Source organism: Pantoea sp. GM_Pan_3 (genome assembly GCF_026541045.1).
GTDB classification, from domain to species: Bacteria; Pseudomonadota; Gammaproteobacteria; order Enterobacterales; family Enterobacteriaceae; genus Pantoea; species Pantoea anthophila.
On sequence record NZ_JALNVA010000006.1, the window covers coordinates 114,961 to 171,555 of the forward strand.

55 protein-coding genes (2 of these 55 cut by a window edge) are annotated in these 56,595 nt (G+C 59.1%); 33 read left to right on the top strand and 22 right to left on the bottom strand.

The window, feature by feature from the left end; genetic code table 11:
• Window positions 1-133, bottom strand: the start of a protein-coding gene (locus OXR04_RS17090; RefSeq protein ID WP_111207859.1) for a 7-cyano-7-deazaguanine/7-aminomethyl-7-deazaguanine transporter. 533 nt of this gene lie to the left of the window's left edge; the window shows 133 of its 666 coding nt (coding positions 1-133); the start codon lies at window positions 131-133; its stop codon lies beyond the left edge, outside the window.
• 204 nt (window positions 134-337) lie between these two features.
• Here OXR04_RS17090 and tusA point away from each other — a divergent pair, with 204 nt between their 5' ends.
• Window positions 338-589: a sulfurtransferase TusA gene (tusA, locus tag OXR04_RS17095; protein WP_009087811.1), complete on the top strand. Its 252-nt coding sequence runs from the start codon at window positions 338-340 to the stop codon at window positions 587-589.
• 54 nt (window positions 590-643) lie between these two features.
• Here tusA and OXR04_RS17100 read toward each other — a convergent pair whose 3' ends face one another.
• Both OXR04_RS17100 and OXR04_RS17105 read right to left on the bottom strand, forming a co-directional pair.
• Complete coding sequence (locus tag OXR04_RS17100) at window positions 644-2,932, bottom strand: zinc/cadmium/mercury/lead-transporting ATPase (protein WP_267372163.1); 2,289 nt, start codon at window positions 2,930-2,932, stop codon at window positions 644-646.
• A 93-nt stretch (window positions 2,933-3,025) separates the two neighbouring features.
• On the bottom strand, window positions 3,026-3,655 hold the full coding sequence (locus OXR04_RS17105) for a lysoplasmalogenase (protein ID WP_009087807.1): 630 nt from the start codon (window positions 3,653-3,655) through the stop codon (window positions 3,026-3,028).
• A 145-nt stretch (window positions 3,656-3,800) separates the two neighbouring features.
• Here OXR04_RS17105 and OXR04_RS17110 point away from each other — a divergent pair, with 145 nt between their 5' ends.
• Window positions 3,801-4,157 (top strand): DUF2500 domain-containing protein, encoded by a 357-nt coding sequence (locus OXR04_RS17110; protein ID WP_058956962.1) that lies wholly within the window; start codon window positions 3,801-3,803, stop codon window positions 4,155-4,157.
• Window positions 4,158-4,183: 26 nt separating this feature from the next.
• On the opposite strand, the gene OXR04_RS17115 is transcribed toward OXR04_RS17110, so the two are convergent.
• Both OXR04_RS17115 and rsmD read right to left on the bottom strand, forming a co-directional pair.
• The gene (locus tag OXR04_RS17115) at window positions 4,184-4,456 is read right to left on the bottom strand and encodes a DUF1145 family protein (RefSeq protein WP_009087803.1); all 273 of its coding nucleotides are present in this window, start codon (window positions 4,454-4,456) and stop codon (window positions 4,184-4,186) included.
• Window positions 4,446-5,045 carry a 16S rRNA (guanine(966)-N(2))-methyltransferase gene (rsmD, locus tag OXR04_RS17120; protein WP_009087801.1) on the bottom strand — a complete coding sequence of 200 codons (600 nt, stop codon included), beginning with the start codon at window positions 5,043-5,045 and terminating at the stop codon, window positions 4,446-4,448. The genes OXR04_RS17115 and rsmD overlap by 11 nt, the downstream gene beginning before the upstream one ends.
• Window positions 5,046-5,277: 232 nt before the next feature.
• Between rsmD and ftsY the strand changes: the two genes are divergently transcribed.
• From ftsY to rpoH, 4 genes are all read left to right on the top strand, one after another.
• Window positions 5,278-6,978 (top strand): signal recognition particle-docking protein FtsY, encoded by a 1,701-nt coding sequence (gene ftsY, locus OXR04_RS17125; RefSeq protein ID WP_267372167.1) that lies wholly within the window; start codon window positions 5,278-5,280, stop codon window positions 6,976-6,978.
• Between the two features lie 5 nt (window positions 6,979-6,983).
• Complete coding sequence (ftsE, locus tag OXR04_RS17130) at window positions 6,984-7,652, top strand: cell division ATP-binding protein FtsE (RefSeq protein ID WP_009087798.1); 669 nt, start codon at window positions 6,984-6,986, stop codon at window positions 7,650-7,652.
• Entirely contained in the window at window positions 7,642-8,625 is a 984-nt protein-coding gene (gene ftsX / locus OXR04_RS17135; RefSeq protein ID WP_009087796.1) for a permease-like cell division protein FtsX, read from the top strand. The genes ftsE and ftsX overlap by 11 nt, the downstream gene beginning before the upstream one ends.
• A 241-nt stretch (window positions 8,626-8,866) precedes the next feature.
• Window positions 8,867-9,724, top strand: coding sequence for an RNA polymerase sigma factor RpoH (gene rpoH, locus OXR04_RS17140; protein ID WP_009087795.1), 858 nt, complete (start codon window positions 8,867-8,869; stop codon window positions 9,722-9,724).
• Between the two features lie 54 nt (window positions 9,725-9,778).
• Here the strand turns inward: rpoH and panM are convergent, their stop codons facing one another.
• Window positions 9,779-10,201: an aspartate 1-decarboxylase autocleavage activator PanM gene (gene panM / locus OXR04_RS17145; RefSeq protein ID WP_009087793.1), complete on the bottom strand. Its 423-nt coding sequence runs from the start codon at window positions 10,199-10,201 to the stop codon at window positions 9,779-9,781.
• 395 nt (window positions 10,202-10,596) lie between these two features.
• On the opposite strand from panM, the gene OXR04_RS17150 reads away from it, so the two are divergent.
• The 10 genes from OXR04_RS17150 (at window position 10,597) to ugpQ (ending at window position 21,014) form a co-directional block, all read left to right on the top strand.
• Complete coding sequence (locus OXR04_RS17150) at window positions 10,597-11,709, top strand: branched-chain amino acid ABC transporter substrate-binding protein (protein WP_009087791.1); 1,113 nt, start codon at window positions 10,597-10,599, stop codon at window positions 11,707-11,709.
• 134 nt (window positions 11,710-11,843) lie between these two features.
• Window positions 11,844-12,770 carry a high-affinity branched-chain amino acid ABC transporter permease LivH gene (gene livH / locus OXR04_RS17155; RefSeq protein WP_009087789.1) on the top strand — a complete coding sequence of 309 codons (927 nt, stop codon included), beginning with the start codon at window positions 11,844-11,846 and terminating at the stop codon, window positions 12,768-12,770.
• Window positions 12,767-14,038 carry a high-affinity branched-chain amino acid ABC transporter permease LivM gene (locus tag OXR04_RS17160; RefSeq protein WP_267372175.1) on the top strand — a complete coding sequence of 424 codons (1,272 nt, stop codon included), beginning with the start codon at window positions 12,767-12,769 and terminating at the stop codon, window positions 14,036-14,038. The genes livH and OXR04_RS17160 overlap by 4 nt, the downstream gene beginning before the upstream one ends.
• Window positions 14,035-14,802: a high-affinity branched-chain amino acid ABC transporter ATP-binding protein LivG gene (gene livG, locus OXR04_RS17165; RefSeq protein ID WP_009087785.1), complete on the top strand. Its 768-nt coding sequence runs from the start codon at window positions 14,035-14,037 to the stop codon at window positions 14,800-14,802. The genes OXR04_RS17160 and livG overlap by 4 nt, the downstream gene beginning before the upstream one ends.
• 1 nt (window position 14,803) lies before the next feature.
• A complete protein-coding gene (livF, locus tag OXR04_RS17170; RefSeq protein ID WP_033736083.1) occupies window positions 14,804-15,517 on the top strand; it encodes a high-affinity branched-chain amino acid ABC transporter ATP-binding protein LivF in 714 nt (237 codons plus the stop codon).
• Window positions 15,518-16,095: 578 nt separating this feature from the next.
• A complete protein-coding gene (gene ugpB / locus OXR04_RS17175) occupies window positions 16,096-17,412 on the top strand; it encodes a sn-glycerol-3-phosphate ABC transporter substrate-binding protein UgpB (RefSeq protein ID WP_009087781.1) in 1,317 nt (438 codons plus the stop codon).
• A 57-nt stretch (window positions 17,413-17,469) separates the two neighbouring features.
• Complete coding sequence (ugpA, locus tag OXR04_RS17180) at window positions 17,470-18,357, top strand: sn-glycerol-3-phosphate ABC transporter permease UgpA (RefSeq protein ID WP_154929100.1); 888 nt, start codon at window positions 17,470-17,472, stop codon at window positions 18,355-18,357.
• A complete protein-coding gene (gene ugpE, locus OXR04_RS17185) occupies window positions 18,354-19,199 on the top strand; it encodes a sn-glycerol-3-phosphate ABC transporter permease UgpE (protein ID WP_046100748.1) in 846 nt (281 codons plus the stop codon). The genes ugpA and ugpE overlap by 4 nt, the downstream gene beginning before the upstream one ends.
• Before the next feature lies 1 nt (window position 19,200).
• Window positions 19,201-20,274: a sn-glycerol-3-phosphate import ATP-binding protein UgpC gene (locus OXR04_RS17190; protein WP_267372180.1), complete on the top strand. Its 1,074-nt coding sequence runs from the start codon at window positions 19,201-19,203 to the stop codon at window positions 20,272-20,274.
• Entirely contained in the window at window positions 20,271-21,014 is a 744-nt protein-coding gene (gene ugpQ / locus OXR04_RS17195) for a glycerophosphodiester phosphodiesterase (protein ID WP_267372182.1), read from the top strand. Before OXR04_RS17190 ends, ugpQ begins: the two co-directional genes overlap by 4 nt.
• Here ugpQ and OXR04_RS17200 read toward each other — a convergent pair.
• Window positions 21,011-21,298: a DUF2756 domain-containing protein gene (locus OXR04_RS17200; RefSeq protein ID WP_009087771.1), complete on the bottom strand. Its 288-nt coding sequence runs from the start codon at window positions 21,296-21,298 to the stop codon at window positions 21,011-21,013. The two genes, ugpQ and OXR04_RS17200, sit on opposite strands and share 4 nt — an antisense overlap.
• 206 nt (window positions 21,299-21,504) lie before the next feature.
• On the opposite strand from OXR04_RS17200, the gene ggt reads away from it, so the two are divergent.
• Window positions 21,505-23,256 (top strand): gamma-glutamyltransferase, encoded by a 1,752-nt coding sequence (gene ggt, locus OXR04_RS17205; RefSeq protein WP_033736081.1) that lies wholly within the window; start codon window positions 21,505-21,507, stop codon window positions 23,254-23,256.
• A gap of 252 nt (window positions 23,257-23,508) precedes the next feature.
• On the opposite strand, the gene OXR04_RS17210 is transcribed toward ggt, so the two are convergent.
• On the bottom strand, window positions 23,509-24,003 hold the full coding sequence (locus tag OXR04_RS17210; RefSeq protein WP_009087767.1) for a GNAT family N-acetyltransferase: 495 nt from the start codon (window positions 24,001-24,003) through the stop codon (window positions 23,509-23,511).
• Between the two features lie 350 nt (window positions 24,004-24,353).
• On the opposite strand from OXR04_RS17210, the gene OXR04_RS17215 reads away from it, so the two are divergent.
• From OXR04_RS17215 to gntU, 4 genes are all read left to right on the top strand, one after another.
• Window positions 24,354-25,049, top strand: a complete 696-nt coding sequence (locus tag OXR04_RS17215; RefSeq protein WP_009087765.1) for a pirin family protein — start codon at window positions 24,354-24,356, stop codon at window positions 25,047-25,049.
• 103 nt (window positions 25,050-25,152) lie between these two features.
• A complete protein-coding gene (gene gntR / locus OXR04_RS17220) occupies window positions 25,153-26,148 on the top strand; it encodes a gluconate operon transcriptional repressor GntR (RefSeq protein WP_267372187.1) in 996 nt (331 codons plus the stop codon).
• 140 nt (window positions 26,149-26,288) lie between these two features.
• Window positions 26,289-26,825 carry a gluconokinase gene (gene gntK, locus OXR04_RS17225; protein ID WP_009087761.1) on the top strand — a complete coding sequence of 179 codons (537 nt, stop codon included), beginning with the start codon at window positions 26,289-26,291 and terminating at the stop codon, window positions 26,823-26,825.
• 2 nt (window positions 26,826-26,827) lie between these two features.
• A complete protein-coding gene (gntU, locus tag OXR04_RS17230; RefSeq protein ID WP_058956969.1) occupies window positions 26,828-28,168 on the top strand; it encodes a gluconate transporter in 1,341 nt (446 codons plus the stop codon).
• 24 nt (window positions 28,169-28,192) lie between these two features.
• On the opposite strand, the gene OXR04_RS17235 is transcribed toward gntU, so the two are convergent.
• The 4 genes from OXR04_RS17235 to OXR04_RS17250 form a co-directional block, all read right to left on the bottom strand.
• Window positions 28,193-28,510, bottom strand: a complete 318-nt coding sequence (locus OXR04_RS17235) for a DUF805 domain-containing protein (protein ID WP_267372188.1) — start codon at window positions 28,508-28,510, stop codon at window positions 28,193-28,195.
• Window positions 28,507-28,932 (bottom strand): hypothetical protein, encoded by a 426-nt coding sequence (locus tag OXR04_RS17240; RefSeq protein ID WP_267372189.1) that lies wholly within the window; start codon window positions 28,930-28,932, stop codon window positions 28,507-28,509. Before OXR04_RS17240 ends, OXR04_RS17235 begins: the two co-directional genes overlap by 4 nt.
• A complete protein-coding gene (locus OXR04_RS17245) occupies window positions 28,929-29,510 on the bottom strand; it encodes a hypothetical protein (RefSeq protein ID WP_058956972.1) in 582 nt (193 codons plus the stop codon). Before OXR04_RS17245 ends, OXR04_RS17240 begins: the two co-directional genes overlap by 4 nt.
• A gap of 127 nt (window positions 29,511-29,637) precedes the next feature.
• Window positions 29,638-30,231: a YhgN family NAAT transporter gene (locus tag OXR04_RS17250; protein ID WP_009087757.1), complete on the bottom strand. Its 594-nt coding sequence runs from the start codon at window positions 30,229-30,231 to the stop codon at window positions 29,638-29,640.
• A 217-nt stretch (window positions 30,232-30,448) separates the two neighbouring features.
• Here OXR04_RS17250 and asd point away from each other — a divergent pair, with 217 nt between their 5' ends.
• Entirely contained in the window at window positions 30,449-31,558 is a 1,110-nt protein-coding gene (gene asd, locus OXR04_RS17255) for an aspartate-semialdehyde dehydrogenase (RefSeq protein WP_267372190.1), read from the top strand.
• Between the two features lie 80 nt (window positions 31,559-31,638).
• Here the strand turns inward: asd and OXR04_RS17260 are convergent, their stop codons facing one another.
• Window positions 31,639-31,800, bottom strand: a complete 162-nt coding sequence (locus OXR04_RS17260; protein WP_158000247.1) for a hypothetical protein — start codon at window positions 31,798-31,800, stop codon at window positions 31,639-31,641.
• Window positions 31,801-31,918: 118 nt separating this feature from the next.
• Between OXR04_RS17260 and glgB the strand changes: the two genes are divergently transcribed.
• From glgB to OXR04_RS17290, 6 genes are all read left to right on the top strand, one after another.
• On the top strand, window positions 31,919-34,102 hold the full coding sequence (gene glgB / locus OXR04_RS17265; protein ID WP_009087753.1) for a 1,4-alpha-glucan branching enzyme: 2,184 nt from the start codon (window positions 31,919-31,921) through the stop codon (window positions 34,100-34,102).
• Window positions 34,099-36,081 carry a glycogen debranching protein GlgX gene (glgX, locus tag OXR04_RS17270; protein WP_267372191.1) on the top strand — a complete coding sequence of 661 codons (1,983 nt, stop codon included), beginning with the start codon at window positions 34,099-34,101 and terminating at the stop codon, window positions 36,079-36,081. Before glgB ends, glgX begins: the two co-directional genes overlap by 4 nt.
• A gap of 10 nt (window positions 36,082-36,091) precedes the next feature.
• A complete protein-coding gene (gene glgC / locus OXR04_RS17275; RefSeq protein ID WP_009087751.1) occupies window positions 36,092-37,384 on the top strand; it encodes a glucose-1-phosphate adenylyltransferase in 1,293 nt (430 codons plus the stop codon).
• 63 nt (window positions 37,385-37,447) lie between these two features.
• A complete protein-coding gene (gene glgA, locus OXR04_RS17280) occupies window positions 37,448-38,881 on the top strand; it encodes a glycogen synthase GlgA (RefSeq protein WP_009087749.1) in 1,434 nt (477 codons plus the stop codon).
• A 19-nt stretch (window positions 38,882-38,900) separates the two neighbouring features.
• Window positions 38,901-41,348, top strand: coding sequence for a glycogen phosphorylase (gene glgP, locus OXR04_RS17285; protein WP_009087747.1), 2,448 nt, complete (start codon window positions 38,901-38,903; stop codon window positions 41,346-41,348).
• A gap of 199 nt (window positions 41,349-41,547) precedes the next feature.
• On the top strand, window positions 41,548-42,483 hold the full coding sequence (locus OXR04_RS17290) for a LysR family transcriptional regulator (RefSeq protein ID WP_009087744.1): 936 nt from the start codon (window positions 41,548-41,550) through the stop codon (window positions 42,481-42,483).
• Here the strand turns inward: OXR04_RS17290 and mdcH are convergent.
• The 9 genes from mdcH to glpD all read right to left on the bottom strand — a co-directional run bounded on the left by mdcH (window position 42,464) and on the right by glpD (window position 51,331).
• Window positions 42,464-43,366, bottom strand: a complete 903-nt coding sequence (gene mdcH / locus OXR04_RS17295) for a malonate decarboxylase subunit epsilon (protein ID WP_009087742.1) — start codon at window positions 43,364-43,366, stop codon at window positions 42,464-42,466. The genes OXR04_RS17290 and mdcH overlap by 20 nt on opposite strands.
• A complete protein-coding gene (locus tag OXR04_RS17300) occupies window positions 43,363-43,980 on the bottom strand; it encodes a malonate decarboxylase holo-ACP synthase (RefSeq protein WP_009087740.1) in 618 nt (205 codons plus the stop codon). Before OXR04_RS17300 ends, mdcH begins: the two co-directional genes overlap by 4 nt.
• Before the next feature lies 1 nt (window position 43,981).
• The gene (locus OXR04_RS17305) at window positions 43,982-44,941 is read right to left on the bottom strand and encodes an AEC family transporter (protein WP_111207871.1); all 960 of its coding nucleotides are present in this window, start codon (window positions 44,939-44,941) and stop codon (window positions 43,982-43,984) included.
• Between the two features lie 131 nt (window positions 44,942-45,072).
• Window positions 45,073-45,873: a biotin-independent malonate decarboxylase subunit gamma gene (gene mdcE, locus OXR04_RS17310; RefSeq protein ID WP_267372194.1), complete on the bottom strand. Its 801-nt coding sequence runs from the start codon at window positions 45,871-45,873 to the stop codon at window positions 45,073-45,075.
• Entirely contained in the window at window positions 45,873-46,706 is an 834-nt protein-coding gene (locus OXR04_RS17315) for a biotin-independent malonate decarboxylase subunit beta (protein ID WP_009087736.1), read from the bottom strand. The genes mdcE and OXR04_RS17315 overlap by 1 nt, the downstream gene beginning before the upstream one ends.
• A complete protein-coding gene (mdcC, locus tag OXR04_RS17320) occupies window positions 46,699-46,998 on the bottom strand; it encodes a malonate decarboxylase acyl carrier protein (RefSeq protein ID WP_009087734.1) in 300 nt (99 codons plus the stop codon). The genes OXR04_RS17315 and mdcC overlap by 8 nt, the downstream gene beginning before the upstream one ends.
• Before the next feature lie 8 nt (window positions 46,999-47,006).
• The gene (locus tag OXR04_RS17325) at window positions 47,007-47,867 is read right to left on the bottom strand and encodes a triphosphoribosyl-dephospho-CoA synthase (RefSeq protein WP_267372198.1); all 861 of its coding nucleotides are present in this window, start codon (window positions 47,865-47,867) and stop codon (window positions 47,007-47,009) included.
• A complete protein-coding gene (gene mdcA / locus OXR04_RS17330) occupies window positions 47,868-49,523 on the bottom strand; it encodes a malonate decarboxylase subunit alpha (protein ID WP_267372199.1) in 1,656 nt (551 codons plus the stop codon). It abuts the gene before it with no gap.
• Between the two features lie 302 nt (window positions 49,524-49,825).
• Complete coding sequence (glpD, locus tag OXR04_RS17335; protein ID WP_267372201.1) at window positions 49,826-51,331, bottom strand: glycerol-3-phosphate dehydrogenase; 1,506 nt, start codon at window positions 51,329-51,331, stop codon at window positions 49,826-49,828.
• 225 nt (window positions 51,332-51,556) lie between these two features.
• On the opposite strand from glpD, the gene glpE reads away from it, so the two are divergent.
• The 5 genes from glpE to malQ all read left to right on the top strand — a co-directional run.
• Window positions 51,557-51,883, top strand: a complete 327-nt coding sequence (gene glpE, locus OXR04_RS17340) for a thiosulfate sulfurtransferase GlpE (RefSeq protein WP_009087726.1) — start codon at window positions 51,557-51,559, stop codon at window positions 51,881-51,883.
• A 29-nt stretch (window positions 51,884-51,912) separates the two neighbouring features.
• Entirely contained in the window at window positions 51,913-52,734 is an 822-nt protein-coding gene (gene glpG, locus OXR04_RS17345; protein ID WP_009087724.1) for a rhomboid family intramembrane serine protease GlpG, read from the top strand.
• A gap of 30 nt (window positions 52,735-52,764) precedes the next feature.
• Window positions 52,765-53,523 (top strand): DeoR/GlpR family transcriptional regulator, encoded by a 759-nt coding sequence (locus OXR04_RS17350; RefSeq protein WP_009087722.1) that lies wholly within the window; start codon window positions 52,765-52,767, stop codon window positions 53,521-53,523.
• A gap of 154 nt (window positions 53,524-53,677) precedes the next feature.
• Complete coding sequence (malP, locus tag OXR04_RS17355; RefSeq protein ID WP_267372203.1) at window positions 53,678-56,083, top strand: maltodextrin phosphorylase; 2,406 nt, start codon at window positions 53,678-53,680, stop codon at window positions 56,081-56,083.
• A gap of 9 nt (window positions 56,084-56,092) precedes the next feature.
• Window positions 56,093-56,595, top strand: the start of a protein-coding gene (malQ, locus tag OXR04_RS17360; protein WP_267372205.1) for a 4-alpha-glucanotransferase. 1,579 nt of this gene lie beyond the right edge of the window; 503 of the gene's 2,082 nt are visible here — the first part of the coding sequence; it begins with the start codon at window positions 56,093-56,095; its stop codon lies off the right edge, out of view.

Consider the following 56,595-nt stretch of genomic DNA (forward strand, 5'->3'; position numbering starts at 1 on the left):
CCCACGTGGTGTGGAAGCCAAAGACAGAAACAGGCAGCTGAACCAGGTAGTTGCTCGATGTGATCACCAGCAGGTGAAACAGCGACAACCAGAAAAGCGCATGCATGCGCTGACGCGAAGAAAATGCGAGCATAGTCAACCTTTTTAATGTTGGGGTGAGGGAACCCATTGCGGGACACCGTTCGGGCGGTGCCAGGCAGTTTTATGAGCAAAAAGCGGCGGCATATTACCGCGTTGTGCTTTTTATGCAATGGTTAATTTTAGCGCAATCGTTATCGCCTTGCGTCACGGTCAGCACGCGCTAGAATGAGCGCCCCTGACCTGAAGCGAGTTGAATATGAGCGATCTTTTTTCCTCTGCCGACCATCAGCTGGATGCCCGCGGCCTGCGTTGCCCGGAGCCGGTAATGATGGTGCGCAAAACCGTACGTGGCCTGCAGGAGGGTGAGACCTTACTGATCATCGCCGACGATCCCGCCACAACCCGCGATATTCCCGGCTTTTGCCGCTTTATGGAACATGGTCTGCTGGCGCAGCAGACGGAGACGCTGCCCTATCAGTTTCTGATCCGCAAAGGGATGGCGGGATAACCCCAGCCGCACCGGCCGCTGTTATCCCCCGCCCTTCAGGCTGGCGCCGCGCGCTCAGTCGCGGTGGCGCAGCAGGCGCAGCGCGTTGGCCGTCACCAGCGCGGTCGCACCGGAATCCGCCAGCACCGCCAGCCAGAGTCCGGTCAGGCCCAGCAGGGTCGTGACCAGAAAAATCGCCTTCAGGCCCAGCGCAATGCCGATATTCTGACGGATAATGCGGCGTGTCCGGCGCGCCAGCGCAATCATCGGGGCCAGCTGCGTGAGCTGATTCCGCGTCAGCGCCGCATCGGCCGCCTCCAGTGCCACATCGGTGCCGCTGCCCATGGCAATGCCCAGCGTTGCTGCTTTCATTGCCGGTGCATCATTGATGCCATCCCCGACCATCGCCAGCGGCTGCTGCTGACTCAGCTCACGGATAGCGGCCACTTTATCGGCGGGCAGCAGGCTGGCGCGATAATCGATCCCCAGCTCGCGGGCGAGCGTCGCGGCGGCGCGCGGGTTATCGCCGGTCAGCATCAGGCTCTCAATGCCGAGCCGGTTCAGCCCCTGAATGGCCGCCACTGCATCGCTGCGCAGCCGATCGCGCAATGCCAGCGCACCCAGCGCCTCACCGTCGCGCATCAGCACCACCAGGGTGTTACCTTCCTCCTCCTGCTGTGAAATCTGCCTGCGCTGCTGTGCGGTCAGCCCTGGCGCATGAGCGGGCGTCAGCAGTTCAATCTGCTGATCTGCTACCCGGGCCCGGATGCCGCGTCCGGCCAGAACCTGCTGATCCCGTGCATCCGGCATCGGCAGATGACGCGCCTGGGCGGCCGCCACAATGGCGCTGGCCAGCGGATGGGTCGCTCCCTGTTCGGCTGCGGCGCTCAGCGCCAGCATCTCCGCTTCACTGGTCGTGCCAAACCGCAGGATCTGCGTCAGCTGCGGTTTGCCCGGCGTCAGGGTGCCGGTTTTATCAAACGCGACTCTGCGCAGCGAACTCAGCCGCTCCAGCGCCGCGCCGCCTTTGATCAGCGCACCCTGCCGTGCTGCTGCCGCCAGCCCGGAGGTAATGGCCGCAGGGGTGGAGATCACCAGCGCACAGGGACAGCCGATCAGCAGCAGGGTCAGGCCTTTGTAGATCCACGGCTGCCAGTCGCCTGCGCCGAGCAGGGGCGGCCCCACCATCACCAGCAGCGACAGCAGCATCACCAGCGGCGTGTAGAAACGACTGAACTGGTCGATAAAGCGCTCGACCGGGGCACGGTGTGTCTCCGCCTCTTCAATCAGCTGCAGGATACGGTCAATAGCGCTTTCACCCGGTTCCGACACCACTTCCAGCTCTACCTGGCGATCCACGCTGGTGGCACCGGCGGGAATCGTTTCGCCGCTGGCTCGCGTGACCGGCAGTGACTCACCGGTCAGCGCGCTCTCATCGAAGCTGGCGAGCGGGCTGATTAACCGGCCGTCGACCGGCAGTCGGCTGCCCGCCGCCACTTCAATCCGATCGCCGGGGCGCAGCGCCGCGAGGGGAACTTCCGTGCGCTGACCCTGTTGCAGGCGGATCGCAGATTCAGGCCGTAACGCCATCAGGCGGGTCACCCCACTGCGCGCTCTGGCGGCGGCATAGCCTTCCAGCTGTTCACCCAGCTGAAACAGCAGCAGCACCATCGCCGCTTCGGCGTGGGCGCCAATGATCAGCGCGCCCGCCGACGCCAGCGTCATTAATGTTTCGATGGTAAACGGCGAACCGCTGCGCAGGCGCTGCCATGCGCCGCGTGCCACCGGCGCCAGCCCGATGAGCGTGGTCAGCACAAACAGCCGATCGCCCCAGGCCGGCGCGAACTGGCCGAGAACGCTGCTGAGCAGCACCAGCAGCGCCAGTAAAAGCAGCATCCGGTTTTGCTGCCAGCCCGGACGGGCGGCGGGAGTGACTGAGGAGGCTGATGAGGCCGTCAGCTCAAATCCGGCTTTTCTGACCGCCTGTTCAACGGCGTTCCGGACATCCTGGCTGGCGCTGACGACGAGCTTCTCACTGCTGAACAGGACGCGGGCGTCGGTGACGCCGCTTATCTGGCGCACGGCCGTCTCAATGGTGCGGGCGCAGCCGGGGCAATCCATCCCGCTGACCTGCCAGCTAAAGGGGTAACCGGCGTCTCGCCGGTCGCTTTCCTCTGCGGCGTCGGCCTCCGTGCCAGGGCTGCTGTTGCTTTCACAGCAGCAGCCTGCCGTATCAGCCGTTACGGGTGTCGCAGCATGAACAGAAAGGGAGAGGGGACGGGCCTGGCGAACCTGGCACAGCGGTTTTGCTGCAGCGTGACTGGCACGGGGTTTGCCACAGCCACAGGCGTGATGTTGGTGCATATGACCTCCGGAGCGTAAGAAGAGCGGGATGAGCCATGCAGCTCATCCCTTACCCTACACTCTGGAGTGGACTCCAGAGTCAAGCCGCTTTTATCACACCACCCACAAGGAGCGCACGATCATAAAGTGACCGGCAAAATAGCAGGCGGCGACGATGGCGCTGTCGGCGGTGAAGCGACGACGGTAGTGAGAGACAAACCAGATGATGTTTGCCAGCAGCAGCAGCGCTGAACCCACCATGATGGAGAAGCTGTAATCCGTCGGACGGAAGAAGTACTGCTCGGTGGCGATCCAGGTCATGACCAGGGTCATGCCGATGAAGGTGCAGACGGGCCAGCGCAGATCTTCCAGTCGGCTCCACAGCACGCCAATCAGGGCGACACCGATGATCAGCAGCGTCAGCGGGATCGGCCAGAAGAAGGTCATGGTCATGCTGGCGGCGAAGCAGAGCGTATAGAGCAGATGCGACAGGAAAAAGGCCCCTACGGCGTAGAGCATCTGCTGACGCGGCAGCAGCGTTAACGCATCACCGATCAGGGTTGCGATCAGCCCCGCCAGAATCAGGTAGTCCGTGGTCTGCAGCACCGGTGCCTGCCAGGCCAGACCCACCAGCAGCAGCAGGGTGACCGGTTTAAACAGCCAGCGTTGCCACTGCGGGCCGCGATAGGTGGCATCAACATAGAGCCAGCCGGAGAAAAGGACAGCGAGGAAAGACCAGAGCATTGTTTCTCCCTTTTTTATTCAGAATGATGAAAGATCCCAAAATATCCCTTCCAGTTTAGGTTACGCCTCAGAGATGTGACAATCAGGCAACTCTGGTTGTATCCTTTGCTCCCTGTTTCATCTTCTCCTCAGGCACAGATTCACCATGAGTAAACCCCCTCTGATTTTTATTATCGTCCTGGCGGTTATCGCCGTGCTGGCCACGCGTCAGTTCATCAAGCAACGCCGTGAAGGCGCGGTCAATGACGCGTCACCGGTGCGGGCGTTGCAGGCTGAAGTCAGAACCAAACGGGAATTTCCGGCGCCCAATCGCCGTTCACGGCAGCGGGAAGTGATCGCCGGCGAAGAGATGCGGTATGAAGCCCTGTTTCATCCGCTGAACGGGGCCAGCGATATTAAGGTGCAGATTAAAGAGGCGGAGTACCATCAGCTGGATAAAGGGGCGAAGGGCGAACTGAAGATGCAGGGCACGCGCTTTATCAGCTTCACGCCCGTGCAGTAACTGGCGGGCGTGACGCCCGCCCGGCACTATTTTTTGCGCGGGAAATGTTTCTTCTGCCAGGCGACCAGCTCGAAAACCCCGAACAGAAAAACTTTGATCTGGGTGACGCGATCGATAGGCGGCGCGTCTTTAGTCTGCGTGGCGCGCAGCAATACCAGCTGCAGACCGTGCATCATGATCATGAAGAACAGCGCCACGTTGATAAAGTAAGTCAGCGGTTTCGGGTAGGGATGCACCACGTTAGCCAGTAAAAATCCCCACACGCAAAGCATCAACAGACGCCCCAAATTAAGTAACATCCTGCGTCTCCTGTTGACGTTGATACAAACGATAAGCCACCTGTCCGGCTATTTTCTCGCGATAAAGATCCCACGCTGGCGGCACCGGCGGTGCGCCATTTTCCACTTCGCTCTCGACATAAATCAGCGCCTGATCGGCCAGCCAGTGATTCTGCTCCAGCAACTGCAGCGTCTGGGCCAGCAATCCCTGACGAAACGGTGGGTCGATAAACACCACATCGAAGGGTTCGCCCGGCTGCGCCAGCCAGTTTAGCGTATTGGTCTGGATGACGGTGCCGTTACTGGCGCGCAGGGTCTGCAGATTTTTTGTCAGCTGCTGCGCCACCGGACGTTCCAGCTCCAGCAGGGTCGCCGATCCTGCATAGCGCGACAGCGCTTCCAGGCCTAATGCGCCGCTTCCGGCAAAGCAGTCGAGGCAGCGCGCCTCGGGCAGCACCGGGGCCAGCCAGTTAAACAGCGTCTCTCGCACCCGGTCGGTGGTGGGGCGCAGTCCGGCACTGTCCGGCACCGGCAATTTACGTCCGCGCCACTGGCCGCCAATGATGCGGATCTGCCCGGTTCCGCCTGTACTGCGGGGGTTTTTATTCATCTTGCTCACAACTCGTCATAATTTGTTGCGTAGTTTAACGGGCGAATCGGTGAGAAGAAACGTTAAAAAAGGGTGCTGTGGTGAGCTGGCTGGAAAGTGTTAGACTACTGAGTTGCTGAAGTCATGCATTATTCTGCGGTTTACGCCGGTCTGGCGATGACCAACTTTCATTGATTTACCCCTGGAAACCCTGCGCGACCGGGACAAAGCCATCGAGGAGTGTAGTCACACAATGGCAAAAGAGAAAAAACGTGGCTTTTTTTCCTGGCTGGGATTTGGCAAAGAGGAAGAGAAACAACCTGCAGCGGAAGAGCAGACACAACAGGTCGCAGAACCCGCTCAGCAGCAGCCAGAACAGGAAGCCCCGGCTTTAAGTCAGGCAGAAGCACAGGCGGAAGAGACGGTTGCCATTACCGAAACGGTAGCCAGCGAGCAGCATGAGGCGGACGTAACCGCGGCCGCGCCATCTGAAGCGGCACCGGCGGCGCTGGATGACGCTGAATCTGTCGTTACCGAATCTGACGCTATTACTGAATCTGCTGCACCTGAACATGACGACGCGCCGGTTATTGACGCTGACGCCGTGGTCATGCCGGTTGAGGATGCCGTCTCCTCAGACGCACCGTTAAGCGAAGAGGAGCTGACGGCGCTGGCACTGGGCGATGCCGCCGTCGTTGAAACGACACCGGATGACGCCGTGGCTCCGCTGAGCGAAGCGGAGCTGACCGCGCTGGCGCTGGGTGACGCAGAAATTATCGACACGCCGCACAGCGACGCGGATGCCCCGCACAGCGAGCAGGATTCTGCCGCACGGGCAGAGGACGATGCGGATATGGAAACCCTGCCCGGCGAGGCCGACGCGCCGCTGAGCGAGGAAGAGCTGACCGCGCTGGCGCTGGCCGACGCGGAGGTGATCGCTGAGGAACCGGCGGACGAGAGCGCCTCTGATACCGTCAGCGATCTGCCGCTGGCTGCTGCGCCATTTATCGCCCAGGAGCAGGAGCGTCCCGCCAAAGAGGGCTTCTTTGCCCGCCTGAAACGCAGCCTGGTGAAAACCCGTCAGAACCTCGGTTCCGGTTTTATCAGCCTGTTCCGGGGCAAAAAGATTGATGACGATCTGTTTGATGAGCTGGAAGAGCAGCTGCTGATTGCGGATGTGGGCGTGGATACCACGCGCCGCATCATTACGCATCTGACCCAGCAGGCAAACCGCAAGCAGCTGCGCGACGCGGAAGCGCTCTATGGCCTGCTGAAGGCGGAGATGGCGTCGATTCTCGCCAAAGTCGACGCGCCGCTGGACGTTTCAGGCAAAACACCGTTTGTGATCCTGATGGTGGGCGTCAATGGTGTGGGGAAAACCACTACCATCGGTAAGCTGGCGCGCCAGTATCAGGCCGAAGGCAAATCCGTGATGTTAGCGGCGGGCGATACCTTCCGTGCGGCGGCGGTTGAGCAGCTGCAGGTGTGGGGCCAGCGCAACAACATTCCGGTGATTGCCCAGCACACCGGCGCAGATTCCGCCTCGGTGATCTTCGATGCGATTCAGGCGGCGAAATCGCGTGGCGTGGATGTGCTGATTGCCGACACCGCCGGGCGTCTGCAGAACAAATCGCACCTGATGGAAGAGCTGAAAAAAATCACCCGCGTGATGAAAAAGCTGGATGAGTCCGCGCCTCACGAAGTGATGCTGACGCTGGACGCCAGCACCGGACAGAATGCGGTCAGCCAGGCCCGGCTGTTTAACGAAGCGGTCGGCCTGACCGGTATTGCGCTCACCAAACTGGATGGCACCGCTAAAGGCGGCGTGATCTTCTCGGTGGCCGATCAGTTCGGTATTCCGATTCGCTACATTGGTGTCGGTGAAGGCATTGAAGATTTACGACCGTTTAAGGCGGACGATTTTATTGAGGCACTGTTTGCCCGAGAGGACTAATTAGGATGATTCGCTTTGAAGAGGTCAGTAAGGCATATCTCGGCGGACGTCAGGCGCTGCAGGGGGTAGATTTCCATCTGCGCCCCGGCGAAATGGCGTTTCTCACCGGCCACTCCGGTGCCGGTAAGAGTACCCTGCTGAAGCTGATTTGTGGCATTGAGCGCCCGAGTGCCGGAAAAATCTGGTTCAGTGGCCATGACATTTCCCGTCTGCGGAACAGTGAAGTGCCGTTTCTGCGTCGTCAGATCGGCATGATCTTCCAGGACCACCACCTGCTGATGGATCGCTCGGTCTATGACAACGTGGCGATCCCGCTGATTATCTCGGGCGCCAGTGGCGAAGATATCCGTCGTCGCGTGTCGGCCGCGCTGGATAAAGTGGGTCTGCTCGACAAAGCGAAAAGTTATCCGATTCAGCTTTCTGGTGGTGAACAGCAGCGTGTTGGCATCGCCCGTGCGGTAGTGAACAAACCGTCGGTGCTGCTGGCGGATGAACCGACCGGTAACCTCGACGACGCGCTGTCAGAAGATATCCTGCGCCTGTTCGAAGAGTTCAACCGCGTCGGCGTCACCGTCCTGATGGCAACGCATGACAGCGGCCTGATCGCCCGACGCAACTACCGGATGATGACGCTGAATCAGGGACGCCTGCACGGAGGCCACGATGGTCAATAAACGCATTAAACGTCCGGCGGCACCGAAAGCAAAGCAGCCGTCGAAGAGTAAAGCGCTGAAGGGTGGCTGGCAGGAGCAGTGGCGTTATGCGCTGCGCGGCACCCTCTCTGATATGTGGCGTCAGCCGCTGGCTACGCTGCTGACGGTGATGGTGATCGCCATCTCCCTGACGCTGCCCAGCGTCTGCTACATGGTGTGGAAAAACGTCAGCCAGGCGGCGACCCAGTGGTATCCGGCACCGCAGTTAACCGTCTATCTCTCCAAGACCCTGGATGACAGCGCGGCCGAGAATGTAGTGGCGCAGCTCAAGCAGGTGGAAGGGGTGGATAACGTCAACTACCTGACGCGCGAAGAGGCGCTGAACGAGTTCCGTAACTGGTCAGGCTTTGGCGGCGCGATGGATATGCTGGAGCAGAATCCGCTGCCCGCCGTCGCGATCATTACGCCGAAGCTCAATTTCCAGAACTCCGACACCATGCAAAGCCTGCGCGACCGCGTGACGAAAGTGCAGGGCGTCGATGAAGTCCGGATGGATGACAGCTGGTTTGCACGACTGGCCGCGCTGACCGGGCTGGTGGGACAGATCGCGTCGATGATTGGCGTACTGATGATCGTGGCGGTGTTCCTGGTGATCGGCAACAGCGTCCGGCTCAGCATCTTCGCCCGGCGTGACACCATTAACGTTCAGAAGCTGATTGGCGCGACGGATGGCTTCATCCTGCGGCCTTTCCTCTATGGCGGGGCGCTGCTGGGCTTCAGCGGCGCAGTGCTGTCGCTGCTGCTGTCGGAAGTGCTGGTGCTGCGCCTGCAGTCGGTGGTTGCCAGCGTGGCGACCGTCTTCGGCACCACCTTCTCGCTGGAAGGCTTCTCCTGGGATGAAGCGCTGCTGCTGCTGCTGATTGCGGCGATCATCGGCTGGGTGGCTGCCTGGCTGGCCACGGTACAACATTTACGCCGATTTACGCCGCAGTAAACGCCTGCAACATTTTTTTGTTATAATGGTCCTCTGCTACCGACAGTGTATGCAGAGGACCTTTTCCCCTCTTCCCTTCCTGTCATCTGTGTGTAAAATATTCACTGCTATAATTGAACTTGTGGATAACTTTCACACTCTAAGTAGCACAGATTGCTTTCGGATTTCGCGCGACGTTGACTTACTGTATCGTCTGCGCAGGGAAATGTGCGGCAATTCCATTGAATTTGTGAGGGTTTGAATGACCAAAGAAATGCAAACTTTAGCTATTGCTTCTCCGGGTACCCTGGATTCTTACGTCCGGGCTGCCAACACCTGGCCGATGCTGTCGGCAGAAGAGGAAAAAGCGTTAGCTGAACGGCTGCATTACCAGGGCGATCTGGATGCAGCTAAGACGCTGATCCTGTCACACCTACGCTTTGTAGTTCATATCGCTCGTAATTACTCCGGTTACGGCTTGCCACAGGCTGACCTGGTTCAGGAAGGTAATATCGGCCTGATGAAAGCGGTGCGCCGCTTCAACCCGGAAGTTGGCGTGCGCCTGGTTTCATTCGCCGTGCACTGGATTAAAGCCGAGATTCACGAGTACGTGCTGCGTAACTGGCGTATCGTGAAAGTCGCGACCACCAAAGCACAGCGTAAGCTGTTCTTTAACCTGCGTAAAACCAAGCAGCGTCTGGGCTGGTTCAATCAGGACGAAGTTGAGATGGTTGCGCGTGAGCTGGGCGTAAGCAGCAAAGACGTACGTGAAATGGAATCGCGTATGGCTGCGCAGGATATGACCTTTGATATGTCTGCCGACGATGAGAGCAGTGAAGGCCGCTCAATGGCCCCGGTGCTCTATCTCCAGGATAAGACCTCTGACTTTGCTGATGGCATTGAAGAGGATAACTGGGACGCACACGCCGCTGACAAGCTGAGCTATGCGATGGAAGGCCTGGATGAGCGCAGTCAGCACATCATCCGCGCCCGCTGGCTGGACGAAGATAACAAAACCACGCTGCAGGAGCTGGCCGATCAGTATGGCGTCTCAGCTGAACGAGTCCGGCAGCTGGAGAAGAACGCCATGAAAAAACTGCGTATGGCGATCGAAGCGTAATACCCACAGGGGCGACAGCATGTCGCCCCTGTTGCTTTCTGTCGCCCCGGACTGTCACGCCTCTTCCGCCATCCCCTCTGCGTCATCTGTTGCCCGTATCCAGCCGTCACTCTGCGCCCGAAAACCGCACGCCTGCATAAATGCCGCCCGCACCTGCTGATCGTCACTGCCATCATCGGCAATCCACCAGTCCGCTATCGATCCGTTCTGCGCAATCGTCTCTTCCAGCAGATAGTGGCCCACACCGCGTCGCCGCGTCACGTCACGCACCGCCAGCCGGTGGATCTTGCCGTGCGTACCGGAGATTTCCAGCTGTAACCCCGCCAGCAGCCGATCGTTGAAGCGCGCCGCATAGAGACGATGGCGCTCATCCAGCCGCTGTTCCAGTTCCTGAATGTTCAGATCGGGCCAGACCTTGCCCAGATCGATGTGGTCCTGCGGCGTCAGCGTGGTTAAACGCTGGATAGTCAGCTTCATAACAAAAACCTCTAAAAAAGGGGAAAGTGCAGCGAAAGTATACAACCAGAGCGCCACCACATTTTCATCAATAAAACAGGTCAAAAGATGGCCTGGGTGCCAGGATAATAGGTGTAAACAGGTTAAGCCTGCGATCAAACCAGCATAATGCGCTGGCAAAGTGGTGAAAAACCGGCCATTGCCTCCAGTGTATTATGCTGTTTCACTCAGTCAATTCTGAATATGTCAGTTGATTTACAGAAGAAACATCCTGTTTAATAACCTGAAAAATAAAGCCTTATTACTAAAAAATGCCAGAAAAGTACGCTAACTCCTTCATGATCAATCAGTTTTCGACTTTATCTGGCAATGCACGCACTCACAACATACACGACAAAACAGATGGGGTAGTCAGGATGAAAATGAAAGGTCGCGCATTACTGGCGGGATGTGTAGCACTGGCGATGAGCCATGCGGCGCTGGCTGAAGATATTAAAGTGGCGATTGTTGGCGCAATGTCAGGTCCGGTGGCGCAGTACGGCGACATGCAGTTCGCGGGCGCTACTCAGGCGATTGAAGATATCAACGCCAAAGGCGGCGTTAACGGCAACAAACTGGTTGCGGTGAAATATGATGACGCCTGTGACCCGAAACAGGCCGTTGCGGTCGCGAACAAGGTGATTAACGACGGTATCCGTTATGTTATCGGCCATCTCTGCTCCTCCTCAACCCAGCCTGCGTCTGACATCTATGAAGATGAAGGCGTGCTGATGATTACCCCGGCGGCGACCGCACCTGACCTGACTTCCCGCGGCTATAAACTGATCATGCGCACCACCGGTCTGGACTCTGACCAGGGGCCGACCGCAGCCAAATACATTATGAGCGAGCTGAAGCCGCAGCGTATCGCCGTGGTACACGACAAACAGCAATATGGTGAAGGCCTGGCGCGTTCCGTACAGGAGAGCCTGAAAAAGCAGGGCGCGAACATCGTCATGTTTGAAGGGATCACCGCAGGCGACAAAGATTTCTCTACGCTGGTGGCGCGCTTTAAGAAAGAGAACGTCGATTTCGTCTATTTCGGCGGCTACTACCCGGAGATGGGCCAGATCCTGCGTCAGGCGCGGGCGGCCGGTCTGAAGACGCAGTTTATGGGACCAGAAGGGGTGGGCAACGCCTCCCTGTCGAACATTGCCGGTGCGGCGTCTGAGGGCATGCTGGTCACGCTGCCGAAACGCTACGATCAGGTTGAAACCAACAAACCGATCGTTGACGCGCTGAAGGCGAAGAAACTTGATCCGACCGGTCCGTTCGTCTGGACCACCTATGCCGCGCTGCAATCGCTGACCACCGGCATGGAACGTAGCAAGAGCGAAGAGCCGGACGCTATCGTGAAGAACCTCAAAGAAGGGGCTGCGGTGCCAACCGTCATGGGCAACCTGAACTGGGATGAAAAGGGCGATCTCAAGGGCTTTGAATTCGGCATCTTCAAATGGCATGCCGATGGTACCTCGACCGCAGTGAAGTAAACCAGGCGGTTTTCTGGTGAGCCGGAGGCCAGCTAAGCGGTCTCCACTGACCGGCGACACGAACGCCTGGCACGCCGCTGCCAGGCGTTTTTTGTACCCCGATCGCCTGCGATCGGATAAGTAAGGGTTAAGGTATGTCCGAGCAGTTCCTCTATTTTATTCAGCAGATGTTTAACGGTGTCACCCTCGGGAGCACCTATGCGCTGATCGCCATCGGTTACACCATGGTTTACGGCATTATCGGCATGATCAACTTCGCCCATGGCGAGGTGTACATGATCGGTAGCTATGTCTCCTTTATCGTGATTGCCGCCCTGATGATGATGGGCATCGACACCACCTGGCTGATGATTGCGGCTGGCTTTGTGATGGCAGTCATTATCTCCAGCGCCTACGGCTGGAGCATTGAACGCGTGGCCTACCGGCCCGTACGTTCCTCTAAGCGCCTGATTGCGCTCATCTCCGCCATCGGGATGTCGATCTTCCTGCAAAACTACGTCAGCCTGACCCAGGGCTCACGCGACCTGGCGCTGCCGAGCCTGATCACCGGACAGTGGACGGTGGGGGAGAGCAACGGGTTTGCCGCCACCATCTCAACCATGCAGATTGTTATCTGGGTGGTGACCTTCCTGGCGATGCTGGCGCTGACCACCTTTATCCGCTACTCCCGCATGGGCCGCGCCTGTCGCGCCTGCGCTGAAGATCTGAAAATGGCCAGCCTGCTGGGCATTAACACCGACCGCGTGATCTCGCTGACCTTCGTGATCGGGGCCGCGATGGCCGCAGTAGCAGGCGTGCTGCTGGGCCAGTTCTACGGCTCGATCAACCCCTTCATCGGCTTTATGGCGGGGATGAAAGCGTTCACCGCCGCCGTGCTGGGCGGGATCGGCAGTATTCCGGGCGCAATGATTGGCGGACTGGTGCTGGGTATCGCTGAAGCGCTGACGTCAGCCTATCTCAGCACGGAATATAAAGATGTGGTTTCGTTTGCCCTGCTGATTGTGGTGCTGCTGGTGATGCCGACCGGGATTCTGGGTCGTCCGGAGGTTGAGAAAGTATGAAGACCTCGTTTATCAACGCCCTGATCGCCTCGGTAATGCTGCTGGTGCTGGCCACCTTCTTTATGGGACTGCGCCTGACGCTGGATGGCACAAATCTGGTGGTGCAGAACGCGGGCAGCGTGCGCTGGAACTGGATCGCCGCAGGCTGTGCGGTGGTGTTTCTGTTCCAGCTGCTGCGTCCGGTCTGGCAGAGCAGCCTGAAGAAAGTCTCCGGTCCGTCGCTGGTGTTGCCGGGCTTTGATGGCTCAACGCCGAAGCAGAAGCTGGTGATGGCGGTGCTGATTATCGCCGCCGTCGCCTGGCCTTTCCTGGTGTCACGCGGCACCGTGGATATCGCCACGATGACGCTGATCTACGTGATGCTCGGCCTGGGCCTGAACGTGGTGGTCGGACTGTCGGGCCTGCTGGTGCTGGGCTACGGTGGCTTCTACGCCATCGGTGCCTACACCTTTGCGCTGCTGAACCACTACTACGGCCTTGGCTTCTGGCAGTGTCTGCCGCTCTCCGGCATCGTGGCTGCGCTGTTTGGTCTGCTGCTGGGCTTCCCGGTGCTGCGACTGCGCGGCGATTATCTGGCCATTGTGACGCTGGGCTTCGGTGAGATTGTGCGTATCCTGCTGCTGAACAATACCGCGCTGACCGGCGGACCTAACGGCATCAGCCAGATCCCTAAACCGACCCTGTTTGGCCTGGAGTTCGGGCGTACCCCGCGCGAAGGCGGCTGGGATACCTTCCACAACTTCTTTGGCCTGAAGTACGATCCCAGCGACCGTATCATCTTCCTCTATCTGGTGGCGCTGCTGCTGGTGGTGGTGACGCTGTTCGTGATCAACCGGCTGCTGCGGATGCCGCTGGGCCGCGCCTGGGAAGCCCTGCGTGAAGATGAGATCGCCTGTCGCTCTCTGGGCCTCAGCCCGACCCGCATTAAGCTGACCGCCTTTACTATCAGTGCCGCCTTTGCCGGATTCGCCGGCAGCCTGTTCGCGGCGCGCCAGGGCTTTGTCAGCCCGGAATCCTTTACCTTTGTCGAGTCCGCCTTTGTGCTGGCGATTGTGGTACTGGGTGGCATGGGATCGCAGTTCGCGGTGATTCTGGCTGCCATTCTGCTGGTGGTTTCCCGCGAGCTGATGCGCGATCTCAATGAGTACAGCATGCTGGTGCTGGGTGGCCTGATGGTGCTGATGATGATCTGGCGTCCGCAGGGCCTGCTGCCGATGAAGCGTCCGCATCTGAAGCTCAGAACCGGTAAACAAGGAGAAAAGGCATGAGTCAGCCTTTATTAGCCGTTGAAGGCCTGATGATGCGCTTCGGCGGTCTGTTAGCCGTAAACAATGTGGCGCTGGAGCTGCGTCCGCAGGAAATCGTTTCGCTGATTGGCCCTAACGGTGCCGGGAAAACCACGGTGTTCAACTGCCTGACTGGCTTTTACAAGCCAACCGGCGGCAGCATCACATTGCGTGACCAGCATCTGGAAGGCCTGCCGGGTCAGAAGATTGCGCGCATGGGCATTGTGCGAACCTTCCAGCACGTACGCCTGTTCCGTGAGATGACGGTGATTGAGAACCTGCTGGTGGCACAGCATCAGCACCTGAAGAGCGGCCTGTTTTCCGGCCTGCTGAAAACGCCCGCGTTTCGCCGCAGTGAGAGCGAAGCGCTGGATCGCGCGGCGACCTGGCTGGAGCGGGTCGGCTTACTCGACCTGGCTAACCGTCAGGCGGGCAATCTGGCCTATGGTCAGCAGCGCCGGCTGGAGATCGCGCGCTGCATGGTGACGCGCCCGGAGATCCTGATGCTGGATGAGCCGGCAGCGGGCCTCAACCCCAAAGAGACCCACGAGCTGGATGCGCTGATTGCGGAACTGCGTGGCGAACACAAGGTTTCGGTGCTGCTGATCGAACATGATATGAAGCTGGTGATGGGCATCTCTGACCGCATTTACGTGGTCAATCAGGGAACGCCGCTGGCTAACGGAACGCCGGAAGAGATTCGTAATAACCCGGATGTCATTCGCGCCTATTTAGGAGAGGCCTGAGATGGCAAATGCGATGTTAACCATTGAGAACGTCAGTGCGCATTACGGCAAAATTCAGGCGCTGCACAACGTCAGTCTTTACATCAATCAGGGCGAAATCGTCACCCTGATTGGTGCCAACGGCGCCGGGAAAACCACGCTGCTCGGCACGCTGTGCGGCGAACCGCGCGCGACCCAGGGCACCATTACCTTTGATGGCAAAACCATCACTGACTGGCAGACGGCGCGCATCATGCGTGAAGCGATTGCCATCGTGCCAGAGGGGCGGCGGGTCTTTTCGCGCATGACGGTGGAGGAGAATCTGGCGATGGGCGGCTTTTTTGCCAGCCGTCCGGACTACCTGTCGCGGATCAAGCGCGTGTATGAACTCTTCCCGCGTCTGGCGGAGCGTAAAATCCAGCGCGCCGGCACCATGTCCGGCGGTGAGCAGCAGATGCTGGCCATTGGCCGTGCGCTGATGAGCCAGCCGCGCCTGCTGCTGCTGGATGAGCCGTCGCTGGGACTGGCACCGATCATTATTCAGCAGATTTTCGACACCATTGAGCAGCTGCGCAGCGAGGGGATGACCATCTTCCTGGTGGAGCAGAATGCCAATCAGGCGCTGAAGCTGGCGGACCGGGGCTATGTGCTGGAGAACGGGCATGTGGTGCTGGAAGACACTGGTGCAGCCCTTCTCTCCAACGAAGCCGTCCGCAGCGCTTATCTGGGTGCCTGATGGGGCACGGCCTGGCTTGCTTGCCAGGTTCCGGTTGGGCAGTGCTCGCCATCCTCACGTACTACGTGTACGCTCCGGTGGCTGCGCGCTGTCCGCCCGCAACCTGCCTGCGCCGCCGACGGCCTGGAGCACTGGTGTGAAGGGTAGTTCCGATGGCCTTTGCCAGAGGCCGTTGCAGCTTATGGTAATCAATCCGACGTAGTAATGATGTTATAGCTGCTCAGACTGCTGACAAACCCAAATCAGTGTGAATCTGGCCGCAACAAATATACTCAACGCGCAGGGAACATGGTCAGAAGAGGAAAGCGTCCCGCGCCATGGACGGCGCGGGCCGAGCGTGTCATGGATGACAGATTTAGCGTCTTTCCGATCTGACCTTGTTCCTTGTGCATGCTCAGTCTTACAGCAACCTGGCCAGATTGTGTCAACAAAGTCGTTAGCTGCTCCGCCTTTCTTCCCTTTCGCCTGTCACCCGCCTGTCATCTGCCTGTTATTAATCCGTCATTTCCCCGTGTCATGTTACTTCGCGAACCAGAAATCCGTGATTTCACGCGTATTTACCTGCACAGGAAAATTCTATGTCCGTCGTTACCTTTCGCCGTAGCCTGATGAGCGCGCTGCTCGGTCTGACCCTTAGCGGCCATGCCATCGCCGCCACCGAGATCCCTTTCTGGCACTCCATGGAAGGCGAGTTAGGCAAAGAAGTCGATTCGCTGGCTCAGCGCTTTAACCAGACCCATCCCGATTACAAAATTGTTCCGACCTACAAAGGTAACTACGAGCAGAGCCTGGCGGCCGGGATCGCGGCAGTGCGCAGCGGCAAAGCGCCTGCGGTGCTGCAGGTTTATGAAGTGGGCACGGCCACCATGATGGCTTCACAGGCGATTGTGCCGGTGCATCAGGTCTTCAAAGATGCCGGTATCCCCTTTGATGAAAAGCAGTTCGTACCGACGGTTGCGGGCTACTACAGCGACAGCAAAGGCCAGCTGATCTCTCAGCCGTTCAACAGCTCTACCCCGGTGCTCTACTACAACAAAGATGCCTTTAAGAAAGCGGGTCTGAATCCCGATCAGCCCCCGAAAACCTGGCAGGAGCTGGCCACGGATGCCGCCGCGCTGCGCAAGTCGGGCATGAGCTGCGGCTACGCCAGCGGCTGGCAGGGCTGGATTCAGATCGAAAACTTCAGTGCCTGGCATGCGCTGCCGGTCGCCACGGAAAACAACGGCTTTGACGGCCTGGATGCGGTGCTGGAGTTCAACAAACCGGTGCAGGTGCGTCACATCGAAATGCTGGAAGCGATGAACAAAAAAGGGGACTTCACCTACTTTGGCCGCAAAGATGAGCCGACGGCGAAGTTCTACAACGGCGACTGCGGCATCACTACCGCCTCCTCCGGTTCGCTGGCCGATATCCGTCACTACGCAAAATTCAACTTCGGCGTCGGCATGATGCCCTATGACGACACCGTAAAAGGTGCGCCGCAGAACGCCCTGATCGGCGGAGCCAGTCTGTGGGTGATGAAAGGCAAAGATGCAGCAACGTATAAAGGCGTCGCGGAGTTCATGCAGTTCCTCGCGAAACCGGAAATCGCGGCGGAATGGCACCAGAAAACCGGCTACCTGCCGATTACCACTGCCGCCTATGAGCTGACGAAACAGCAGGGCTTCTACGACAAAAATCCGGGTGCAGATATCGCCACCCGTCAGATGATGAACAAACCGCCGCTGCCGTTCACCAAAGGCATACGTCTGGGCAATATGCCGCAGATCCGTGCCGTGATTGACGAAGAGCTGGAGAGCGTCTGGACCGGTAAACAGTCGCCGCAAAGCGCGCTGGATAACGCGGTCAAACGCGGCAACGAACTGCTGCGTCGCTTCCAGCAGCAGGTGAAGTAATCTGCCCGACAGGGCCAGTGCAGGCTGGCCCTCTCTCTTTCTGAATCAGAGTGCGCTATGTCTTCTTCTCGCCCGGTTTTTCGCACCAGCCTGCTGCCTTATCTGCTGGTGCTGCCGCAGTTACTGATCACTGCGGTCTTCTTTCTCTGGCCTGCCGGTGAAGCGCTGTGGTACTCGCTGCAAAGCCTCGATCCCTTTGGCCTCTCCAGCCGCTTTGTCGGGCTGGAAAATTTCAGACGCCTGTTTGCCGATCCCTACTATCTCGATTCGTTCTGGACCACTCTGACATTCAGCGGCATGGTCACGGGGTTCGGCATGCTGTTTTCGCTGCTGCTGGCGGCGCTGGTCGATTATGTCGTGCGACTGCGCCGCCTCTATCAGACCCTGCTGCTGCTGCCCTACGCCGTTGCGCCAGTGGTGGCCGCGGTGCTGTGGATGTTTCTGTTCAATCCCGGTCTGGGCCTCTTCAGCTACCTGCTGCACCGCATCGGCTATGAGTGGAACTATGCGCAGAACAGCGGTCAGGCGATGTTCCTGATTGTTCTGGCGTCGATCTGGCAGCAGATGAGCTACAACTTCCTGTTCTTCTTCGCTGCTCTGCAGTCGATCCCGAAATCGCTGGTGGAAGCCGCCGCGATTGACGGTGCCGGGCCGGTGCGACGCTTCTTCAACCTCTCCCTGCCGCTGATTGCGCCGGTGAGCTTCTTTCTGCTGGTGGTGAATCTGATCTATGCCTTCTTCGACACCTTCCCGGTGATCGACGCGGCTACCGGCGGCGGGCCGGTGCAGGCGACCACCACGCTGATCTACAAAATCTACCGCGAAGGCTTCACCGGTCTGGACCTCTCCTCGTCGGCGGCGCAGTCGGTGGTGCTGATGCTGCTGGTCATCGGGCTGACGGTCATCCAGTTCCGCTTTGTTGAACGTAAGGTGCAATACCAATGATTGAGAATCGACGCGGGCTGGATCTCTTCAGCCACCTCGTGCTGGTACTGGGCGTGCTCACCATCCTGTTTCCGCTCTACGTCGCCTTTGTCGCCGCAACGCTGGATAACGAGGCGGTCTATCAGGTGCCGATGACGCTGGTGCCCGGCACCCATCTCTGGGAGAACGTCTCACGCATCTGGACTCACGGCGTCAACGGCAGCGGCCCGGCATTTGGTCTGATGCTGCTTAACAGCATGATCATGGCGCTCGGCATCACCTTCGGCAAAATTACCGTGTCGATGCTGTCGGCGTTTGCGCTGGTCTGGTTTCGCTTTCCGCTGCGCACGCTCTTCTTCTGGCTGATCTTTATCACCCTGATGCTGCCGGTGGAGGTGCGTATTTTCCCGACGGTGCAGGTGATTGCCGATCTTAATCTGCTCGACAGCTACAGCGGGCTGACGCTGCCACTGATGGCTTCAGCAACCGCCACCTTCCTGTTTCGTCAGTTTTTTATGTCGCTGCCGGATGAGCTGGTCGAAGCGGCGCGCATCGATGGGGCCAGCGCGATGCGCTTCTTTATCGACATCGTGCTGCCGCTCTCCAGAACCAATCTGGCGGCGCTATTCGTGATCACCTTTATCTACGGCTGGAACCAGTATCTCTGGCCGCTGCTGATTATCAATGACGCCAGCCTCGGCACGGCGGTGGCGGGGATTAAAAGCATGATCTCCAGCAGCGGTTCGCCGACCCAGTGGAACGAAGTGATGGCAGCAATGTTATTAACCCTGATCCCACCACTGGTGGTGGTGTTAGTCATGCAGCGTGCCTTTGTGCGCGGTCTGGTTGAGAGTGAGAAATAAGATGGCAGGCGTAACCCTTCAGGCAGTGACCAAATCCTATGACGGTAAAAATCAGATCATTCAGCCGCTGAACGTCACCATCCATGACGGCGAATTTATGGTGATGGTCGGCCCTTCCGGCTGCGGAAAATCGACCCTGCTGCGCATGGTGGCCGGTCTGGAGCGGGTCACCTCCGGCGATATCTACATCGATAACCGGCGCGTCACCCAGGAGGAGCCGAAAGATCGCGGCATCGCGATGGTGTTCCAGAACTATGCGCTCTATCCCCACATGTCGGTAGAGGAGAACATGGCGTATGGCCTCAAAATTCGCGGCATGGGCAAAGAGCAGATTCGTCAGCGGGTGCTCGACGCGGCGCGCAGTCTGGAGCTGGATCATTTGCTGACGCGGCGGCCGCGGGAGCTCTCCGGCGGACAGCGTCAGCGCGTGGCGATGGGCCGCGCTCTCGTGCGCGAACCGGCGGTCTTTCTGTTTGATGAGCCGCTGTCGAATCTCGACGCCCGTCTGCGGGTGCAGATGCGGCTGGAGTTGCAGCAGCTGCATCGCCGCCTGCAGACCACCAGCCTCTATGTGACGCACGACCAGGTTGAGGCGATGACGCTGGCGCAGCGGGTGATGGTCATGAATAAAGGGGTGGTCGAGCAGCTCGGCACCCCGGTGGAGATCTATGAGCGTCCCGCCAGCCAGTTCGTCGCCGCGTTTATCGGCGCTCCTGCCATGAACCTGCTGAAAGGGCAGTTCAGCAGCGACGGGTCGCGCTTTAATCTCGACGCCTCGCACGCGCTGCCGCTGAGCGAGAGCAAGGCGAAATGGGCCGGCCGGCCGGTGGTGCTGGGCATCCGGCCAGAGCATATCCGGCAAAGCAGCCGCGAGCAGGGCGGCATCCCGCTGCGGGTGGACACGCTGGAGATGCTGGGTGCCGATAATCTGGCCCATGGCCGCATCGGCGACACGCCGCTGGTGGTACGCTTAGCCCACAGTGAACGGCCGGAACCCGGCACGACGCTGTGGCTGCATCTGCCGTCAGATGCGTTACACTTCTTCGATTCAACCCATGGAAAGCGTCTGGAATGAGCACACAACACTGGCCCTATCCCCGCATCGTCGCTCACCGCGGCGGCGGTAAACTGGCACCGGAAAATACCCTGGCAGCCATCGACACTGGCGCGAAGTTTGGACATCAGATGATTGAATTTGATGTCAAACTCTCGGCCGATGCGCAGATTTTTCTGCTGCACGACGACACGCTGGATCGCACCAGTAACGGCTGGGGCGTGGCGGGTCAGCTGCCGTGGGAAAAGTTATCGCAGCTTGATGCGGGCGGCTGGTTTGGCAACGCCTTCTCAGGCGAAAAGCTGGCGCGGCTGGATGAGGTGGCGGCGCGCTGCCGTCAGCATCAGATGATGGCCAACATCGAAATCAAACCCACCACCGGCAGCGAGACCGAAACCGGCCGTGCCGTGGCGCAGGCCGCGGCGATGCTGTGGCAGGATCAGACCGCGCCGCTGCTCTCGTCGTTCTCTTTTGAGGCGCTGGAAGCCGCCATGCAGGCAGAGCCGCAGCTGCCGCGAGGGCTGCTGTCGCACAGCTGGGACCCGCAGTGGCGGGAAAAGACCACGGCGCTGGCGTGCGTCTCCATCCACCTCAACCATAAAGTGCTCACCGCGGAGCGGGTTGCAGAGCTGAAAAGCGCGGACCTGAAGATTCTGGTCTACACCGTGAACAGTCCGGATCGGGCGCGGGAGTTACTGAAATGGGGCGTTGATGCCATCTGTACCGACGCGATCGACATCATCGGCCCCGACTTCGATTAGTTCTGATTTGAATTCTGATTCTGCTGCCCCGGCTGCGTGGTGATTACCCGCTGCCGGGCGCTGTCGCGCTGTTCCTGCATTTTACGCTGCATATCCTGAGTCTGACGCTGCTGATCCTGGCGCAGCTTTAGCTGTTGCTGCTGCTGCTGGGTCTGCATCTGTGACTGCATCCGCTGCTGGCTGGGATTATAGCCCGGCCGGTTCGGGTCATTAGTGCTGTTCAGCGTATTCGCCTGGCTGGCGAAAGGCAGCAGGGCGGCTAAAACAATCATCCACTTTTTCATCACTCCTCCTTTCTGAACGCCACAGGGTTATGGGTGCACAACGGCGCACACCGGCTTCTGGGTCGCAACCATAAGTTTACCCGATATCACAGACCTGACTTTCAGATGTATTCCTGATTTGACTTAACCCTGACACTTTTGCTGTATTTGTAAGCACTTGCAGAAATGATAAAAAAATGTAAATAACAACACGGGATGGTGACAGGATGAAAATGCAGCAAACGGTGCGTCAGCTTAGCTGGTCGCTGGTGATGAGTTTTACCGTCGTGGCGGGCGCTAATGCCGCGCCGACGCAGGCGCCGCCCGTCTCTTATGGCGTGGACAGCGACACGTTTCACCCGGTCAAAGCGCAGCACGGCATGGTGGCGTCGGTAGACGCGATGGCAACCCAGGTCGGCGTAGAGATCCTGCGTCAGGGCGGTAATGCCGTAGATGCCGCCGTCGCCGTGGGTTTTGCGCTGGCGGTCACCCATCCGCAGGCGGGCAACCTTGGCGGAGGCGGCTTTATGCTGCTGCGCACCGCCTCGGGCCGTGCCACCGCCATCGATTTCCGTGAAATGGCACCGGGACGGGCATCGCGCGATATGTTTCTGGATAAGCAGGGCAATGCCGACAGCAAGCTGTCGCTGACCTCACATCTCGCGTCCGGCACCCCCGGCACCGTAGCGGGTCTGGCGCTGGCCGCACACAAATATGGCACTCTGCCGCTGAGCACCCTGCTGGCTCCGGCCATCCGGCTGGCGCGGGACGGCATTCCGGTTAACGATGCGCTGGCCGATGACCTGAAAACCTACGGCAAAGAGGTGCTGATCACCCATCCCAACAGCAAGGCGATCTTCTACAAACCAGACGGCACGCCGTGGCAGAAGGGCGATCGGCTGGTGCAGAAAAATCTCGCTCACAGCCTGCAACTGATCGCCCGTCAGGGGCCGGATGCCTTTTATAAAGGCGAAATTGCGGATGAGATCGCCGGAGAGATGGCACAGCACGGCGGGCTGATCACCAAAGCGGACCTGGCGGCCTATCGTGCCGTCGAGCGCAAGCCGATTAGCGGCACTTACCGTGGCTATGAGGTCTTCTCCATGCCACCGCCGTCATCCGGGGGCATTCACATCGTGCAGATCCTCAATATTCTGGAGAATTTCGATCTGGCGAAGATGGGCTTTGGCAGTGCGGATGCCATGCAGGTGATGGCGGAAGCGGAAAAATATGCCTACGCCGACCGCTCAGAGTATCTCGGCGATCCCGATTTCGTGAAGGTGCCGTGGCAGGCGCTGACCAGTAAAGCCTACGCTAAGACGCTGGCGCAGCAGATCGATGTGGCGAAAGCGCGCCCCTCCAGCGAGATCAAGCCGGGTAAACTCGACCCCTACGAAAGCAACCAGACCACCCACTTCTCGGTGGTGGATAAGCAGGGGAATGCGGTTGCGGTGACCTATACGCTGAACACCTATTTCGGCAGCGGCATTGTGGCAGGCAAGAGCGGCATTCTGATGAACAACGAGATGGATGATTTCTCTGCTAAACCCGGAACGCCTAATGTCTATGGGCTGGTGGGCGGTGAAGCGAATGCGGTGCAGCCAGCGAAACGCCCGCTGTCGTCGATGTCGCCGACTATCGTGGCCAAAGGGGGCAAAACCTGGCTGGTGACCGGCAGCCCGGGCGGCAGCCGCATTATCACCACCGTGCTGCAGATGGTGGTTAACAGCATCGATTTTGGCATGAACGTGGCGGAAGCGACTAACGCACCGCGGTTCCACCATCAGTGGCTGCCGGATCAGTTGCGGGTAGAGAAGGGCTTCAGTCCGGACACGCTGCGTCTGCTGGAAGCCAGAGGTCAGCATGTGAAGGTGCTGCCTGCGATGGGCAGTACCCAGAGCATCATGATTGGGCCGGATGGCATGCTGTATGGCGCGTCTGACCCGCGCAGCATCGATGATTTAAGTGCGGGTTACTGACCGCTGAGAGCCACGTCAGAACTGACTGGCTGTAAGATCGCGTTTGCTCAGGGAGCACGGTCAGATCGGAAAGACGCAAAAGCCGTCATCCCTGACATGCTCGGCCCGCGCCATCCCTGGCGCGGGACGCTTTCCTCTTCTGACCGTGCTCCCTGCGCGTTAAGCTAATAAGTGGCTGTCAGGCGTCACCGGACATTAAGTCTGTCACCGGCACAAAGGGCACCAGCAGGTGCCCTTTTTCATCATCACAGGTCAGGGTTTAATCCGCGCCATATAGTACGTATCAATGAGTTCACCGTCCCGTATAGCGAACCCGCGCGCCGTTCCCTCAATCTCAAAACCAAATCGCTGATAAAGGGCGATGGCCGGCGCGTTGTCGACGAACACCGTCAACTCCATTCGGCTCACCTGAAGCCAGTTATCGCACATGGCGACCATTTCACGCATCAGTGCGCTGCCGACGCCACGCTGCCGGTAACGCGCATCCACCCCCATTCCCAGTGAAGCGGCGTGACGGCGTCTGGGGCGCTCTTCCACCTTTAACGCGCTTTGCCCGACAACCTCATCATCAATGCAGGCAGCCAGCAGGTATGAATGGGGCTGAGGCGTGGCGAGGCGCGTATGCCACCCCTGCAGGGATGAATGGGGCAGGTGGAGGGTGCCGGCCTGGGTATCGGGCTGGCTGTAAATCCGGTGCAGTGCAGCGGCATCTTCGGGTATAACGTGCCGGACAACGATTTCACTCATGGTCGCTCCTTTCGCCGTTAAAAACCTTTTAAACATCAAGGTATTCAATCCGTTAATCAAGTGAAAAAGTGCGAAAACCGCTTTACAGACGCGAATGATAATGATTATTATTGTCATGCGTTCCCGGGAGGTCGCCCGACAGCCTGAGAAAGCACGACATTGCTCACATTGCTTCCAGTATTATTTAGCCAGCCAGGGCGCTGGCTTTTTTTTTGCCCGCTCTCCTTCAGCCTTTTTCAGCCACTGCTCAACCCTTGTTCAACTATTTTGAACAGAGGAGTGAAGTTTTTCAGCTATCAATCAGACCGTCTCAGGCACAGACTATGAAAAAACATTGAGGAGATCTGAAAATGATTTATGTACGCAAAGCTGAAGAACGCGGTCATGCAAACCACGGCTGGCTCGATAGCTGGCACACCTTCTCATTCGCCAACTATTACGACGCGAACTTCATGGGCTTCTCCGCGCTGAGGGTAATTAATGAAGACGTGATCGACGGCGGTCAGGGGTTTGGTACTCACCCGCATAAAGATATGGAAATCCTGACCTACGTGCTCTCCGGTACGGTTGAGCATCAGGACAGCATGGGCAACAAAGAGCAGATCCCGGCAGGGGAGTTCCAGATCATGAGCGCCGGTACTGGCGTGCGTCACTCGGAGTACAACGCCAGCGAAAGCGAACCGTTGCACCTCTATCAGATCTGGATCATTCCTGAGCGTACCGGCATTGAGCCGCGCTACGATCAGCGCCGCTTCCCGGATGTGCAGGGACGTCAGCTGGTGCTCAGCCCGGATGCCCGTGAAGGGTCGCTGAAAGTCTATCAGGACATGACTCTGTCGCGCTGGGTACTGGGTGCCGGTGAACAGGATAACGTGGCGATTGAACCCGGTCGTCGCATCTGGATTCAGGTCGTCAAAGGCAATGTGAGCGTAAACGGTAACGCGGTGACCACCAGCGATGCCCTCGCCATCTGGGATGAAAGCGCGCTTACGCTGGAAGCCAGCACGGCTGCAGAAGTTCTGCTGTTTGATCTGCCACCGGTCTGAGAAAACTGACGGGCGCACCCCGGTGCGCCCCGCTGGCAATTTTGTGACAGAAAAGTGATAGACTCATCGTACTTTAGCTTTCAGGGCGATCCCAGGCGCTACGATGAAGAAGAAAAGACCGGTATTACAGGACGTTGCCGATCGCGTCGGCATTACCAAGATGACCGTCAGCCGCTACCTGCGCAATCCTGAGCAGGTTTCTGTTGCCCTGCGGGATAAGATCGCGGTGGCACTGGATGAGCTGGGTTATATCCCTAATCGCGCCCCCGATATGCTCTCGAACGCCACCAGCCGTGCGATTGGCGTGCTGCTGCCGTCACTGACCAACCAGGTCTTTGCTGACGTTCTGCGCGGCATTGAAGCCGTCACGGATGAAGCGAACTACCAGACGCTCGTCGCCCACTTTGGTTACAACCCACAGAAAGAGGAGCTGCAACTGCGCTCGCTGCTGGGCTGGAATATTGATGGGGTGATCCTCACCGAACGCACCCATACCCCGGGCACGCTGCGCATGCTGGAGGTGGCGGGCATCCCGGTCATCGAGATGATGGACAGCGTTACGCCCTGCCTGGATATGGCGGTCGGCTTTGATAACGTCGAAGCGGCCCGGCAGATGACCCGGGCGATCCTCGGCAAAGGACATCGTCACACCGTTTATCTTGGCGCACGCCTGGATGAGCGTACCCTGCAGAAACAGCGTGGTTACGAAATCGCGATGCGCGAAGCCGGGCTAACGCCGCGCAGCGTCATGATGGAAGATGCCTCTTCATTCAGTGCCGGTGGCGATCTGCTGCGTGAGGCGCAGCGTCTCTATCCTGAAACCGACAGCCTCTTCTGTACCAACGACGACCTGGCGGTCGGCGCGATGTTTGAGTGCCAGCGCCAGGGATTGCGGGTGCCCGATCAGATGGCGATTGCCGGTTTCCATGGTCACGATATCAGTCAGGTGGTGACGCCTCAGCTGGCTACGGTACTGACGCCGCGTGATCGCATCGGGCGCGAAGCCGCAGCGCTGCTGCTGGCGCGCATCGCCGGGGAAAGCCGCGAAACGCGCATGCTGGACACCGGTTTTGCGATCAGTGAAGGCGGCAGCATCTGATTGTGGCGTTTTTATGAGTCAGCTCACACTTTGAGGCTTTTCCGGGTAAAAAGGTTGCCACGCTGTTAAGCGGCCAGGAGAATGAGAAACGACATTGTTATCGGTAACATTGGCAAATTCTCACCTGCCGGAGCAGAAAAATGACAACGCAATCCCCGTCGCATCACGTTTTTATCCTGATGGGCGTTTCAGGCAGCGGAAAGTCTGCCGTCGCCAATCAGGTCTCTCACCAGCTGAATACAGCCTTTCTTGACGGCGATTTTCTCCACCCCCGTGCCAACATTCTGAAGATGGCCGATGGTCACCCGCTGGATGACAACGATCGTCAGCCGTGGTTACAGGCCCTGAACGATGCCGCTTTTGCCATGCAGCGCACCCAGGCGATCTCCATCATTGTCTGTTCGGCCCTGAAGAAGCGTTACCGCGACATTCTGCGTCAGGGAAATGACAACCTGCGTTTCATCTACCTGAAAGGGGACTTCGACACCATTGAAGCCCGCCTGAAGGCGCGCAAAGGGCACTTCTTCAAGCCGCAGATGCTGGTGACGCAGTTTGCAACGCTGGAAGCGCCAGGCAGCGACGAGCCGGATGTACTGGAAGTGGATATCACGCATTCACTGGATGAGGTTGTGGCGGCTACGGTTGCGACTATCCGGGACGCTATCAGCCAGGGTTAGAGATGAATACCGCAACACTCGTTTTGACCGCAGCAGGCTCCGTCCTGCTGCTGCTTTTTCTGGTGATGAAGGCGCGTATGCACGCCTTTGTCGCACTCATGTTAGTGTCAATCGGTGCCGGACTGTTCTCCGGCATGCCTCTGGATAAGATTGCGGACACCATGCAGAAGGGGATGGGCGGCACGCTCGGCTTCCTCGCTATCGTGGTGGCGCTGGGCGCGATGTTCGGCAAAATCCTGCATGAAACCGGGGCCGTGGACCAGATTGCTATCCGGATGCTGAAAACCTTTGGTCAGAGCCGCGCCCACTACGCCATGGGGATTGCCGGTCTGATCTGCGCGCTGCCGCTCTTCTTTGAGGTGGCTGTCGTGCTGTTGATCAGCATCGCTTTTGCCGTGGCACGGCGAACCGGGGGCAATCTGGTGAAGCTGGTTATCCCGCTCTTTGCCGGGGTGGCCGCCGCCGCCGCGTTTCTGCTGCCGGGACCGGCTCCGATGCTGCTGGCTTCACAGATGCACGCTGACTTTGGCTGGATGATCCTGCTGGGGCTGTGTGCGGCGATCCCCGGGATGCTGATTGCCGGGCCGCTGTTTGGCAATTTCATTGCGAAGCACGTCTCCTTCAGCGCCCCGCCGGAAGATCATCAGCCGGATGTCGATGAGAACCAGCTGCCCTCATTTGGCTTCAGCCTCTCTCTGATCCTGTTTCCGCTGGTGCTGGTCGGCCTGAAAACCATTGGCGCCCGCTTCACCACCGAAGGGACCTCGCTGTATGCGTGGCTGGAATTTATCGGCCATCCTTTCACCGCGATCCTGCTGGCGCTGCTGGTGGCGATTTATGGTCTGGCTTATCGTCAGGGCATGGATAAAGAGCGGGTGATGCAGGTGTGCGGCAGCGCGCTGCAACCGGCGGGGATTATCCTGCTGGTGATTGGCGCGGGCGGCGTGTTCAAGCAGGTGCTGGTGGACTCCGGTGTGGGTCCGGTGCTGGGTAACGCGCTGACCGGCGCGGGCCTGCCGATTGCGCTGGCCTGCTTTATCCTGTCAGGTGCGGTACGGGTCATTCAGGGGTCGGCAACGGTCGCCTGTCTGACCACGGTCGGGTTGATCATGCCGGTGATTGAACCGCTGCACTACAGCGGCGCGCAGCTGGCGGCGCTCTCGATCTGTATCGGCGGCGGCTCCATCATCATCAGTCATGTGAACGATGCCGGTTTCTGGCTGTTTGGCCGCTTCACCGGGGCCAGCGAAGCGGAAACGCTGAAGACATGGACGCTGATGGAGACGATTCTCGGCACGACCGGGGCTATCGTCGGTATGATTGCTTTCGCACTGCTTTCCTGACCAGCCTGACGGGCTCTCTGCCCGTCAGGTTTTTTCCCGCGAGCAGGGGAAGAGTAAAAACGGGAACAGCAGATAAGGCGCTACCATCAAAAGGAGAATGACGCCGCGTGAATAGCCAGCGTCATTTATTCTCCTCACCGCGCAGGAAAAAACCGGCAAAATAAACAGCAGTAGCGGGATTAAACCTATCTCATGTTGTGGTCCGGTGAACCATTGCAGATAACTGCAGAACCAGGCCAGCTGAAACAGCAGGAAAATAAAATAGCACGTCCTTCCCTCACGCCCCTGATAGTCAAACGTGCGCAGCAGACAGCTTTTGATAATCTGCAGCAGCCTGTTCATGCCCATCTTCTTCTTATCAGAGCAAAAACAATCAGCGTGATGGCAGCGGAAGCCAGGTAAATCCAGGCAAAATCAGTGACGTCAATCTTCATCAACTGCACAGTATTTAACGCCGCTTTCCGGCCCGGGACAGATAATAAGGTCAGGCCAGCTAAGCAAACGCTATTTGCCAGAAAGAATAGCGACTGAAAGGCGGTTTCTTTAGCCACGGACAGCAAGGCAATTTTCCTGAAGCTCCACCAGGCGACCAGATAAAACAGCAGCCAGAACAGCGCGCAGAGTAGCGGGGCAACCAGATAACTGCGCATCTCTGTGATCACCCCTGAATGGCCGCTGCTGGCATAGTGCAGCACAGCCTGAAAAGAGACGTAACCCGTTATCAGATAGAGCGCGCCGAACAAAAAGGGCAATAACAACCTCATTTCGTTTCCCCCCGGGTTTTCAGACGCTGCATTAACTGTGGCAACTCTTTTCCGGGGTCCACCATCACCAGTTGTTTACTTTTTGCATCATATTTCGCGGCGGCAGTCGGGTCACCCTTACCCCCCTCCGCCATTACAAAGCGGGCGTCTGAACGGCCATAAAGGCCGACATGTGGAAAGGGATCGTTGCCAAAGGCCAGCACGTTACGGCCAGGCAGAGTATATTCTCTGGTCAAAAAATCCGGGATTTTTTTTGAGTCGATGCCTGATAAAGGCGTAGTGACAAAACGGGAACCTGCATAGTCGAGGGAAAAGCAGGTACTATTATCGGCTGAATTTTTCTGCACTAAGTCAGCGCCAAACAGGATTTTTAAACGTTGCCAAACCGTCGCGCTGTCGGGTTCAATCTTTTTACCTTCCAGAAAAACATCTTGCTTATGATAAAGCTGGTAAACCATTTTATGAATCTGAACCATGGAGGCGCCAACACCGTGCCAGTTCGGCGCACCCCTGCTGTAAAGCCGCTCGACTATAATAAAGACGCCTGTCCCGGCATAATTTTCGATACTGCCCGCCATAAATATCTCCTTTTTTACGGCATTATATAAATAATATTGTTCATTTCAATGCCGTAACTTTGTGATAAACAGGCTGAATAATCGCGGCTGCCTGCCCGCCTGTGGGGGTAAAGGGACAACGGTGCGCTTATAACTTCAGATACGCGCGGATGCCGTCCAGGAACATCTGGGTCGCCAGCATAATCAGTATCAACCCCATCAGACGCTCCAGCGCGTTGACCCCTTTATCACCCAGCAGACGCAGGAACAAACCTGACATCAGCAGAATGCCGACCGTCACGCCCCAGGCGATCAACAGCGCGCCCACCAGGTGGGACATCTGATGTGGATACTGATGCGACAGCAGCATCAGCGTCGCCAGCAGCGACGGCCCGGCGACCAGCGGAATCGCCAGCGGCACCAGGAACGGCTCTTCCCCTGCCGGTAAACCAGAGCTGCTGCTCTCGGCCGACGGGAAAATCATCTTGATGGCGATAAGAAACAGGATGACGCCGCCGGAAATCGACACCGTCTCGGTGCGCAGATTTAAAAAGGCCAGAATGCGCTCGCCGGTAAACAGAAACAGCAGCATGATAATCAGGGCGATCAGCATTTCGCGGATCAGCACCACCCGCCGCCGTTTCGGCTCCAGATGCTTTAAAACCGACATAAAAATCGGCAGATTGCCCAGCGGATCCATAATTAACAACAATAATATTGTCGCCGAAATCATTTCTGTCATTGGTTTAACGCCATCCCGTCCGCCAGAAAGCGGAGTTATTAGTTACGCTGCTGAAAAAGTTAGCGTAATCGAATTAATTCACTTGCCACCAGGCCTGCATTTTGTAGAGTGAGCAGACAGAGGTAAATCCTATTATTACGCAGAGCGGCGTGAACATAGCACGCCGCTCTCTCCACTGAAATGAAAGCAGGTGAAATCTGCCTGAGACGGACACGACATGAAGAATGTAGGTTTTGTTGGTTGGCGCGGTATGGTCGGCTCCGTGCTGATGTCCCGCATGAGCGAAGAGCGCGATTTTGATGCAATCAATCCGGTCTTCTTCTCGACGTCGCAGCATGGTCAGGCGGCTCCGTCGTTTGCGGGCAAGCAGCAGGGCGCACTGCAGGATGCCTTTGATCTTGAGGCGCTGCGTGCGCTGGACATCATTATCACCTGTCAGGGCGGCGACTACACCAGCGATGTCTATCCTAAGCTGCGCACCAGCGGCTGGCAGGGCTACTGGATCGATGCGGCCTCGACGCTGCGCATGCAGGACGATGCCATCATCATCCTCGATCCGGTCAACCACGCGGTGATCCGTCAGGGCATCGACCAGGGCATCAAAACCTTCGTCGGCGGTAACTGCACCGTCAGCCTGATGCTGATGTCGCTGGGCGGCCTGTTCGCGCAGGACCTGGTGGAGTGGGCTTCTGTCGCCACCTATCAGGCGGCGTCAGGTGGCGGCGCGCGCCACATGCGTGAACTGCTGACCCAGATGGGCATGCTGCACGACCACGTTGCGCCTGCGCTGCAGAATCCGGCCTCAGCAATTCTCGACATCGAGCGCAGCGTGACCGACTTCACCCGTTCCGGCACCCTGCCGACCGATAACTTCGGCGTGCCGCTGGCAGGCAGTCTGATTCCGTGGATCGACAAACAGCTGGAGAATGGCCAGAGCCGCGAAGAGTGGAAAGGCCAGGCGGAGACCAACAAGATCCTCGCGACCCGCAACGTCATTCCGGTTGATGGCTTGTGCGTGCGTGTGGGTGCACTGCGCTGCCACAGTCAGGCGTTTACCCTGAAGCTGAAACGCGATCTGCCGCTGTCTGAAATTGAACAGCTGCTGGCCTCTCATAACGAGTGGGTCAAGGTGGTGCCGAATGACCGCGAGCTGACGATGCGTGAACTGACCCCCGCGGCCGTGACCGGTACGCTGACCACGCCGGTTGGCCGTCTGCGCAAACTGAATATGGGGCCGGAGTATCTCTCCGCCTTCACGGTAGGCGACCAGCTGTTATGGGGCGCAGCCGAACCGCTGCGTCGCATGCTGCGGTTGTTAATCGACTAAGAAAAATATCGCCAAAGGCCGGATTTATCCGGCCTTTTTTTTGCTTTGCAGTACGTGAAACAACCTGCCGGACCGCTTACTCAGTGATCAGCTTCCCCTTTTTGGCGGCCGGCAAAGAATATTTTGCTTTCAGCCATGGCAACTGCTGCGACCAAGCTATGATTTAACCATGATGTGCCACAGGTTTCGCTTTTGCTTTCCGGATTAAATGGTTGTGGTACACGGCAAAACACTTTTTCCATGGAATGGCCTGACACTTTTTTGCCGTCGTACGTATGGCTCAATGAAGAGCAGCGCAGATGACGCGCGACAGGCCGTGTCGCGAGCATCTCGGCTGCCAGTTATCACAGGAAGAAAGTCATGTCAGAGCTTCCCGATCGCGAGGCGATCAATGCCCTGTTTGCGGGTAATTATGCCGATCCTTTTTCGTTACTAGGGATGCACCGAACGCCACAAGGCCTTGAAGTCAGGGCGTTGCTCCCCGAAGCGCTTGAGGTGTGGGTCATTGAGACCTCTACCGGGCGCAAGCTGGCTCAACTGGCGTGTGAAGACGCACGCGGCTTCTTCAGCGGCGTGATCCCCCGCCGCAAAAATCCGTTCCGCTATCAGCTGGCGGTGAACTGGCACGGCCAGCAAAACCTGGTCGACGATGCCTATCGCTTTGGCCCGCTGCTGCAGGAGATGGATCTGTGGCTGCTGGCGGAAGGCACCCACCTGCGTCCGTATGAAACCCTGGGCGCGCATGGTGACGTGATTGATGGCGTGACCGGCACCCGCTTCTGCGTCTGGGCGCCTAACGCCCGTCGTGTTTCCGTCGTCGGCGATTTCAATTTCTGGGATGGCCGCCGTCACCCGATGCGTCTGCGCCAGGAGCTGGGCATCTGGGAGCTGTTTGTGCCGGGTGCGGTCAACGGTCAGCTCTACAAATATGAAATCATCGACGCCAATGGCGATCTGCGTATCAAAGCGGACCCTTACGCCTTCGAAGCGCAGATGCGCCCGGAAAGCGCGTCGATGATCTGCGGCCTGCCTGCGCCCGTTGAGATGAAAGCGGAGCGCAAGGCCGCCAACGGTTTCGATGCGCCGATCTCCATCTATGAAGTGCATCTGGGCTCCTGGCGTCGTCATACCGACAACAATTTCTGGCTGAGCTACAAAGAGCTGGCTGAACAGCTGGTGCCCTACGTCAAAGAGATGGGCTTTACCCATATCGAACTGCTGCCGATTAACGAACATCCGTTTGACGGCAGCTGGGGCTATCAGCCGCTGGGCATGTATGCACCGACTCGCCGTTTCGGAACCCGTGACGACTTCCGCGCCTTTATCGACAGCGCCCATGCTGCCGGCCTCAACGTCCTGCTCGACTGGGTACCGGGTCACTTCCCCAATGATGACTTCGGGCTGGCGCGCTTTGACGGCACCGAGCTCTATGAGCACAGCGATCCGCGAGAAGGCTACCATCAGGACTGGAACACCCTGATCTACAACTTTGGCCGCCGGGAAGTGAGTAACTACCTGTCGGGCAATGCGCTCTACTGGACAGAACGCTTTGGCATCGATGGCCTGCGCGTGGATGCCGTCGCCTCCATGATCTACCGCGACTACAGCCGCGTCGAAGGGCAGTGGGTGCCGAATCAGTATGGTGGCCGCGAGAACCTTGAGGCGATTGAGTTCCTGCAACATACCAACCGCACGCTCGGTACCGTGGCGTCCGGCGCGGTCACGATGGCGGAAGAGTCGACGGACTACCCTGGCGTAACGCGTCCGACAGAGGGCGGCGGGCTGGGCTTCTGGTTCAAATGGAACCTGGGCTGGATGCACGACACGCTCGACTACATGCAGGTCGATCCTATTTACCGCAAGCATCATCACAACCTGATGAGCTTCGGCATGATGTACAACTACACCGAAAACTTTGTGCTGCCGCTGTCGCACGACGAAGTGGTGCACGGCAAGCGCTCCATTCTCGACCGCATGCCGGGCGATGCCTGGCAGAAGTTCGCCAATCTGCGCGCCTATTACGGCTGGATGTGGGGCTTCCCTGGCAAGAAACTGCTGTTTATGGGCAACGAGTTTGCTCAGGGCCGCGAGTGGAACCACGATGTCAGCCTGGACTGGCATCTGCTGGAAGGCGGCGATAACTGGCATCACGGCGTGCAGCGTCTGGTGCGCGATCTCAACCACACCTATCAGTACTACACGCCGCTGCATCAGCTCGACTTTGATCCGGCAGGTTTTGAGTGGCTGGTGGTCAACGATGCGGAACATTCGGTCTTCGCCTTTGTACGTCGTGACCGCGAAGGTAACGAAATCATCGTCGTCAGTAACTTTACGCCGGTGCCGCGTCCGGGCTACCGCTTTGGGGTCAATCAGCCTGGCACCTGGCGCGAAGTGCTGAACACCGACCAGCATGAGTATCACGGCAGTGATGTGCGCAATCACCGGGTACATACCGATGAGCAGGAGAGTCACGGACGACCGCAGTCGCTGAGCCTCAATCTGCCACCGCTGGCAACGGTATGGCTGGTGCGGGAGGGGGAATGACCATTACTGCCGGGGATCCCGAACCGCTGGGTGCCAGTTACGATGGCAAAGGCGTCAATTTCACCCTGTTTTCTCAGCATGCCGGGCGCGTCGAGCTCTGCCTGTTTGATGACGAGGGGCGTGAACAGCGTCTTGATCTGCCTGGCCGCAGCGGGGATATCTGGCATGGTTATGTTCCGGCGCTGAAGCCGGGGCAGCGTTATGGCTACCGGGTGCATGGCCCCTGGGCGCCGCAGCAGGGACACCGCTTTAATCCGGCGAAGCTGCTGGTCGATCCCTGCGCCCGCGCGGTTGAGGGCGACGTCCCGGATGACCCGCTGTTTCAGGGCGGCGAGGCGCAGCCCGATCCGCATGACAACGCGGCCATCGCGCCGAAGTCACGGGTGGTGGCGGAAGATTTCGACTGGCAGGACGATGTCGCCCCGCGCACGCCGTGGGGTAACACGGTGATTTACGAAGCGCACGTTCGCGGGCTGACGAAGCAGCATCCGGAAATTCCGGAAACGCTGCGCGGGACTTACGCGGCGCTGGGTCATCCTGTTATGGTGAACTACCTGCGCGATCTGGGCATTACGGCGCTGGAACTGCTGCCGGTGGCCCATTTTGCCAGCGAGCCGCGCCTGCTCCAGCTCGGCCTGAGTAACTACTGGGGCTACAACCCCTTTGCGCTCTGGGCGGTCGATCCGCGTTACGCCTCTGGTCAGCCAGGCGTCACGCCGCTGCAGGAGTTTCAGCAGGCGGTAAAAAACCTGCACGCTGCCGGTATCGAAGTGCTGCTGGATGTGGTGTTCAACCACACCGCCGAACTGGATGAGATTGGCCCGACGATCTCGATGCGCGGCATCGACAACGCCAGCTACTACTGGCTGGATGAGCAGGGCGGCTATCAGAACTGGACCGGCTGCGGCAATACGCTGAATATCCACCATCCGCAGGTGATGGCGTGGACCCTGGAGGCGCTGCGCTACTGGGTGCGGGTCTGTCACGTTGATGGCTTTCGCTTTGACCTTGCGCCGGTGCTGGGCCGCACGCCCGATTACCGGCGTGATGCCCCTTTTTTCGATGCAATACGCGCCTGTCCGCTGCTCTCTCAGGTCAAGCTGATTGCGGAACCCTGGGATATCGGCCCTGACGGCTATCAGGTTGGCCGTTTTCCGCCACCCTTTGCCGAATGGAACGATCAGTTTCGCGACACCGCGCGTCGCTACTGGCTGCATGGCGCAATGAGCAACGGCGAGTTTGTCCGTCGCTTTGCCGCCTCCAGCGATCTCTACCAGCACGACGACCGGCCGCCCCACGCCACGGTTAACCTGATCACCGCGCATGACGGCTTTACGCTGTGGGATGTGGTGAGCTTCGAACGCAAACACAACGAAGCCAACGGGGAAGATAACCGCGACGGTCACGGCGATAACTACAGCCACAATCACGGCAAAGAGGGGCTGAACGTCAGTTTTGACGTCACGGAACGTCGCCGCCGTAGCGTGCGGGCACTGCTCACCACGCTGCTGCTGTCACAGGGCACGCCGATGCTGCTGGCGGGCGATGAGCGTGGCCACACGCAGCGCGGCAATAATAATGCTTACTGTCAGGACAACGCCCTCAGCTGGCTTGACTGGCAGGCGGATGAGAAGGGATTGGTCGGATTCACCGCCGCACTGATTCGTCTGCGCCAGCGCATTCCGGCGCTGACCGCGGATCGCTGGTGGCAGGAGGGTGATGGCAATGTGCAGTGGCTCAATGCCGGTGGCCAGCCACTGCAGCACGATGAATGGGCACAGGGGCTGCACAGATTGCAGATCCTGCTGTCTGGCCGCTGGTTAATAACAATAAACGCCACGGATACGGTGAATGACATCGTGTTACCAGACGGAGAATGGCGTGCCCTTCCTCCTTTCGCCGGGGACGACAACCCCATCCTGCTAACTGTCTGGCATGGTCCCGCACACGGTGTGTGCGTGTTCCAAAAGCAATCATAAGGAGTCAGACATGGTTAAGTTAGATAGAACAGAACACCTGATGCTGGCCCGCCAGCTCCCTACACAGACGGTTGCTCTGATCCTCGCCGGCGGACGCGGCACGCGGCTGGTCGATTTAACGGCTAAACGTGCCAAACCGGCGGTGCATTTCGGCGGCAAGTTCCGCATTATCGACTTTGCCCTCTCCAACTGCGTCAACTCCGGTATCCGGCGGATTGGCGTCATTACACAGTATCAGTCCCATACCCTGACTCAGCATATCCAGCGTGGCTGGTCGATCTTCAATGAAGAGATGAATGAGTTTGTCGATTTGCTGCCAGCGCAGCAGCGCTTTTCGACCGAACAGTGGTATCGCGGCACGGCCGATGCCGTGACGCAGAACCTTGATGTGATTCGCCGCTATCAGGCGCAGTACATCGTGATCCTTGCCGGGGACCACATTTATAAGATGGATTATTCACGCATGCTGCTGGACCACGTGGTGAACGAGGCGAAATGTACCATCGCCTGTTTACCGGTACCGGTGCATGAAGCCACGGCGTTTGGCGTGATGGCGGTGAATGAGGAGAACATGGTGATCGACTTCGTGGAGAAACCCGCGAAACCGCCCACCATGCCAGGTGATGACACGCAGTCGCTCGCCAGCATGGGGATCTACGTCTTCAACGCGGATTATCTCTATGAACTGCTGGAAGCGGATCTGCAGACGCCAGGCTCTAACCACGACTTCGGCAAAGATATCCTGCCGAAAGTGGTGGCAAGCGGCGAAGGCTATGCGCACTCCTTTGCGCTCTCATGCGTCCAGAACGATGACAACGCGCCGCCTTACTGGCGCGACGTCGGGACGCTGGAAGCTTACTGGCGCGCCAATCTCGATCTGGCCTCGGTGATGCCTGAGCTGGATATGTATGACGTCACCTGGCCTATCCGTACCCACATGGAGCCGCTGCCCCCCGCGAAATTTGTTCAGGATCGTTCCGGCAGTCACGGGATGACGATGAACTCGCTGGTGTCGGGCGGCTGCATTATCTCCGGTTCGGTCGTGGTCAACTCGGTGCTGTTCCCCCGGGTTCGGGTTAACTCGTTTTGCAATATTGATTCAACCGTTCTGCTGCCGGATGTGGTGGTGGGTCGCTCGTGTCGTCTGCGCCGCTGCGTGATTGATCGCGCCTGTGAGTTACCGGAAGGCATGGTGATTGGTGAAAATCCGGATGAAGACAGTCGCCGGTTTCACCGTTCGGATGAAGGGATCGTACTGGTCACCCGCGCCATGCTGGCCAGGCTGGCCAAAGCGGGGCTGTAAGCGATAAGCGGAACTTACGCAATCGGCACGCGGAGCGTGCCGGATAACTTAATGAGGTCGAGGATGCAGGTTTTACATGTCTGTTCAGAACTTTTCCCGCTGCTTAAAACGGGCGGACTGGCTGATGTAGTCGGGGCATTACCTCAGGCGCAGATTGCGGGCGGCACAGACACGCGGGTGCTGCTGCCAGCGTTTCCTGCATTGCGCAAAGGCATACCTGATCTCCAGATGGTGACAGAGCGAGAGACATTTGCCGGTCATATACGTCTGTTATATGGTGAATTTAACGGTGTGGGCATCTATCTGATCGATGCCCCTGACCTCTACGACCGTCCCGGTAGCCCTTATCATGACGAGTCGCAGTTTGCCTATGTCGATAACTACCTGCGCTTCGCGCTGCTGGGCTGGGTCGGCTGCGAACTGGCGTGCGGTATGGATTCGATGTGGCGTCCCGATATCGTCCATGCCCATGACTGGCACGCAGGCCTTACCTGCGCCTATCTGGAAGCGCGCGGCCGGCCGGCCAAATCGGTGTTTACCGTGCACAACCTGGCCTATCAGGGACTGTTCTCGGCGCACCACATGGATCAGATTGGCCTGCCGTGGTCGTTCTTTAACATGCATGGGCTGGAGTTTTACGGGCAGATCTCCTTCCTGAAGGCGGGACTCTTCTACGCCGATCACGTGACGGCGGTCAGCCCGACCTACGCCCATGAGATTACCTCTGCGGAGTTTGGTTACGGCATGGAAACGCTGCTGGCGCAGCGGATGCGGGAAGGGCGGCTGAGCGGGATCCTCAACGGTGTCGACCCGACCATCTGGGACCCGGCCCACGACCTGCTGCTCAGCGCGCGCTACAACCGCGACACGCTGGAAGCCAAAGCGGAAAACAAACGGCAGCTGCAGGTGGCGATGGGTCTGAAGGTTGATGACAAAGCGCCGGTGTTCTGCGTGATCAGCCGCCTGACCAAACAGAAAGGCCTGGACCTGGTGCTGGAGGCGCTCCCTGGCCTGCTGGCGCAGGGCGGTCAGCTGGTGCTGCTGGGACAGGGCGATGCCGAACTGCAGCAGGGCTTCCTGGCCGCGGCAGCAGAGCATCCGGGCAGCGTGGGTGTGCAGATTGGCTATCACGAGGCGTTTTCACACCGCATCGTCGGTGGTGCCGATGTGATCGTGGTGCCGAGCCGCTTTGAGCCCTGCGGCCTGACGCAGCTGTATGGCCTGAAATATGGCACGCTGCCGCTGGTGCGCCGTACCGGCGGACTGGCAGATACGGTTAACGACAGCTCACTGGAAAACCTGGCGGATGGGATTGCCAGTGGCTTCAGCTTTGAAGATGCTAACGCCTGGTCGCTGTTGCGGGCGATTCGCCGCGCGTTTGTGTTGTGGTCTCGCCCTTCACTGTGGCGTTATGTTCAGCGACAGGCGATGGGCATGGATTTCAGCTGGCAGGTGGCCGCACAAGCCTACCGCGATCTCTACCAGCGTCTGATGTAACGGATGGGGAAAACCGGATATGAATGCACCTTTCACTTACGCTTCACCCACGCTGACGGTTGATGCTTTAAAGCATTCGATTGCGTACAAACTGATGTTTACCATCGGCAAAGACCCCTCTATTGCCAACAAGCATGAGTGGCTGAACGCCGCACTGCTGGCGGTTCGCGATCGGATGGTGGAGCGCTGGCTGCGCTCCAGCCGCGCTCAGCTGTCGCAGGATGTGCGGCAGGTTTACTACCTGTCGATGGAGTTCCTGATGGGGCGCACTCTGGGGAATGCGCTGCTGGCGATGGGGATCTATGACGATCTCAACCAGGCCCTCGACGAGATGGGGCTGGATCTGGCCGAGCTGATGGAGGAGGAGAACGATCCGGGCCTGGGCAACGGCGGTCTGGGCCGTCTGGCGGCCTGTTTCCTCGATTCGCTGGCGACGCTGGGTATGCCGGGCCGCGGCTATGGCATCCGTTACGATTACGGCATGTTCAAACAGAACATTGTGGAAGGTGAGCAGAAAGAGTCGCCCGATTACTGGCTTGAGTATGGCAATCCGTGGGAATTTCAGCGATTCAACACCCGCTACAAGGTGCGTTTCGGCGGCCGTGTCCAGCACGAAGGGGCGAAAGTGCGCTGGCTGGAGACCGAAGAGATCCTGGCGATGGCCTATGACCAGATCATCCCGGGCTTCGACACCGACGCCACCAATACGCTGCGCCTCTGGGGCGCGCAGGCCAGTAACGAAATCAACCTCGGTAAGTTCAACCAGGGCGACTACTTTGCGGCGGTGGAAGATAAAAACCACTCCGAAAACGTCTCACGCGTCCTCTATCCCGATGACTCCACCTATTCCGGGCGCGAGTTGCGTCTGCGTCAGGAGTATTTCCTGGTATCCGCCACGGTGCAGGACATTCTGAATCGTCACTGGCGCATGCATCAGACCTGGGACAACCTGGCGGATAAGATCGCCATCCACCTGAATGACACGCACCCGGTGCTGGCAATCCCCGAACTGATGCGCCTGCTGATCGACGAGCATAAATTCAGCTGGGACAGCGCCTTTGACGTCTGCTGTCAGGTCTTCTCCTATACTAACCATACGCTGATGACCGAAGCGCTGGAGACCTGGCCGGTGGATATGATCGGCAAGATCCTGCCGCGTCATCTCAGCATTATTTTTGAAATTAACGACTTCTTCCTCAAGACGATTCAGGATCACTATCCTGACGATCTGGATCTGCTGTCGCGCATTTCGATCATCGACGAGAACGACGGTCGCCGGGTACGCATGGCCTGGCTGGCGGTGGTGGTCAGCCATAAAGTGAATGGCGTTTCAGAGCTGCACTCCAACCTGATGGTGCAGTCGCTATTTGCAGACTTCTCTCGCCTGTTCCCGGGCCGCTTCTGCAACAAAACCAACGGCGTCACTCCGCGTCGCTGGCTGGCGCTGGCTAACCCGGCGCTGTCAGAGGTGCTGGATGAGGAGATTGGCCGCAACTGGCGCACCGACCTCAGCCAGCTGGATGAGCTGAAAGCGCAGATCGACTACCCGGCGTTTATCGAGAAAGTGGCGATTGCCAAGCATCAGAACAAGCGCCGGCTGGCCGAGTGGGTGGCAAAAAACCTGGACGTGGTGCTCGACCCGAATGCGCTGTTTGATGTGCAGATCAAGCGTATTCACGAATACAAGCGTCAGCTGCTCAACGTGCTGCATGTGATCACCCGATACAACCGTATCAAGGCTGATCCGCAGGCGGACTGGGTGCCGCGCGTCAATATCTTTGCCGGTAAAGCGGCCTCCGCCTACTACGTTGCCAAACACATTATCCATCTGATCAACGATGTCGCCAACATCATCAACAACGATCCGCAGGTGAAGAACAAACTGAAAGTGGTCTTCATCCCGAACTACAGCGTGAGTCTGGCGCAGATCATCATTCCGGCCGCCGATCTCTCTGAGCAGATCTCGACCGCCGGAACGGAAGCGTCCGGCACCAGTAACATGAAGTTTGCCCTGAATGGCGCGCTGACGATCGGCACGCTGGATGGTGCCAACGTGGAGATGCTGGATCACGTCGGTGAAGAGAACATCTTCATCTTCGGCAATACCACGCCGCAGGTAGAAGCCCTGCGTCAGGGCGGCTACAACCCGCGTGACTATTACGAAGGCGATGAAGAGCTGCATCAGGTGCTGACGCAGATCGCGTCGGGCGTCTTCAGCCCGCAGGATCCGGGTCGCTACCGCAACCTGTTCGATTCGCTGGTGAACTTCGGCGACCACTACCAGTTACTGGCCGATTATCGCAGCTATGTGGATACCCAGGACAAGGTGGATGCGCTCTACCGTAAACCTGAAGAGTGGCAGCGCCGTGCGGCGAAAAATATCGCCGGCATGGGTTACTTCTCGTCTGACCGGACGATTCAGGAGTATGCCGATGAGATCTGGAACATTTCACCGATAAGGCTGTAAGGCGCGCGCCGTCCATTCATCTGCTCTGCGGCCGGGAAACCGGCCGCACTTTTTTCTGCCCGTTCCGCTCCTCCCTGACCTCCGCAGATTCCGCTTTCAGCCGCAGTAAATCATCCGGCTGCGAGCCAGATCATTACAGGCTGGCGGAGAATCGCTACTATGCGGAAAAGCAAAATGACCTTACAGGCAACGGCAGCCCATGAGTGACAATATCAATCAGGAAATTACCTTCCGGAAGCTCAGCGTCTTCATGATGTTTATGACGAAAGGCAATATCGCCCGCACGGCGGAAGCGCTGGAGCTGAGCAGCGTCAGCGTGCACCGCGCGCTGCACACGCTGGAAGAGGGCATCGACTGCCCGCTGTTTATCCACAAAGGGCGCAATCTGGTGCCGCTGCCCGCCGCCTGGACGCTGCTGGACTATTGTCGCGACGTCACGGCCCTGATGGGCAAAGGCATTGAGGAGGCCCGCAAAGTGGCGGGTATCGGTGGAGGACGGCTGCGGCTTGGCACACTCTACTCGCTGACGCTTGAAACCATTCCCCGGCTGATTATGGGCATGAAACTGCGCCGGCCGACGCTGGAGCTGGATCTGACCATGGGCTCTAACCAGATGCTGCTGAATATGCTGGAAGATGATGCGCTGGACGCGATCCTGATTGCCACCCATGAGGGCGAACTCAGCGAGGCCCGGTTTGATGTGATCCCGCTGTTCGAGGACACGATCTGTCTGGCGGCGCCGGCTGGCGAAACGGGCAGCGGCGACGCACCGGTCGATCTGCGTGACTATGCCGACCGCGATTTTGTCTCACTGGCCGAGGGATTTGCCACCTATGCCGGTTCGCAGGAGGCGTTTCAGATCGCGGGATTTGAACCACGCATGGTGACGAAGGTGAATGACATCTTCTCCATGATCAGTCTGGTGCAGGCGGGCGTCGGCCTGGCGCTGATCCCGGGAAGGATGCGGAAAGTCTATGAAAACAATATCCAGCTGCTGACGCTCGCAGCGCCTTACCAGATGCGGCAGCAGGTTGCGATTGTCTATTCGCATCGCCGCGAACGCGACAATGACCTGCTGGCCCTGGCGGCAGAAGGGCGCATGTATGCCCGTAACCTTACCGTTCCAGCCGTTTAGCCAGATGACCTGCCACATCGACGCCGTTTCGTTCCAGGCTGATTGCATCGCCCTGCCAGCCCGCCTGCAGGGTCAGGCCGGTCAGCACATTGCCTGGCGGCATCTCAATCGCCAGACGGGCATCGCGCTGGTTAGCCGAGACCATGGTGTCATACCACTGCACGGTCCGTGCCATATTGAACGCCAGATCCTCCGCGATCTTCTCCGGGTCGTGGATCACCCGTGCGGTTGAGCCGCTGAGGTAAGCACAATCGGGACGGGAGAGGCGCACGGATTCAAACGCACGCGCCAGTTCTGCCGCCGGTTTGTCCAGCAGCGCGCAGTGCGACGGCACGCTTACCGCCAGTCTGATCGCCTTACTGGCGCCTGCCTCCAGCGCCTTTTGCGCCACCCTCGCCATATCCTCATCACGACCGGCAATCACTATCTGCGTTTCGGCATTGAGATTGGCAATGTAAGTGTGGCTGCCAGGCAGCAGCGTTTCCAGATGCGTCAGCGTCAGGCCGGTGATCGCCGTCAGGCCATATCCCTGCGGATAAGCCTGCTCCATCAGGTCGCCGCGCAATGCCACCAGCCGCAGGGCGTCGCTGAAATCGAGCGCACCTGACACCACTGCCGCCGGAAATGCGCCAATCGACAGACCGCTGACGATATCCGGCTTCACCCCGCGACGTATCAGTTCGCGCGCCCAGGCGACCCCACTGATCAGCAGGCTGAGCTGGACGGCGCGGGTGTGCTGCAGCGCGTCGTCGCTGTCGAGCCTGTCAGTCTCGTCGCCCAGTACCGCCCGCACGCGGGCTAACAGCGCCTCGCCGTCAGGCAGATGCTGCAGCATGCCAGCTCGCTGGGTGCCCTGGCCGGGAAAGGTAAAGAGTATTTTCATGAGGTTTCTCTGCTCCAGGGTGAAGCGGTCAGCAGGGGGCCGGTGTCGGTTTTCAGCAGCACCTGTTCCTCGCGCAGCCACTCGTTGAGGGCAAACGCACCGGCAGGCGTTTCCACCTGGGTATCCACCCGGCACGCCAGCGCGTCGGTCTGATTCTGCCACCGTTGCAGCGCAGCCCGGTCCAGAGGGTGCGGGGCGCGGATCACCAGATCGAGATCGCTGGCGGCGTGCAGCGTGGGCTGCTGCGTCGCCAGCGCATAACCGGTGCTGCCGGTGATCCCCCAGCGCCACGGCCACTCCGCCTCACTCAGCACGATCGCCGCGCGAACCGGGGCAAAGGCGCTGAAAGGGGAAGCCTGCAGCAGGGGACGATCGGCCAGCCTCTCCGGCGTTATCACCCGAACAATATCGTCCGGATGAACCCATCCGGCGGCACGCTGCTCCCGCCGTTCACCGCGCACTCCAATCGGGATCAGGCCGGATTCGCGATGATCGCGCCGCACCACCACCGGCAGGCCGGGATGCCAGAACGTCCCGACCCAGCACGCTGAGATCGTGGCTAATGCGCTGCGGTCACGCAGCCAGAGCAGATCGTGGGGGCAGGGCGCGGTCATATTACATTCCTGATGTCAGCGTAATGAACAGGGGCAACGACAGAATAGAGAGCACCGAACTTAACAGCAGCACGGCTTCAGCATCGGGCGACTGAACGCCAAAGCGGTTGCCGAACACCACACCAAAGAAACCGGCCGACAGCGCAATCATCAGGATCGCGGTGATCGCCACTGAGCCGTTCAGCCCCAGCGCCAGCACCAGACCCCAGGCAATCACGGGCTGAATCAGCAGTTTCGCCACCGTGCCGACGCCCACGACGGCGTTGAGTTTCAGCTGACGGGCAGAAAGGATCACACCGGTCAGGAACAGCGCCGCCGCGGTGGCGGCCAGGCCCAGCGGCTTAATAGCTGAAAGCACCAGCTCCGGCATTCTGACGCCCAGCGCAGAAAGCACCACGCCCAGCAGCGGACCCCAGACGATCGGTTTTTTAACGGAGCGCCACATGAGCACCGGCAGCATGGTCAGCGTCGACCCCACATTCTCACCCGCACTGCGCGCTTTTTCCCGCTCCAGAATCAGCAGGCAGAAGGGCGTCATCAGCACCGAACCGCAGGCAATAGAGACAGCGACCGAGAGCGAGGTGGATGAGCCTTCGCCCAGCACGCTGCCCAGAATCGGCAGGCCCAGCGCCGCGTAATTGGGTAAGGCGACGGTCAGCGTCAGCACCGCCGCATCCTGTGGCGACTTTTTAAATACGCCGGTGGCCAGGAAATAGATCGCCGCATAGGTGATCCACATCGCCCCGGTCAGGACCACAATCAGCGGCGACTGCGCCACAATCCCCGCCCAGGGTGTCTGCACCGTGGCGCTGAACAGCGCGGCGGGCAGCGCAAAATCCATCACGAAAATATTCAGCAGCGAAACGTCTTTGTTATTGACCATTCCGCACTTACCGGCCCAGAAACCCAGCAGCATAATGACAAAAATAGGCGCAAGGGCATGCACAATTATATAAATCATAAATCACCTGTTATTAAGAAAGAATTTTCCAAAAAACAGCGATGTTTATAATTCTGAACACGGCCACTGCGCCGGGGCGCTGTGACACGCCCCGTCAGACCGGATTCGGCAGGTTTATTTTTTTTATCGGTTTACCAGGTCGCGCGCATACGCTCGCGCACCAGGGAAGAGCTGTGACGGTTGGAGGCACCCAGACGATTTTTCAGGCTCGGGTCCTGACGGGCATCGCCGATCGCCTTGTGCAGCGCGATTTCCACCATCGCCACGTCGGCGTCAGACGGCGAATCGGGATTGCCCACGTTCAGCAGATCGGAGAGCAGACCCAGCGTGGCGAAGTTGCTCACGTCATAGGCCATGGGGGGGATGGTGGCGGCCAGTTTCTCCAGCGACTCCACCGAACGCAGCGTGATACGCGCCGCCGATGCTTTGCCCATGGCGTGAACCAGTACGCCCTGATCGTTAAGCGCAATCAGGCGGTTAGCCTGATAGCCGTGTGCCAGGAACGCACCGGACATCGCCTTGCCGACAATCAGCCCGATGACCGGATGGCCGGCCAGGCGCGCGTTAGCATAGGCTCCCGCTGCGCCCGCCAGCGCCTGATGAATACCAAATGCCTCTTCACGACGACCATAGGCCTGACTCGGCACGTCGATGACCGCCACAATCGGGCGTTTCACGGCGCTGTTTTTATCCTCTTCCCGCGTTTCATTCACCACTTTTGCCAGCGTCCAGCCCTCCAGCAGACCCACTTCCCCCTGCGCGGCGCGCGGATAGTGGTTCTGTGCATCGGGCACCACGGCGATGAAGCGGACGTTTTCGCCATTCAGCTGGCCGTCAGCCACCTGAACAGAGGCGCACAAGCCACTGAGACGCTGTGCATGAGGTGCGAGTTTTTCCAGCCAGGTTGCACCGCGGCTGCTTGTCTGGGTCATTATTTCTCCTCCCGGGCGAAAAGCTGTTTGATCTGGGCGGTGTCCGCCTGCTGGCGGGTGTCGAACTGCGTCAGACGTGACAGGAAGTCGGCATAGTTGTCGCTGCGGTGCTGCGCCGGTACGCCTCTGGCAATGAAGTCATTCATGGCGGTTTTTACCGCGTTGATGCCGTCATTCACCAGCGCATCCACCAGTCCGCTGGCGTAGCGGATTTCGCCGCCGGTCATGCTCCAGATAAAGGGCCGATCGCGCGAGTCATACTCTTCAATGCCCGCCTCCTGCTCAATCACCTGCGGGCCGTTCAGGCCCAGGCGCGCTTCCCGTGTCACGATCAGGTAGCTGCACAGCGCGGCGGCAATCGACATTCCGCCGAAGCAGCCAACGGTGCCGCTGATGATGCCGATCACCGGGGTGTAGCGACGCAGATCGACAATCGCGGCGTGAATATCCGCAATCGCCGCCAGGCCAAGATTCGCTTCCTGTAAGCGCACGCCACCGGTTTCCAGGCAGAGCACCGCCTGAGTCGGAATGCCGTTGCGGTTGTCTTCCGCCGCCAGCTCCAGCGCCGCCGCCATTTTCGCCCCGGAGACTTCGCCCATGCTGCCGCCCTGGAAGGTGCCTTCGATGGCGATAACCACCGCAGGCTGACCGTTCAGCGTGCCGCGTGCCACGACCATGCCGTCATCGGACTGCGGCACCACGCCCTGCGGGGCCAGCCATGGCGACATGATGCCCTCAAAGGGATCCAGCAGTTCGCGATAGCTGCCGGCATCCAGCAGCGTACGGGCGCGTTCACGCGCCCGTAATTCAATAAAGCTGGCATCGTTACGCATGGCTCACCTCTTCAAAAACCTGTTCAAGACGGATACGAGCCACACCGGGTGTGGCACCGAAATCGTGGATAATCAGTTCGCCGGCCGGCAGGCCGTTGATCAAATTCAGACGGTCAAACAGCGCCTTCCAGCGGGCGTCGCTGTTATCCAGTGAGGTGGTGATGTCAACGTTCAGCGTGTCGCCCTGGGTTGCGGTGTACAGTACTTCCATATCACCGGAACCCACGACTCCGGCCAGCGCTCTGCCACTGAGCAGGCGGTTAGCGGGTAAAGATAATGTGATGTGTTCCATAATGGCCTCTAAAAATATGTGTGTTCAGGCGAACAGACCCGATCGATAAACAGCGTCGCCGCGAGCAAATCGGCGGCTCCGCCCGGCGAGGCGTTGAGCGCCAGCATCCGGCGATCAAGCTGCGCCAGCGCCAGCTTTCCGCCTGCGGTGCGGCAGCCGCCCGCCAGCAGTACGGCCTGTGCCCCGTGCTGCATCGCCGTCAGCCCCGCCATCCCTGCCCGTGACAGCACGCAGGTATCGCTGAGCGAGGTCATGATCGCCATCAGCGCATCCAGGCGGGCTTCGCTTTCGTTGGCCCCCACCGCCCGGCTGATCAGCAGCTGCGGCAGCGCCAGCTTCATCACGTGAGGAAACGCCTGTTGCGCCTCTTCGCGTGCGCCGGGCACCCGATAGCGGTGCGTCGCTTTTAACCCTTTGCTGAACAGTTTCGGCGCTGCCCGGTCGGGCAGGCTGGCCAGGGCGGCGGCGGTGCGGGTCAGCGGGTCGGCACTGGCAGCACCGCCATGCATGGCGGCGGCACTTACCAGTAAGCCCAGCGCCCAGATCGCTCCCCGATGGGTATTCACGCCACCGGTGGCCGCCATCATCTGCTGCTCGCCGTCACGGCCCAGGCGCCCGACCGTTTCGCGCAGGGCGATATCAGCGGGACGCAGCCAGCTGTGACGGGCCAGCGCCAGAAAGGTCGGTGCCAGGCTGTGAGCGGAGCGCTCCATCAGCGCCAGCGTCAGATCCTGATGCGCGCCGTTTCCCCGACTGTCGACCAGACCCGGCTTGGGGCTCAGACGTGCTTCATCGATCAGGCAATCGCGCGCCAGCGTCGCCAGCTGGCTGGCCTGCGCCTCGGCTTGAGTCTGTGACAGGAGTTTCATTTACCAGCTCCGGAATTTAGCAGGCGGGTTGTACAGACCACCGGACCATTCAACCAGGTCAGCCACGCTGCCCGCAGCCAGCAGTGAACGGGTGGCGTCGGAACGGCGGATGCCCATATCTTCCGGGTAGACCACTTTGCCGCTTTTACGCAGGGCCGCGACGCGCGCCGCATCCACACCCAGACCGATGTCGGTAATGCCCGCCACGGCGGCGACCATAGCGCGACGCTCTTCCAGGCTCTCTGCGCGATAGAGATAGGCGATGCCCTCCTCGGTCAGCACGTGGGTGACGTCATCGCCGTAGATCATCACCGGAGCCAGCGGCATCCCGGCGGATTTCGCGACGTCAACCGCATCAAGGGTTTCAACGAAGGTGGGTTTTGCGCCGGCCTGGAAGGTTTCGACCATCTGCACCACCAGTTTTTTCCCGCGCTGCATCGGGTCTGGCTCGGTGATCATGTTCAGCCAGGCGGGGGTCGCGTGGCGGCGGCCGTGCGGATCGTGGCCCATATTCGGGGCGCCACCAAAGCCGGAGAGGCGGCCACGGGTCACGGTCGAGGAGTTAGCCAGCCCGTCCACCTGCAGGGTGGCCCCGATAAACATGTCGACTGCGTACTGGCCGGCCAGCTGACAGAAGGCGCGGTTAGAGCGCATCGAGCCGTCGCTGCCGGTAAAGAAGATGTCGGGACGGGCGCGGATATACTCTTCCATCCCCAGCTCGCCGCCGAAGCAGTGCACGCTCTCCACCCAGCCACTCTCAATTGCCGGGATCAGCGTCGGATGCGGGTTCAGCGCCCAGTGTTTACAGATTTTGCCTTTCAGGCCGAGCCGTTCGCCGTAGGTGGGCAGCAGCAGCTCAATCGCGGCGGTGTTAAATCCGATGCCGTGGTTAAGTGACTGCACCTGGTGTTCGGCGTAGATGCCCTTAATCGCCATCATCGCCATCAGGATATGTTCCTGCTTAATCAGGCGCGGATCGCGGGTAAACAGCGGTTCGATAAAGAACGGTTTGTCAGCAACGACAATGTAGTCGATCCAGGAGCCGGGAATATCGACGCGCGGCAGGTCGGTTTCGTCATCGACCAGTTCATTGACCTGGGCTATCACGATACCGTCACGGAACGCGGCGGCTTCCACCAGCGCCGGGGTATCCTCGGTGCCCGGACCGGTGTAGAGGTTGCCTTTGCGGTCAGCTTTGTAACCGGCAATCAGCGCCACATTCGGGCAGAGGTCAACATAGAGGCGGGAGTATAGTTCGATATAGGTGTGGATAGCGCCGATTTCCAGCTGGCCATCCTGCAGTAGCTGTGACATGCGCAGACTCTGCGGACCGGAAAAAGAGAAGTCGAGTTTGCGGGCAATGCCTTTTTCAAAGATATCGAGATGCTCACTGCGGCCGACGCTGGGCATAATCATGTGCAGGTCGTGAATCTTTGCCGGATTCACCTGCGCCAGGGTGCGGGATAAGAAGTCAGCCTGTTTCTGGTTATTCCCCTCCAGCACCACGCGATCGCCTGGGGCAATTAAGTGTTCGAGGGCTTCTGTGGCTCGTTCAACAGGAATGACTTTGCCATCAAGGGGGAAGGCGACCATACGACGCGCTTTTTCACTGCGGCGTGTGTTCCACTCCCGGGCAGGCGTTTGGCCTGTGTTCATTTCAACCTCCTGATTAGAATCGCGGTACTGACGTTTTTGCTGAAGAAAGTCTGCGCGTTCTGCATACCGCGTTCAATTAAGCAAAAAAGCGAAACGTTAGATTTAAGGTAACGATGGTGAGCGGCATGGCGGCAGGCGAAACCCGAGGCGCTGCATGCAGGCGGGGAGGGGGAAACAGCAGGGTGACAGGAGGAGAGCGTGCGAGGGGAAAGGGATGCGGCACGGTTTAACCGGTTCAGTTCGCGGTCGGCCACCCATAAAAAAAGCAGGCCGGAGCCTGCTTTCTGCTTACTGCGGCCTGCTTAAGAGGCCAGCGAGAGTGCCGGTTTTGCTTTCGCGGCCAGCCACTCTGCCACGCGGGCCTGCTGCTCTTTCGTCAGCCACATACCCTGTTTGGTTCGACGCCAGATAGCATCATCCAGCTCGCGAACCCACTCATGCTGCACCAGGTAGCGCAGCTCCGCCTCGTAAAATTCGTGACCGAAGTTCTCACCCAGATCGTTCAGGCTTTTCGCCCCGGCTAACAGGGTTTCGGTGCTGCTGCCGTAGGTGCGTGAGAAGTGACGCGCCATGTTTTCACTGATGAACGGATAGCGACGACGCAGGCTGGCCGCATAGTCTTCACGGGTGCCGGAGATGTTCCCGCCCGGCAACACGCAGTTCTTCGTCCAGGCCGGACCGGCGTTCGGATAGTACTTCGCCAGTTTTTCCAGCGCGTGCTCGGCCAGCTTGCGATAGGTGGTCAGCTTGCCGCCAAATACCGACAGCAGCGGCGCCTGGCCGTTGTCATCACGGACATCCAGCGTGTAATCGCGGGTAATCGCCTGCGGTGAGTCCGATTCATCATCACACAGAGGACGGACACCGGAGTAAGACCAGACGATGTCGTCAGCGGTCAGCTGCTTTTTGAAGTGGGCGTTGAACACCTTCAGCAGATAGTCGGTTTCGCTGTCATCAATGTTGACGTTTTTCGGATCGCTTTTGTACTCCACGTCGGTGGTGCCGATGATGGAGAACTCATCCATCCACGGAATCACAAACACGATGCGATTATCTTCGTTCTGCAGGATATAAGCCTGCTTTTCGGTATGCACGCGCGGCACCACGATGTGGCTGCCTTTGATCAGGCGGATACCGTAAGGGGATTTGAGCTTCAGGCTGTCGTCAAACAGCTGCTTGACCCACGGGCCTGCAGCGTTGACCAGGCCTTTCGCCTGCCAGGTGTAGGTTTTGCCGCTGTCGACATCTTCCGCTTCCACCTTCCACAGACCGCCTTCACGCCAGGCACGGGTCACGCGGGTGCGGGTCCGCACTTCGCCGCCGCGCTTCACCACTTCCTGCGCGTTGAGCACGACCATACGGGCGTCATCAACCCAGCAGTCAGAATATTCGAATCCGCGCGTGATCTCCGGCTTCAGGGCCGAATCCGCGCCAAAGCGCAGACTTTTACTGCCTGGCAGGCTGGTGCGTTTGCCCAGATGGTCATACATAAACAGGCCGGTGCGGATCATCCACGCCGGACGCAGGTGTGGACGGTGCGGCAGACGGAAGCGCATCGGGAAGGCCAGGTGCGGCGCCATCTTCAGCAGGACTTCGCGCTCAGCCAGCGCTTCGCTGACCAGACGGAATTCATAATGTTCAAGGTAGCGCAGGCCGCCGTGAATCAGTTTCGAGCTGGCAGAGGAGGTCGCGCAAGCCAGATCCCGCGCCTCCAGCATTAACACCGACAGTCCGCGTCCTGCAGCGTCTGCTGCAATGCCGGCACCGTTGATGCCGCCGCCGATCACGATCAGGTCTTTGGTTTCCACGTCATCTCCTCCGATGTTCGGAATAGTTCACTAATGTTCGTTTTCGAGCATTATCATAGTCGCAAACCAACATTAGCGCCAGCTTTTAACCCGCTAAAAACATTTTTGCGTGATATAGCTAACATTATGTCCACCAAAAAAACAGATACCCGTAACGATTGTCAGGTTATCGGCGTGGCTTCTCGGGTTACACTACGCGCTATTGTGACGACTTTGAGAGATCCCATGGAAACGTTCGAATGTATTGATGTGCAGCAGGCGCAGGCGCGTCTGGCGCAGGGGGCACTGCTGGTCGATATCCGCGATCCGCAAAGCTTTGCGATGGGCCATGCGGCGGGTGCGCTGCATCTGACCAACACCAACCTCAGCGACTTTATCAGTCGTGCAGACCACAGCCTGCCGGTGCTGGTGATGTGTTATCACGGCAACAGCAGTAAAAGTGCAGCACAATATCTGCTGGGGCAGGGCTTCAGTGCGGCCTATAGTATTGATGGCGGTTTCGATGCCTGGCGCGCGGCCTTTCCGCAGCAGGTTGCCCTGGGCAGTGAGTAAGTGGCCGCCTGTCACACGGAGAGTTACTGATGCGCATTACCCAATTTAATCAGCCGCGCATGGCGCAGGCGTTTGTGGACTACATGGCAACGCGCGGCGTGACGCTGCGTATTGAGCATGACCAGCACTATGTCATCATGCTGGATGATGAGAGCCAGTTTTCCGTGGTCGAAAACGAACTTCAGCAGTTTCTGCATGACCCTAATCACCCACGCTATCAGGCGGCCAGCTGGCATAGCGGCAAAACCGACAGCGGGCTGCGCTATGAGCGCAGTAACATCTGGGCAAACATTCGTGAGCGCGCCGGGCCGCTGACGATGACGGTGATGGTGCTCTGTATCGCCGTCTTTATCCTGATGCAGGTGATGGGCGATCAGACCGTGATGGCCTGGCTCGCCTGGCCGGATGATGACCAGCATTTTCAGGTCTGGCGCTGGTTCAGCCATGCGCTGCTGCACTTCTCGCTGCTGCACATTCTGTTTAACCTGATGTGGTGGTGGTATCTGGGCGGGGCGGTTGAGAAGCGGCTCGGCAGCGGCAAACTCTTTGTCATTATGCTGATTTCCGCGCTGCTCAGCGGCTGGCTGCAGGCGAAATTCAGCGGCATCTGGTTTGGCGGCCTGTCGGGCGTGGTGTATGCCCTGATGGGCTACTGCTGGCTGCGCGGCGAGCGCGATCCCGACAGCGGCGTCTATCTTGAACGTGGCCTGATCGGTTTTGCGCTGGTCTGGCTGGTGATTGGCTGGTTCGGCGTCTTTGGCCTGGCCATTGCCAACGCAGCGCACGTCGCCGGTCTGCTGGTCGGGCTGGCGATGGCGCTGGTGGATACGCGTAACGTTACGCGTCGGTAAAGAGATTTTGCGGGTTAACAGGAGAGGAATGTGAAGCAGACGCAACGTCATGACGCGATTATCGATTTGGTCCGTCGTCAGGGATATGTCAGTACTGAGGAGCTGGTGGATCATTTTGAGGTCAGCCCGCAGACCATCCGTCGCGATCTCAACGATCTGGCCGATCAGAACAAAATTCAGCGCCACCACGGCGGCGCGGCGCTCCCCTCCAGCTCTGAGAACACCGCCTGGCACGATCGTAAAATGATGTGGTCGGCGGAGAAAGCGCGCATTGCTCAGCGGGTCGCCAGCCAGATCCCGGATGGGGCCACGCTGTTTATCGACATCGGCACCACGCCGGAAGCGGTGGCGCATGCGCTGCTCAACCACAGCGATCTGCGTGTAGTGACGAACAACCTCAACGTGGCGATGCTGCTGATGGGCAAGCCCGATTTTCGGGTGATTATTGCCGGGGGCGAAGTGCGCACCCGCGATGGGGCGGTAATGGGAGAGGCGACGCTCGACTTCATTTCGCAGTTCCGGCTGGATTACGGCATTCTCGGCATCAGCGGCATCGATATGGATGGCTCGCTGCTGGAGTTTGACTATCACGAAGTGCGGACCAAGCGCGCGATTATTGAAAACTCCCGCTGTGCGCTGCTGGTCGTGGACCACTCGAAGTTTGGCCGCAACGCCATGGTTAACCTCGGCAATATGAGTCTGCTGGATTATATCTACACCGACAAGATGCCGCCCGCCAGCGTCATGAAGGTGATTGAACAGCATGAGGTGCACCTCGAACTCTGCTGATTCCTGCCACGCCAGCCTCCGGGCTGGCGTTTTTATTTGATTGCTGTCGCTTTTTTCCCCACTCCCGTCTTTACTTAACGATTGCTGGCTCCGCCTGCCAGCCCGTGCGCTTGCCATTTTTGCTTCACCTCATTGCGTAACAGAAGGGAGTGATATGCCGCAGCAGAAATTCAATAAAGCCCGTTTTAACGCCGCCTTTACCCGCCAGTGGCAACACCTCGGCCTCTCTTCCGCTCAGCAGATGACCCCGCACCAGGCGTGGCAGGCGGTCAGTGCGGCCCTGGCGGAACTGCTGGCCGCGCAACCGGCCCCGCGTCCGGCGCAGCAGCAGCGTCACGTTAACTATCTCTCAATGGAGTTTCTGATTGGCCGGCTGACCGGCAACAATCTGCTTAATCTCGGCTGGTATGACGAGGTGCAGGCGGCGCTGGCAGAGCAGCAGTTCGATTTAACGGCGCTGCTGGAGCAGGAGGTCGATCCGGCACTCGGCAATGGCGGGCTGGGGCGACTGGCTGCCTGCTACATGGATTCGATGGCCACGGTCGGTCAGTCTGCAACCGGTCACGGACTTAACTACCAGTACGGCCTGTTCCGCCAGTCTTTTCAGGCGGGCCAGCAGAAGGAGGCGCCCGACGACTGGCAGCGCGAGCACTATCCCTGGTTCCGCCACAACGCGGCGCTGGATGTGGAGGTGGCGATGGGCGGTCGGGTCGAAAAGCAGGAGAACGGCGAGGTGCGCTGGCAGCCCGGGTTTACGCTGCGCGGTGAAGCCTGGGATTTGCCGGTCACCGGCTACCGCAATGGCGTTACGCTGCCGCTGCGTCTGTGGCAGGCGGTGAGTGCGCACCCTTTTGACCTGACGGCGTTTAATGACGGTCACTTCCTGCAGGCGGAGCAGCCCGGCATCGAGGCGGCAAAGCTGACCAAAGTGCTCTATCCCAACGACAATCATCAGGCGGGCAAGCGGCTGCGCCTGATGCAGCAATATTTTCAGTGCGCCTGTGCGGTGGCAGATATTCTGCGCCGCCACCATCAGGCGGGACGCAGCATTCACAGCCTGCCCGATTTCGAAGTGATTCAGCTCAACGATACCCATCCCACCATCGCCATCCCGGAGATGCTGCGCGTGCTGCTGGATGAGCACCAGCTCGGCTGGGATGAGGCGTGGCAGATCACCAGCCGGTTGTTTGCTTACACCAACCACACCCTGATGCCGGAGGCGCTGGAGCGCTGGGATGAGAAGCTGATGCGCTCGCTGCTGCCGCGTCATCTGCTGATCATCAAAACGATCAATCAGCGGCTGAAAAAGGTGGTGAAGCAGCGCTGGCCGGATGACAAAGCGCTGTGGCATAAGCTGGCGGTGATTGCGGACGGTCAGGTGCGGATGGCGAATCTCTGCGTCGTCAGCGGGTTTGCGGTCAACGGCGTCGCGGCGCTGCACTCCCGGCTGGTGGTCAGCGATCTCTTCCCGGAATATCACCAGCTGTGGCCGCAAAAATTCCATAACGTCACCAACGGCATTACCCCGCGCCGCTGGCTGAAGCAGTGCAATCCGGCGCTGGCCGGGCTGATTGATGAGACGCTGAAAACCGAATGGGCCAGCAATCTCGACGCGCTGATCGGCCTGGAAGCTTACGCCGACGACCCGGCGTTTCGTCAGCGCTATCGCAGCATCAAGCAGCAGAACAAAGTGCAGCTGACCGACTATATCGCCCGGCACACCGGGATTATCGTCAACCCGGCGGCCCTGTTCGATGTGCAGATCAAGCGACTGCATGAGTACAAGCGCCAGCACCTCAGCCTGCTGCATATCCTCTACTGCTATCAGCAGCTCTGTAATAACCCGGAGGATGTCACCTTCACGCCGCGGGTCTTCCTGTTCGGGGCCAAGGCCGCACCGGGTTACTACCTGGCGAAAAACATTATCTACGCGATTAACCGGGTGGCGGAGGTGGTGAACAACGATCCCCGCATCGGCGACCGGCTGAAAGTGGTTTTTCTCCCCGACTACCGCATCACCGTCGCCGAAATGATGATCCCGGCGGCCGACCTCTCAGAGCAGATCTCTACCGCCGGTTATGAAGCCTCGGGCACCGGCAACATGAAGCTGGCGCTGAACGGCGCGCTGACCATCGGCACGCTGGATGGGGCCAATGTCGAAATCGCTGAGCAGGTGGGCGAGGAGAATATCTTTATCTTCGGTCACACCGTGGAGGAGGTGAAAGCGCTGAAGGCCAAAGGCTACAACCCGAAGAAGGTGCGCAGGCAGAACAAGGCGCTGGATGATTTACTGAAAGCGCTGGAGAAGGGCAAATTCAGCGACGGGGACAAGCACGCGTTTGACCTGATGCTGGAGAGCCTGACGAAACACGGCGATCCCTGGCTGGTGCTGGCCGATTTCCAGCCTTACATCGAGGCGCAGCAACGGGTGGAAGCCCTGTGGCGCGACCCGGAAGGCTGGACCCGCGCCGCCATCCTCAACACGGCCCGGACCGGCATGTTCAGTTCGGACCGGTCCATTCGTGACTATCAGCAACGTATCTGGCAGGCACCCCGCTAAGGAGCAGCAATGAAACAGGATTCACTTGATCAGGCCGCCCGTGCTGCGGGTATTTCACTGGATTACATCAACGTTAACGGCGAGAAAGAGGCGATCAGCGACGAAACCAAACGTGCGCTGCTGGCGGTAATGGGCGATCCGCAGGAGGCGGGTAAATCGCCGCTGCCGCCGGTCGCCGTCTTCAGCGGCAGAGGCAAACGTCAGCTGACGCCGCAGGGCCGTGGCGTCTATCGCTGGCAGCTGCAGACAGAGAAGGGCAGACTGCTCAGCGGCGAGTTAACCGCGGGCGAACCCTTTACGTTGCCTACACCGCTGGCGCAGGGGTATCACCAGCTGACGCTCAGCAAAGGGAAGAAAAGCTGGCAGACGCGGGTCATTGTTGCCCCACGCCGCTGCTATCTGCCGCCGGCGCTGGAGGCGGGAGAGAAACGCTGGGGCGCACTGGTGCAGCTCTATACCGTGCGGTCTGAACAGAACTGGGGCATCGGTGACTTCGGCGATCTCGACCAGCT

Bases quoted from the DNA above. Each gene is read 5' to 3' on its own strand.
- tusA (WP_009087811.1), top strand. From the start codon at position 338: ATGAGCGATCTTTTTTCCTCTGCCGACCATCAGCTGGATGCCCGCGGC.
- OXR04_RS17100 (WP_267372163.1), bottom strand. From the start codon at position 2,932: ATGCACCAACATCACGCCTGTGGCTGTGGCAAACCCCGTGCCAGTCAC.
- OXR04_RS17105 (WP_009087807.1), bottom strand. From the start codon at position 3,655: ATGCTCTGGTCTTTCCTCGCTGTCCTTTTCTCCGGCTGGCTCTATGTT.
- OXR04_RS17110 (WP_058956962.1), top strand. From the start codon at position 3,801: ATGAGTAAACCCCCTCTGATTTTTATTATCGTCCTGGCGGTTATCGCC.
- OXR04_RS17115 (WP_009087803.1), bottom strand. From the start codon at position 4,456: ATGTTACTTAATTTGGGGCGTCTGTTGATGCTTTGCGTGTGGGGATTT.
- rsmD (WP_009087801.1), bottom strand. From the start codon at position 5,045: ATGAATAAAAACCCCCGCAGTACAGGCGGAACCGGGCAGATCCGCATC.
- ftsY (WP_267372167.1), top strand. From the start codon at position 5,278: ATGGCAAAAGAGAAAAAACGTGGCTTTTTTTCCTGGCTGGGATTTGGC.
- ftsE (WP_009087798.1), top strand. From the start codon at position 6,984: ATGATTCGCTTTGAAGAGGTCAGTAAGGCATATCTCGGCGGACGTCAG.
- ftsX (WP_009087796.1), top strand. From the start codon at position 7,642: ATGGTCAATAAACGCATTAAACGTCCGGCGGCACCGAAAGCAAAGCAG.
- rpoH (WP_009087795.1), top strand. From the start codon at position 8,867: ATGACCAAAGAAATGCAAACTTTAGCTATTGCTTCTCCGGGTACCCTG.
- panM (WP_009087793.1), bottom strand. From the start codon at position 10,201: ATGAAGCTGACTATCCAGCGTTTAACCACGCTGACGCCGCAGGACCAC.
- OXR04_RS17150 (WP_009087791.1), top strand. From the start codon at position 10,597: ATGAAAATGAAAGGTCGCGCATTACTGGCGGGATGTGTAGCACTGGCG.
- livH (WP_009087789.1), top strand. From the start codon at position 11,844: ATGTCCGAGCAGTTCCTCTATTTTATTCAGCAGATGTTTAACGGTGTC.
- OXR04_RS17160 (WP_267372175.1), top strand. From the start codon at position 12,767: ATGAAGACCTCGTTTATCAACGCCCTGATCGCCTCGGTAATGCTGCTG.
- livG (WP_009087785.1), top strand. From the start codon at position 14,035: ATGAGTCAGCCTTTATTAGCCGTTGAAGGCCTGATGATGCGCTTCGGC.
- livF (WP_033736083.1), top strand. From the start codon at position 14,804: ATGGCAAATGCGATGTTAACCATTGAGAACGTCAGTGCGCATTACGGC.
- ugpB (WP_009087781.1), top strand. From the start codon at position 16,096: ATGTCCGTCGTTACCTTTCGCCGTAGCCTGATGAGCGCGCTGCTCGGT.
- ugpA (WP_154929100.1), top strand. From the start codon at position 17,470: ATGTCTTCTTCTCGCCCGGTTTTTCGCACCAGCCTGCTGCCTTATCTG.
- ugpE (WP_046100748.1), top strand. From the start codon at position 18,354: ATGATTGAGAATCGACGCGGGCTGGATCTCTTCAGCCACCTCGTGCTG.
- OXR04_RS17190 (WP_267372180.1), top strand. From the start codon at position 19,201: ATGGCAGGCGTAACCCTTCAGGCAGTGACCAAATCCTATGACGGTAAA.
- ugpQ (WP_267372182.1), top strand. From the start codon at position 20,271: ATGAGCACACAACACTGGCCCTATCCCCGCATCGTCGCTCACCGCGGC.
- OXR04_RS17200 (WP_009087771.1), bottom strand. From the start codon at position 21,298: ATGAAAAAGTGGATGATTGTTTTAGCCGCCCTGCTGCCTTTCGCCAGC.
- ggt (WP_033736081.1), top strand. From the start codon at position 21,505: ATGAAAATGCAGCAAACGGTGCGTCAGCTTAGCTGGTCGCTGGTGATG.
- OXR04_RS17210 (WP_009087767.1), bottom strand. From the start codon at position 24,003: ATGAGTGAAATCGTTGTCCGGCACGTTATACCCGAAGATGCCGCTGCA.
- OXR04_RS17215 (WP_009087765.1), top strand. From the start codon at position 24,354: ATGATTTATGTACGCAAAGCTGAAGAACGCGGTCATGCAAACCACGGC.
- gntR (WP_267372187.1), top strand. From the start codon at position 25,153: ATGAAGAAGAAAAGACCGGTATTACAGGACGTTGCCGATCGCGTCGGC.
- gntK (WP_009087761.1), top strand. From the start codon at position 26,289: ATGACAACGCAATCCCCGTCGCATCACGTTTTTATCCTGATGGGCGTT.
- gntU (WP_058956969.1), top strand. From the start codon at position 26,828: ATGAATACCGCAACACTCGTTTTGACCGCAGCAGGCTCCGTCCTGCTG.
- OXR04_RS17235 (WP_267372188.1), bottom strand. From the start codon at position 28,510: ATGAACAGGCTGCTGCAGATTATCAAAAGCTGTCTGCTGCGCACGTTT.
- OXR04_RS17240 (WP_267372189.1), bottom strand. From the start codon at position 28,932: ATGAGGTTGTTATTGCCCTTTTTGTTCGGCGCGCTCTATCTGATAACG.
- OXR04_RS17245 (WP_058956972.1), bottom strand. From the start codon at position 29,510: ATGGCGGGCAGTATCGAAAATTATGCCGGGACAGGCGTCTTTATTATA.
- OXR04_RS17250 (WP_009087757.1), bottom strand. From the start codon at position 30,231: ATGACAGAAATGATTTCGGCGACAATATTATTGTTGTTAATTATGGAT.
- asd (WP_267372190.1), top strand. From the start codon at position 30,449: ATGAAGAATGTAGGTTTTGTTGGTTGGCGCGGTATGGTCGGCTCCGTG.
- OXR04_RS17260 (WP_158000247.1), bottom strand. From the start codon at position 31,800: ATGGAAAAAGTGTTTTGCCGTGTACCACAACCATTTAATCCGGAAAGC.
- glgB (WP_009087753.1), top strand. From the start codon at position 31,919: ATGTCAGAGCTTCCCGATCGCGAGGCGATCAATGCCCTGTTTGCGGGT.
- glgX (WP_267372191.1), top strand. From the start codon at position 34,099: ATGACCATTACTGCCGGGGATCCCGAACCGCTGGGTGCCAGTTACGAT.
- glgC (WP_009087751.1), top strand. From the start codon at position 36,092: ATGGTTAAGTTAGATAGAACAGAACACCTGATGCTGGCCCGCCAGCTC.
- glgA (WP_009087749.1), top strand. From the start codon at position 37,448: ATGCAGGTTTTACATGTCTGTTCAGAACTTTTCCCGCTGCTTAAAACG.
- glgP (WP_009087747.1), top strand. From the start codon at position 38,901: ATGAATGCACCTTTCACTTACGCTTCACCCACGCTGACGGTTGATGCT.
- OXR04_RS17290 (WP_009087744.1), top strand. From the start codon at position 41,548: ATGAGTGACAATATCAATCAGGAAATTACCTTCCGGAAGCTCAGCGTC.
- mdcH (WP_009087742.1), bottom strand. From the start codon at position 43,366: ATGAAAATACTCTTTACCTTTCCCGGCCAGGGCACCCAGCGAGCTGGC.
- OXR04_RS17300 (WP_009087740.1), bottom strand. From the start codon at position 43,980: ATGACCGCGCCCTGCCCCCACGATCTGCTCTGGCTGCGTGACCGCAGC.
- OXR04_RS17305 (WP_111207871.1), bottom strand. From the start codon at position 44,941: ATGATTTATATAATTGTGCATGCCCTTGCGCCTATTTTTGTCATTATG.
- mdcE (WP_267372194.1), bottom strand. From the start codon at position 45,873: ATGACCCAGACAAGCAGCCGCGGTGCAACCTGGCTGGAAAAACTCGCA.
- OXR04_RS17315 (WP_009087736.1), bottom strand. From the start codon at position 46,706: ATGCGTAACGATGCCAGCTTTATTGAATTACGGGCGCGTGAACGCGCC.
- mdcC (WP_009087734.1), bottom strand. From the start codon at position 46,998: ATGGAACACATCACATTATCTTTACCCGCTAACCGCCTGCTCAGTGGC.
- OXR04_RS17325 (WP_267372198.1), bottom strand. From the start codon at position 47,867: ATGAAACTCCTGTCACAGACTCAAGCCGAGGCGCAGGCCAGCCAGCTG.
- mdcA (WP_267372199.1), bottom strand. From the start codon at position 49,523: ATGAACACAGGCCAAACGCCTGCCCGGGAGTGGAACACACGCCGCAGT.
- glpE (WP_009087726.1), top strand. From the start codon at position 51,557: ATGGAAACGTTCGAATGTATTGATGTGCAGCAGGCGCAGGCGCGTCTG.
- glpG (WP_009087724.1), top strand. From the start codon at position 51,913: ATGCGCATTACCCAATTTAATCAGCCGCGCATGGCGCAGGCGTTTGTG.
- malP (WP_267372203.1), top strand. From the start codon at position 53,678: ATGCCGCAGCAGAAATTCAATAAAGCCCGTTTTAACGCCGCCTTTACC.